The organism is Microbacterium petrolearium (assembly GCF_054782875.1).
In genome coordinates this window covers 336277-392138 of sequence record NZ_BAAGRQ010000001.1, presented here as the reverse complement: position 1 = coordinate 392138, position 55862 = coordinate 336277, and the positions used below count along the sequence as shown (strand labels likewise).

Sequence of the window (55862 nt, the reverse complement as noted above, 5' to 3'; positions counted from 1 at the left end):
GCTCCCGGGAGGCGGCGGCCAGCTGCTGCCGGGCATCGCCGTGGGCGACACGCGCGCCGTCTCCGACGACCTGGACGCGGCGATGAAGGCATCCTCGCTGTCGCACCTCACGGCCGTCTCGGGCGCGAACTGCGCGCTCGTCGTCGGGCTGGTGTTCGCGGTGGCGGCGTGGTGCGGTGCGGGCAGGCGGCTGCGGATCGGCGTCGCGCTCGTCGCACTCGCGGCGTTCGTCGTGCTCGTCACGCCGGAGCCGAGCGTGATCCGGGCCGGGACGATGGCGGCGATCGCGATGCTCGCGCTCCTGCTCGGCCGCCCGGGCGGCGGGGTGGCGGTGCTCTCGTGTGCGGTGACGCTTCTGCTGCTGGCCGATCCGTGGCTCGCCACCAGCTACGGCTTCCTGCTCTCGGCCGCGGCCACGGGCGCGCTCCTGCTGCTCGCGGCGCCGCTGGCCGAGGGGCTGGAGCGCTGGATGCCGCGGCCGCTCGCCCTCGCCCTCGCGGTGCCGCTGTCGGCGCAGCTGGTGTGCGGGCCGATCATCGTGCTGTTCGCCCCCGAGGTGGCGCTGTACGGGGTAGTCGCGAACGTGCTGGCCGGTCCGGCGGCGCCGGCGGCGACCCTGCTGGGCACCGCCGCGTGCGCGCTCGTGTTCGTGCCGCCCCTGGCCGACGCCCTGGCCTGGCTCGCGTGGCTGCCGGCCTCGTGGGTGGCGGCGACGGCCGAGACCTTCGCGGCGCTGCCGCAGGCGAGCCTGCCGTGGTGGGGCGGGCTCACCGGCTTCGCGGCGCTCGCACTCGTGGGCGCGTGCGTGACGGTGCTCGTCGTCCGCCCGCGCGGGGGCCTGCGCGCGGCCGCGGTGCGGCGCGCGGCGGGCGCGAGCCTCGCGCTGGTCACCGGCCTGGCGCTGGCAGGAGCGGCGGTCGCCGGGCCCGTGATCGGGCCGCTCACCACACCGCGGGACTGGGCGATCGCCGCGTGCGAGGTCGGCCAGGGCGACGCGGTCCTCGTCCGCTCGGGCGACGCGGTGGCGCTGATCGACACGGGCCCCGATCCCGAGCCGCTCGCCACCTGCCTGGACCGGCTCGGGATCGGCCGGATCGACCTGCTCGTCCTCACGCACTTCGACGCGGATCACGCGGGCGGGGTCGCCGCCGTGGCGGGGCGCGTGGGCCTCGTGCTGCACGGGCCGGCCGACGCCGAGGTCGCCTCGACCTGGGCCGCGCTCGGCGGCGCAGAACGGGTGCAGGCCGCGGCCGGGATGCACGGCGACCTGGGCGACGCGCGCTGGCGCGTGCTCTGGCCCGCGCCCCGCGCTGCGGGCCCGGCCTCCGGGAACGACGCGAGCGTCGTGGTGGAGTTCGCCGGCGGCGGGGTGCCGCGCGCGATCCTCCTCGGCGACCTCTCCGCCGAGGCACAGGCGGCGATGATCGCGCAGAGCCACCCGGTCGGTCCCTACGAGGTGGTGAAGGTCGCGCATCACGGCAGTGCGGACCAGGACCACGCGCTCTACCGAGAGCTCGACCCCGCGCTCTCGCTCGTCACCGTGGGCGAGAACGACTACGGCCACCCGCGCGAGGAGATCCTCGCCGAACTGCGGAGCATCGGATCCGCGATCGCACGCACCGACGAGGACGGCCTGATCCTCGTCGGCCGTGACGAGGGCGCGCTCACCGTCTGGCGCGAGCGCGGCGGCTGAGCGCGGGGGCTGAGAGCGCGGCGGCTGAGCCGTGTCGGCGGTCGCCGGTAGGCTGGGGGCATGGCCGCCGCATCCGCTCGATCCTCCTCAGGTCGCGGCGCGGCGAAGGGCGTGGCCATCCCGCAGCTGCCGTGGCGCAAGCCCCAGCCGGCGCCGCTCGTGCTCGTGTCCGGCCCCGAGGAGGTCTGCGCGGAGCGGGCCATCGCGGGCATCCGCGACTACCTGAAGGCCGAGGATCCGGCGCTCGAGATCTCCGACATCCGGGCCGACGACTACGTCGCGGGCACGCTGCTCGGCGTGACATCCCCCTCGCTGTTCGGCGAGCCGCGGCTCGTGCGCGTGAGCGGCGTGGAGAAGTGCAGCGACGCGTTCCTCACCGAGGCGCTGGCCTACATCGAGGCACCCCAGGAGGGCGCGACGGTCATCCTGCGGCACACCGGGGCGAGCGTGCGCGGCAAGAAGCTGCTCGACGCCATCCGCTCCGGCACAGGCGGGGGAGTCGAGGTGCCGTGCCCGGCGGTCAAGAACGACCGGGATCGCGAGTCCTTCGCGTCGGGGGAGTTCCAGCAGGCGGGGCGGCGCATCGCGGCCAAGGCGCTGCACGCCCTCACGCAGGCGTTCTCCGGCGACCTCACCGAGCTGGCCTCGGCGTGCCAGCAGCTGATCCAGGACGTCGAGGGCGACATCACGGAGCAGATCGTGAACCGCTACTACGGCGGCCGCGTCGAGACGAACTCCTTCGTCGTCGCGGACACCGCGATCGCGGGGCGCTACGGCGAGGCGCTGCTCGCGCTGCGCCACGCGCTCGACTCGGGCGCCGACCCCGTGCCGCTCGTGGCGGCGTTCGCGATGAAGCTGCGCACGATGGCGCGCGTCGCGGGGCGCCGCGGCGGTTCGCGGCAGATCGCGCAGGAGCTGAAGATGGCCGACTGGCAGGTGGATCGCGCCCGCCGCGACCTGCAGGCCGGCTGGAGCGAGCGCACCCTGGGCCTGGCGATCCAGGCCATCGCCCGCGCCGACGCCGAGGTCAAGGGCGCCTCGCGCGACCCCGTCTTCGCGCTCGAGCGCATGGTCACGGTCGTCGCCACGCGCCGCCCGTTCGGGGCGTGAGCCGGCCGCGGGAACGCGAAAGGCCCGCCCCAGCGGGACGGGCCTCAGCGGGAGGTCGGCTCAGAGCGAGGCGACCTTCTTGGCGATCGCCGACTTGCGGTTCGCCGCCTGGTTCTTGTGGATGACGCCCTTGCTCACGGCCTTGTCGAGCTTCTTCGACGCCTTCGCGAACGCGGCCAGGGCCGCGTCCTTGTCGCCGGCGGCGACGGCGTCGCGCGTCTTGCGGACGAGCGACTTCAGCTCCGTCTTGACGGCCTTGTTGCGCTCGCGCGCCTTCTCGTTGGTCTTGATGCGCTTGATCTGCGACTTGATGTTTGCCACGTGTCGTAGGACTTTCGTTGAAAGGTGATTCGGATGTCGTCCCGCAACAGGAGAGGGATGTCGCGCGACAGTGTGGGTGGCCCCACACGCAAGCCAAGGGTCGAGTCTAGCAGGTCATTCCCCTGAGTCCGGGCCCCGGGAGGGGCCGGAGACCGTGGCGACGGCGAGATCCAGTACGGCATCGGCGACCCGCGGGCGCATCACGGTGACCAGGTGCGTCGACCGCCGCGCGAGCACGAGCTCCGCGCGCGGCACGAGCCGGGTGAACAGTCGCTCGTTGACGCGCAGCTGATCCCACTCGCCGTTCACGAACCACACGGGCATGCGGCGGCGCTGGATGCGCGGCAACGCCCGGATGAGGTCGATCTCCCCGAGGCTCGCCAGCGCGCGATCCTCCTGCAGCAGCGAGTAGCCGCCCGCGGCGAGGTCCCACCGGGTCTCGGGCGGCAGCTGCAGGTCGAGCGCCCGGTCGATGAGCCAGCGGCCGCCGCCGGGGAGCCTGTTGAACCCCCGCGCCATGAGGCGATAGGCGCGAAGGCCGGCGCCGCGGGGGAGCGCCGTGCACGAGAACGCGACGAAGGCGGCCACGGGCGGCGCGGCTCCCGGGCGCCCGACGTACGCCGTCGACAGCAGTCCACCCAGGGAATGCCCCGCCAGGACGACGGGGCCCCGCTCGGCGGCCCTCGTGACGACGCGGTCGATCGAGGCGATCGCCTCCTCCAGCGACCACGCCTCGTCGATCCGGGATCCGTGGCCGGGCAGGTCGATCGCGCGCACCGTGAGGCCGCGGTTCTGCAGGTGGGAGATCTGCGCGCGCCACATCGTCGCCGACGTGCGGATGCCGTGCACCAGGACGATCTGCGCGGCCACCTCGGCTCACCCCCGGGACAGCGGAAGGCCCGCCGGGATTCCCCGGCGGGCCTTCATGCTACTGCGCGGCCAGCAGCGCGCGACGCGCCTCGCGGCGCTCGCGCTGCTCGGTCGGCTCCGGCACGGGCGCGGCCGCGAGCAGCCGCTTCGTGTAGTCGGCCTGCGGGTGGTGCAGCACGCTGCTCGTGCGCCCGTGCTCCACCATGCGCCCGTCCTTCATGACGAGCACGTGGTCGGCGAGCAGGTCGACCACGGCCAGGTCGTGGCTCACGAACAGACACGCGAACGCGTACTCCTGCTGCAGCTCCTTGATCATGTCGAGCACCGCGGCCTGCACCGACACGTCGAGCGCCGAGGTGGGCTCGTCCGCGATGAGCAGCTCCGGCTTGAGCATGAGGGCCCGCGCGAGCGACACGCGCTGGCGCTGCCCACCCGACAGCTCGTGCGGGTACCGGTTCACGACGTCGCGCGGCAGACGCACGGCGTCGAGCAGCTCGTGCGCGCGCGCCAGCCGCTCCGCCTTCGTGCCCACGCGGTGGATCGCCATCGGCTCGGCCAGCACGTCGCCGATCGGGAAGCGGGGATCGAGCGAGGCCGCCGGGTCCTGGAACACGACGCCGATGCGCCGGCGCACGGCCTTGGCGCGGCGGCGCGAGATCGACGCGAGGTCCTCGCCGTGCACGGCGAGCGTGCCCTCGGCGACGGGGATCAGTCCCAGCACGGCCTTCGCGATCGTCGACTTGCCTGATCCCGATTCGCCCACGATGCCGAGGATCTCGTTCTTGGCCAGATCGAACGAGACATCCTCCACGGCGCGGAAGCGCTTGCCGCGCATGTGGTACTCGATCGCCAGATCCGAGGCCTTCAGAACGAGCTCGCGGCCCGTCTCCTCGGGCTCGGCGCCGTGCCCCTGCTGCAGCTCGACGTTCTCCAGGCGGGGCACGGCGTTGAGCAGCTTCTTCGTGTACGGGTGCTGCGGGCTCGTCAGCACGTCGTGCACGGGCCCCGTCTCGACGAGCCTCCCGCGGAACATCACGGCCACGCGGTCGGCCAGGTCGGCCACCACGCCCATGTTGTGCGTGATGAGCAGGATGCCGGAGCCCAGCTCGTCCTTCAGGCTGCGCAGCAGGTCGAGGATCTCGGCCTGCACCGTCACGTCGAGCGCGGTGGTCGGCTCGTCGGCGATGATCACCTTCGGGCGCAGCGAGATGGCGATCGCGATCACGATGCGCTGGCGCTGACCGCCCGAGAACTGGTGCGGGTACTGCTTGATCCGCTTCTCGGGCTCGGGGATGCCCACGAGGCGCAGCAGCTCGATGGCGCGGTCGACGGCGTCGGCGCCGTACGCGACGTCGTGCAGCTCGAAGGTCTCGACGAGCTGCTTCTCGATCGACAGCACCGGGTTCAGCGCCGTCATCGGCTCCTGGAAGATCATCGCGATCTCCCTGGCCCGCATCGCGCGGATCTTCTCCTCGGCCAGGCCGACGACGTTCACGCCGCCCACCCGGGCCTCGCCCGTGACGAGCGCGTTGGCGGGCAGCAGGCCCATGGCGGCGGTCGAGGTGACCGACTTGCCCGAGCCGGACTCGCCCACGAGCGCCACGACCTCGCCGGGCCTCACATCGAGCGAGAGGTCCTTCACGGCGTGCACGAGCCCGCCCGTTGTGGCGAATCGCACGTTCAGGTCGGTGAACGCGAGGGCGGGTGCCGCGTTCGGATCGACGGCGGTCATGCGCGGCCTCCCTTGTCCATGTCGTATCCGCCTTCGGTGTCGGCGGCGTCGGGGTTGCTGGGGCCGGGCTGGATCTCGACCTGGGGTGCCGCGATGGCCGCGGCGGGCGCCTGCTTGTTGCGTCCCGACCAGTCGAACAGGCCGGCGCGGCGGATGCGGCCGCTCTGGCGCGGGTCGAAGGCGTCGCGCAGGCCGTCGCCGACGAAGTTCACCGCGAGGGCGAAGGCGACGATCAGCCCGCCCGGCCACCAGAACAGCCACGGGCGGTTCGTGAACGCGCCCTGGTACTGGTCGATCAGCAGGCCGAGCGAGGTCTCGGGCGGGCGCACGCCGAAGCCCAGGAACGACAGCGAGCTCTCGAGCAGGATGGCGCTCGCGATCGCGAACGTGGCGTTCACGATGATGACGCCGACCGTGTTGGGCATCAGGTGCTGGAAGATGATCCGGCCCGCGCCGGCGCCCATCGACTGGGCGGCGGCGACGAACTCCCGCTCGCGCAGCGAGAGGATCTCGCCGCGGACGAGGCGCGCGAGTCCCGTCCACGAGATGAGGCCGATCATGAGGGCGAGGAGGAACACCGAGCTGCCGATGTTGCCGGCGATCTGGCCCAGCGCGGCGGCGATCGCCAGCAGCGGGATGACGATGACGACGTCGGTGATGCGCATCAGCACCGAGTCGGTGCGGCCGCGGAAGTACCCCGAGACCGCGCCGATGACCGAGCCGATGAAGGTCGAGATGAGCCCGACCACGAAGCCCATGATGATCGAGCGCTGGGTGCCGACCATGACGAGCGCGAAGTAGTCCTTGCCCGTGCTCTCCTGGCCGAACGGGTGCTCGCCGAGGTGGATGCCCTCGCCGCCGAGCCAGGTCGGGATGAGGCTGAGCGTCGGGGCGCCGCCGTTGACGACCTCGCCGGCGTCCGTGTAGCTCTTGTCCCACCAGCCGGGGATCCCGAGGAAGCCCATGGAGCTGAACGAGACGCCGACGATCAGCAGGATCACGACGAGCGAGATCATCGCCGCCTTGTGGCGGAAGAACCGGCGCCGGACGAGCTGGCCCTGCGAGAGCGGCTTGGCGCTCTTCTTGAGGAGCGCGGCGTCCTCGGCCTCGGCGAGGTCGTAGATGTCGGTCGACGTGACCGGTGCGGAGTTGTGGCTGTCGGTGGTGCTCATACTCGGATCCTCGGGTCCAGGACGGCGTAGAAGATGTCCGCCAGCATGTTGAAGACGATCGCGGCCAGGCCGGTGACCAGGAAGAACGCCATGACCGGCGCGGGGTCGACCTGCGAGAGCCCCGTGCTGAACATCGCGCCCATGCCGGTCCAGCCGAACACGCGCTCGGTGATGACGGCGCCGCCGATGAGGCCGGCGAAGTCGAACGCGGCGATCGTGGTGATGGGGATGAGGGCGTTGCGCAGCGCGTGACGGAAGATCACGATGCGCTCGGGCGCCCCCTTGGCGCGCGCGGTGCGGATGAAGTCCTGACGGTTCACCTCGAGCATCGAGCTGCGCGTGTAGCGGCTGTAGCTGGCCAGCGAGATCACGGTGAGCACCAGCGTCGGCAGCAGCAGCTGGGTGGCGTGGTCGAGGAAGACCTGCCAGAAGTCGCCCGTGAAGTTCGGTGTGTGCGAGCCGATCGTCGAGATCGGGCGCGGCTTCTTGTCGAGGAAGCTCGGCCAGGTGCGGAACACGTGGTCGAGCACCGTCAGGCCCGCGCCGATGACGCCGGTGGCCACGCTCGCGCCGATCGCGACGGTGCGGTAGCGGCCGCCCATGTAATGCGCGATGACCCAGGGCACCGCGACGGCCAGCGCGAGGCCGCCGATGATGATCCACCAGTTCATGTAGTAGATGAACACGTTCACCAGCGCGAACTGCATCACGATGACGATGCCGGCCGTGATGAGCACGGGGTACAGCACCTTGCGGTTCTGCAGGCCCACGCTGAGCACCACGATCGTCAGTGCGGCGGCGACGGTGAGCAGGGCCACGCCGACGAAGCCGAGCTTCGGCTCACGGAAGTAGTCCAGCGCGAGCAGCGTGGGGATCGCGACCGCGAAGAAGGCCGCGGTGATCGCGAAGGTGAGGAGGCGGCGCTTCAGCGAGCCGGCCAGGAACACCTGCATCAGCAGGCCCGCGACGATCGCGATGATGGCGATCTCGACGGGGGTGAACTGCGGATCCGCAAGCCAGTCGTTGTAGCCGATGGCGAGGTACTCCTTGAAGAGCACGGCGGCCCAGAACACCGGCAGCGAGAAGAACAGGAAGGTCAGCAGCGTCACGGCGTAGTCCAGCCCGGAGTACTGACGCACGGCGGTCAGGACGCCGATGGCGATGCCCACGACGAGGGCGATGATCGTGGCGAGGAAGACGAGCTGCAGGGTGGAGCTGGCCGCCTGGCCGAGCTGCGCGGCCACGTCCTGGCCGCTGCGGTTGAGGCCGAGGTCGCAGGCGCCGACGACGCACTTGCCGACGCCGGTGAGCCAGGTGAAGTACCGCTGGTACCAGGGCATGTCGAGGTTCATGTACTCGATGCGCTGCTGGATGAGCAGCTCGCGGTTGTCAGCGTTGCTCTCGCGCAGGTCGGCGAGGGGATCGCCGGAGTTGATCGCGAGGACGTACATGAGCACCGACGAGGCCAGCATGATGCCCACGGCCGCGGCGAGGCGTCTGAGGATGAAGATGAGCACGAGATAAGAGTCCTTGGTTGTCGGCCTCCCGCGACGGCGACCTCTCGGTCGCGCTCACGGGAGTGTGGCCCGGCTCCGAGGAGCCGGGCCACACCGCCGGTGCATCAGGCCGGCAGATTACTCTGCGCGGCTCCAGTTGTGCGCGTTCCAGCTGATGCCGCTCTGGGTGGTGGTGCGCTCCACGCCCTCGATGTTCGAGGCCGCGGCGTCAACGCCCGGGTGGGCGAACAGCGGGATGCCGTACAGCGTGTCCCACAGCAGCTTCTCGATCACCTTGGTCTGCTCGAGGTGCACGTCGGTGTCGAGCGTCGAGGCGAGGGTCGTCCACGCGGCGTCGACCTCGGGGTTCGAGTAGCCGCCGTAGTTCTGCGGCTTGTCCGTCGCGTAGATGTTCTGGCCCGAGGTGATCTGGCCCGAACCGGCCCACGCGAACAGCGCGACCTCGTAGTCACCGCGCTCCTGCGTGCCGCCCGGCTGGAAGAAGTCCGGGTTGCCCGCGTCGACGATGTTGAAGCCGGCCTTGTCGCACGACGCCTTGATCATGGCGACCTCGTCGGTGCGGCGGGGGTTCGGAGCCGAGTAGCCGATGCGGACCTCGGCGCCGGTGGCACCCTCCGCCTCGACGATCGCCTTCGCGCCCTCGACGTCGACCTCGTCGTACTGGCCGTCGTAGGACTCGCTGACGACCTCGTCGTAGGTCTCCTGGAAGGGGAACACCTCGCGGGCGTTCATGACCTCGGCCTCGGGGTCGAGCGGCTTGATGAGGTTGTCGACGATCTGCTGGCGCGGCACGCACATGGCGAAGGCCTTGCGCAGCTCCAGGTTGTCGGCGAACAGCGAGCCCTCGACGAAGTTGAAGTCGAGGTGCTCCCACGTCAGCGTCGGGCCGGTGTAGATGCTGGCCGCGTCGCCGATCTCCTCGAGCTGCGCGATCGTGTCGACCGTGGGCTGCGGGGCGATGACGTCGACGTCGCCGTTCTCGAGCGCCTGGGGCATGGCGTCCTGCTCGATGAAGCGGAAGACGATCTCGTCGTTCTTCGGCGCCAGCTGCTCGCCGTAGTACTCGGGGTTGGCCTTCAGCGTCACCGACTGCGTGGCGCTCCACGAGTCGAGGATGTACGGACCCGACGAGGGGATGAGCTCGGCGTCGGGCAGCGTGCCGGGCTCGGTGTGCCAGCCGGTGTTCCAGAACTCGGCGGCCGGGGCGAGAGCCTCGGCGTCGCCCGCGAGGATCGCCTCGGAGAGCTCCTCGACGGTCATGCCGACCTGCTCGGCCACCACGTGCGCCGGGTCGACGATGTACGACTGGATCGCGTAGTCGGGGTCGGGGTTGGCGAACTCGACCGTGAAGGTCTTGCCCGTCGGGTCGCCCTGGGGGCCGGCGGGGATGGTGTCGCCGAGGTCCTGCGAGACCGAGTTGAACAGCGGGGCGTCGCCCGAGGTGAGGTTGGCGTTCTGGATGCCCCAGGCGAGGATCGCGTCGGCGACCGTGATCGGCGTGCCGTCCGACCACACAGCGTCGTCGCTGATGGTGAACTCGATGACCATCGGGTCCTCCGAGACGACCTCGTACGAGCCGAGGTCCTCGTTCGGGACGATCGAGCCGTCGGGACCGAAGTACGCGAAGCCGGCCTTCAGCTGGTCCACGATCGCCGAGTTGTACGTCGAGTACGTCTCGGGCGTGAAGCCGTTGTAGCTGATGAAGTCGTTCGGGCCGACCGTCACCGCGATGGACTGGCTGGTGGTGTCGTCGCCGCCGTCACCGTTGTCGCCGCTGTCGGCGGGGGCGCAGGCCGTGAGGGCCAGGCCGAGCGCGGCCGCAGCAGCCACTCCGCCATAGATACGTCGCAGACGCATTCCTTCTCCTTGGGTTGGGTGATGCTGGGGACGCGTCGAGGGCTCTTCGTCGCTGCCGTCCGGGGACGACCCCCATTCATAGTTGGTCACTCTCACACACCGAATGTTCCGGGGATGTTACGGAGCCGTACTTCGTGAGGAAACCGTGATCAATCGTTATGAATCAATTCGCTGATTGTGAGTGATGCACCCCGGGCGTGTCTGAGCGATCTGCTCGGATGGACCCGCGCAGGGGCGGACAGGTCGCACACCGTAGAATCGGACGAACATGTCTCCACGCGCCCTGAATCCGCTCGAGCCCGCCGCGACGCCGCCCGAGCGCATCCGCAATTTCTGCATCATCGCCCACATCGACCACGGCAAGTCCACCCTGGCCGACCGCATGCTGCAGCTGACGGGCGTGGTCGCCGACCGCGACATGCGCGCGCAGTACCTCGACCGCATGGACATCGAGCGCGAGCGCGGCATCACGGTCAAGAGCCAGGCGGTGCGGATCCCGTGGGAGGTCGACGGCACCACGTATGCGCTCAACATGATCGACACGCCGGGGCACGTCGACTTCAGCTACGAGGTCTCGCGCTCGCTCGCCGCCTGCGAGGGCGCCATCCTGCTCGTGGACGCGGCGCAGGGCATCGAGGCCCAGACCCTCGCCAACCTCTACATGGCGCTCGAGAACGACCTCACGATCATCCCGGTGCTCAACAAGATCGACCTGCCCGCCGCGGATCCCGAGCGGTTCGCGAAGGAGCTCGCCGACCTCATCGGCGGCGACCCCGAGGACGTGCTGCGGGTGTCGGGCAAGACGGGGCAGGGCGTCGACGCGCTGCTGGACCGGCTCGTGGGCGAGATCCCGGCGCCGGTCGGCGACGCCGACGCGCCGGCGCGCGCCATGATCTTCGACTCGGTCTACGACGCCTATCGCGGCGTCGTCACGTACGTGCGCATGGTGGACGGGCGGCTCGAGCCGCGCGAGCGCGTGCAGATGATGTCGACGCAGGCGACGCACGAGCTGCTCGAGATCGGCGTGTCGAGCCCCGAGCCGCAGCCCACGCGCGGCCTCGGCGTCGGCGAGGTGGGCTACCTCATCACCGGCGTGAAGGACGTGCGCCAGTCGAAGGTGGGCGACACGGTCACGAACGCGCGCAAGCCCGCGACCGACGCGCTCGCGGGCTACGTGGAGCCGAAGCCCATGGTGTTCTCGGGTCTGTACCCGATCGACGCGAGCGACTATCCGGAGCTGCGCGAGGCGCTCGACAAGCTCAAGCTCTCGGATGCCGCGCTCGTGTACGAGCCCGAGACCTCGGTGGCCCTCGGGTTCGGCTTCCGCTGCGGCTTCCTCGGCCTGCTGCACCTCGAGATCGTCACGGAGCGGCTCTCGCGGGAGTTCGGTCTCGACCTCATCACGACCGCGCCGAGCGTGATCTACGAGGTGCTCACGGAGACGGGCCAGCGCATCGTCGTCACGAACCCGAGCGAGTACCCGGAGGGCAAGATCGGCGCGGTGAGCGAGCCGATCGTGCGCGCGTCGATCCTCACGCCCAAGGACTACGTCGGCACAGTCATGGAGCTGTGCCAGAACCGGCGCGGCAGCCTGGAGGGGATGGACTACCTCTCCGAGGAGCGCGTGGAGCTGAAGTACACGATCCCGCTCGGCGAGATCGTCTTCGACTTCTTCGATCAGCTGAAGAGCCGCACGCAGGGCTACGCGAGCTTCGACTACGAGCCGGCCGGTCAGCAGGAGGCCGACCTCGTGAAGGTCGACATCCTGCTGCAGGGCGACCGCGTCGACGCGTTCAGCGCCATCGTGCACCGCGACAAGGCGTACTCGTACGGCACGACGATGACGGAGCGGCTGCGCAAGCTCATCCCGCGGCAGCAGTTCGAGGTGCCGATCCAGGCCGCGATCGGCGCCCGGATCATCGCGCGCGAGAACATCCGCGCGATCCGCAAGGACGTGCTCGCCAAGTGCTACGGCGGCGACATCACGCGCAAGCGCAAGCTGCTCGAGAAGCAGAAGGAAGGCAAGAAGCGCATGAAGATGGTCGGCCGCGTCGAGGTGCCGCAGGAGGCGTTCATCGCGGCGCTCTCGGGCGACGTCGAGACCAAGGGCAAGTAGCCCTGGGTAGGCTGTGACCATGCGCCGGGGCACGTTCCGAGACGAGACCGTCGACTACGCCGCCGTCGGCGGCACGCAGGCCGACGACCTGCTGCAGTACCCGCCGGAGAAGAGCATTCCGGCGGCGGAGGAGTGGCGCATCGGCAGCGGCGAGGAGCGCTTCCGCGCGGCCGCCGAGGAGCTGCTGTCGTGGGCGGCGCAGCGCGGCGCGCAGCTGCAGGTGCTCGAGGTGCGCCCCGCGGCCGGTCCCGCGTACACCGGCGTGAGCTTCGACGGCGAGGGCCGGCCGATCGCGCCGGCCGGCATGGACGGCGGCGAGCGCTTCGGCGAGAGCGAGCAGCGCTTCGACGCCGAGGGCACGCCCCTCGTGAGCGCCGGCGCCACCGTGCGCCTGCAGGGCCGGGTGCGCGGGCACCACGCGGGCGGCGAGCTGCGCGTGATCTTCGTCGTCGAGGAGCAGCGTCGCGTGGGCTTCGCGCTCGGCACGGTGGGCGGATCGGTGGTGAGCGGCGAGGAGTCGTTCATGATCGAGTGGCGCGAGAACGACGAGGTGTGGTTCACGGTGCGCGCCTTCGACCGCCCCACGCGGCCGCTGGGCCGGCTGTTCCCCGGCCTGATCCGCCGCCGTCGCCGCGCGCTCTTCGACCGCTACCTGCGCGCGATCTCGCCGCTGTTCGCGACGCCGTCCTGATGCGCGGGCCGACATCGAAGGCGGCGCGCACCTGATGGGCGCGGCGCTGCCCCTGGGCGACCCCGCACCCGTCGACGGAGCGCTGCCCGCCGACCTCCCCGTCGACCGCGAGGCGGAGCTCGGGGTGTACCTGCACGTGCCGTTCTGCCGCGTGCGCTGCGGCTACTGCGACTTCAACACCTACACGGCGATCGAGCTGCGCGGGGCACGGCAGGACATGTACGCCGACACGCTGATCCGCGAGGTCGAGCTCGCCGCGGGCGTGCTCGGCGGCGCGGGCGCGATGCGTCCGGCCAGCACGGTGTTCTTCGGCGGCGGCACGCCCACGCTGCTGCCGGCCGGCGACCTGGCCAGGATGCTGGCCGCGGTGCGCGAGGCGTTCGGGCTGCAGCCGGGGGCCGAGGTCACCGTGGAGGCCAATCCCGACACCGTCACCGACGCCGTCGCGCATGAGCTCGCCGCGGCCGGCGTCACCCGCATGTCGATCGGCATGCAGTCGGCCGTGCCGCGCGTGCTCGCGGCGCTCGACCGCACGCACACGCCCGCCAACGTGGGCACGGCGGTGGCCGCCGCGCGCGGCGCGGGCCTCGACGTGAGCGTCGACCTGATCTACGGCGCGCCGGGGGAGACCCTGGGCGACTGGTCGGCATCGCTCGACGCGGCGCTGGCGCTCGAGCCCGACCACGTCTCGGCCTACGCGCTCATCATCGAGGAGGGCACGAAGCTCGCCAGGCAGATCGCGCGCGCCGAGGTGCCGGAGCCGGACGGCGATGTGCAGGCCGACATGTACGAGCTCGCGGACGCCCGCCTCGCGGCGGCCGGCTTCGACTGGTACGAGGTGTCGAACTGGTCGCGCGGGCCGGAGCACCGCTCGCGGCACAACCTGAACTACTGGCGTGGGCAGGACTGGTGGGGCTTCGGTCCGGGCGCGCACAGCCACGTCGCCGGCCTGCGCTGGTGGAACGTGAAGCACCCCGCCGCGTACGCGCAGCGGCTCGCCGGCGGGGAGTCCCCGGCGGCGGCTCGCGAGCGGCCGGACGAGGCGGCGCGCCTGCTCGAGCGGGTGCTGCTGGAGAGCCGCATCCGCGAGGGACTGGAGCTGGCCACGGTGCCCGCCGTGCGGCGCGAGGCCGTGGCGAGGCTGATCGCCGACGAGCTCGTCGAGGGTCCCGCCGCCCTCCGCGGGCGCATCGTGCTGACGCTCAAGGGGCGGCTGCTGGCCGATGCCGTGGTGCGCGCGCTGACCGACTGAGCCGCCGGTTCCCGGCCCGAGCGGCTAGAATTGGCACTCGTCAGGATCGAGTGCCAGAAGGGAGCGCGATGGTCACCGAACGAGGCCTGCAGGTGCTCCGCGCCATCGTGCAGGACTACGTCGACACGCACGAGCCGGTGGGCAGCAAGGCGATCGTCGAGCGCCACGCCTTCGATGTCTCGGCCGCGACGATCCGCAACGACATGGCGATGCTCGAGGACGAGGACCTCATCACGGCGCCGCACACGTCCTCCGGGCGCGTGCCCACCGACAAGGGGTACCGCGTGTTCGTCGACCACCTCGCCGAGATCCGCCCCCTCACGCCGGCGCAGCGCGCCGCCATCTCGACGTTCCTCGCCGATCCGCAGGACCTCGACGACCTCCTCGCGCGCACCGTGCGCCTGCTCACGCAGCTGACCGGCCAGGTCGCGCTCGTGCAGTACCCGTCGTTCGCCCGCGCGAACGTGACGCACCTCGAGCTCGTGGCGCTCGAGCGCTCGCGGCTGCTCGTGATCCTCGTCACCGACACGGGGCGCGTCTCGCAGCGCATCGTCGTCGTGCCGGCCGCGCTCGAGGACGCCGACGTGGCGCTGCTGCGCGCGCAGCTCGCCACCCTCGTCACCGGGCGCTCGGTCGGCGAGGGCTCGGAGCGCGTCGCCGCGGTGCTCGAGGGCTCCGCGGACCCCGCGGACCGCCTGGCCGCCACGCTGCGCGAACTCGCGCGGGTGATCGCGGAGGAGCTGGCGGAGTTCCGCCAGAACCGGCTCGTGATGGCGGGGGCGGCCACGCTCGCGCGCCGCGAGCAGGACTTCCGCGGCAGCATCCACCCGCTGCTGGAGGCGATCGAGGAGCAGGTCACCCTGCTGCGGCTGATGTCGGAGATGCAGCCCGACGACCAGGGCCTGGCGGCGAGCATCGGGCGCGAGAACGAGCCGTTCGGCCTGGGCGACGCCTCGATCGTGGCGAGCGACTACGACTCGCGGATCGGCACGGCCCGCGTGGGCGTGATGGGGCCGACCCGCATGGACTATCCCAGCAACCTGTCGGCGGCGCGGGCGGTCGCCCGCTACCTGACGAGGCTGCTGGACGAGGATGCCGCGCGCCGCTGAGGCGCGACGGACACGGCGACGGACCGCTCGGGCGGTCCCGGAAAGGCGACTGTGGCAGACCACTACGAGGTTCTGGGCGTCTCACGCGAGGCGAGCGACGAGGAGATCAAGCGCGCCTACCGCAAGCTGGCGCGTCAGCTGCACCCCGACGTCAACCCGAGCCCGGACGCGGCCGAGAAGTTCAAGGCGGTCACGCACGCCTACGACGTGCTGAGCGATCCGGAGCAGCGCCGGCGGTACGACATGGGCGGCGACGAGTCGCCGTTCGGCGGCGGCGGTTTCGGCGGGTTCGGCGACATCTTCGAGACCTTCTTCGGGTCGGCGGGCGGCAGGGCCGGGCGCCCTCGCGACCGGCGCCAGCGGGGCGAGGACGCGCTCGTGCGCCTCACGCTCGACCTGGGCGACGTCGTCTTCGGCGCGCACCGCGACATCGAGGTCGACACCGCCGTGCTGTGCGAGACCTGCCAGGGCTCGTGCTGCCAGCCGGGCACGCATCCCGAGCGCTGCGACGTGTGCGGCGGATCGGGCCAGGTGCGCACGCAGGTGCGCAGCCTGCTCGGCAACATGGTCACGACGCAGCCGTGCGGATCGTGCCAGGGTTACGGCACGGTCATCCCCGCGCCGTGCCCCACGTGCCACGGCCACGGCCGCGTCCGCGCCCGCCGCACCGTCTCGGTCGACATCCCCGCCGGCGTCGAGAGCGGCCTGCGGCTGCAGCTGCCCGGCTCGGGCGAGGTCGGCGAGGCCGGCGGCCCGAACGGCGACCTCTACCTGCAGGTCGAGATCGAGCCCCACCCGGTCTTCGGGCGCGAGGGCGACGACCTCACCGCCGTCGTCGAGGTCGCGATGACCGACGCGATCCTCGGCACGCACGTGACGGTCGAGGGCCTCGACGGGCCGATCGAGCTGGATCTGCGGCCCGGCGTGCAGTCCGGCGACGAGCTGCGCATCGAGGGCCGGGGCATCACCGGCCTGCGCTCGGGACGTCGCGGCGATCTGCGCCTCGGCGTGCGGGTGATGACGCCGACCAAGCTCGACGCGAAGACGCGCGCCCTCGTGGAGGAGCTGGCGCAGCGCCAGCGGCCGCAGGCGCCGCGCCTCTCCGAGCACCACCAGGGCCTGTTCGCCAAGCTGCGCGACCGCTTCCGCAACTGATCGTGGCGCTGCACTTCCTCGACGAGTCCGCCGCGGCGGCCGCGGTCGGCGACGAGATCGAGCTGACGGGCGCCGAGGCCCATCACGCCGCCGCGGTGCGCCGCGTCCGCCCGGGCGAGGCCGTCACGGTCGGCGACGGCCGGGGCGTGCGTCTGGACGGCGAGGTCGTCGCGGCCGACCCCAAGCACGTGCGCATCCGGGTGAGCGGCCGCAGCGAGGAGGCGCCGGTCCGCCCGCGCCTCGTGCTCGCACAGGCGCTCGCGAAGGGCGACCGCGACGAGCTGGCCGTGCAGGCGGCCACCGAGCTGGGCGTCGACGAGGTGATCCCGTGGCAGGCCGCGCGCAGCGTCTCGCGGTGGGAGGGACCCAAGGCGCGGAAGGGCCGCGAGCGCTGGCAGGCGATCGTGCGCGAGGCGGCCAAGCAGGCGCACCGCTCGTGGGTCCCGGAGGTGGCCGAGCCCGTCACGACCGCGCAGCTCGCCGCGCGCGCGGGCGGCGCGCGCATGCTCGTGCTCGACCCGTGGACCGACGCCGCGCTCAGCACGGCGCCGGTGGACGACGCCGACGAGATCCTGCTCGTCGTGGGGCCGGAGGGCGGGATCGCGTCCGAGGAGCTCGAGCGGCTCGAGGCCGCGGGCGCCGCGCGGGCGCGCCTGGGTGCCACGGTGCTGCGCACGTCGACGGCTGGCCCCGCGGCGCTGGCCGTGCTGAACGCGCGCCTGGGTCGCTGGTGAGCGGCGCCGAGAGCGGGAGCACCGACACGGTCCGATCCCGCGTCACTAGACTTGAGGACATGAGCGAGCCGTCCCTCTTCACGCGGATCCTGCAGGGCGAGATCCCCGGCGAGATCGTGGCGCAGAACGAGCACGTCTTCGTGCTGCGCGACATCGCGCCCCAGGCGCCGGTGCACCTGCTCGTGATCCCCAAGACGCAGCGGTACCGCGACGTCTCCGAGCTCGCGGCGGGCGATCCCGCGCTGCTCGCCGAGGTCATCGCGATGGCCGGCCGCGTCGCCGCCGAGCACGCGGACGGCGACTACCGCCTGATCTTCAACACCGGCGCCGGCGCCGGGCAGACCGTCTTCCACGTCCATGCGCATGTGCTGGCCGGTGGACTCGAGGAGAAGAGACTCGTTGGCTGATCCCGACCCGTACACCGACCGCGTCTACGCCGACGGCGTGGCCATGGTGCAGCTGCTCGGCCCCCAGGACCGGCTGCTGCGGATGGTGGAGAGCGCGCATCCCGACGTCGATGTGCACGTGCGCGGCAACGAGATCACGCTCACGGGCGAGGAGGCGGCCGTCCGCGCCGCCCGCGCGCTCGTGGACGAGCTGCTCGCGCTCACGCGCGGCGGCCACGACCTCGCGCCGGCGGACGTCGCATCGTCGGCGCGCATGATGCGCGAGGAGGGCGGTCCGCGCCCGCGCGATGTGATGGGCGAGGCGATCCTGTCGTCGCGCGGTCGCGTGATCCGGCCCAAGACGGCCGGCCAGAAGGCCTACGTCGACGCGATCGACGAGAACACCATCGTGTTCGGCATCGGCCCCGCCGGCACCGGCAAGACCTACCTCGCCATGGCGAAGGCGGTCCAGGCGCTGCAGCGCCGCGAGGTGGAGCGGATCATCCTCACGCGCCCGGCGGTCGAGGCGGGGGAGCGGCTCGGCTTCCTGCCCGGCACGCTCACCGACAAGATCGATCCGTACCTGCGCCCGCTCTACGACGCCATCAACGAGATGATGGATCCGGAGCTCGTGCCCAAGCTCATCGCCAGCGGCACGATCGAGGTCGCGCCGCTGGCCTACATGCGCGGTCGCACGCTGAACAACTCGTTCGTCGTGCTCGACGAGGCGCAGAACACCACGCCCGAGCAGATGAAGATGTTCCTGACGCGGCTCGGGTTCGGCACGCGCATGGTCGTCACGGGCGACATCACGCAGGTCGACCTGCCGGGCGGCACGTCGGGCCTGCGGCTGGTGACGCGCATCCTCGACAGGGTGGACGACATCCACTTCGCCCGCCTGTCGAGCGACGACGTCGTGCGGCACACGCTCGTCGGCAGGATCGTCGACGCGTACAGCGAGTACGACGAGCGGCGCACCGCGCTGCAGCACGAGCGCGAGGAGGCGCGGGAGTTCGCGAACCGCGCGGAGCGTCGCGGCGCCATCCGCCGCGATCGCCAGGCACGAGGGCACGGAGGACGCTCATGATCGACATCAACAACGAGTCGGGGTTCGAGGTCGACGAGTCGGTGCTCCTGCGCCTGACCCAGTTCAACCTGGGCGAGCTGCGCGTCAGCCCCGACGCCGACGTCGCCATCGTGCTCGTGGACGAGGGCGCCATGGAGGCGCTGCACGTGCAGTGGATGGACGAGCCGGGCCCGACCGACGTGCTCAGCTTCCCGATGGACGAGCTGCGGCCCGGGTCCGAGGAGGAGCCGACGCCCGCCGGGCTGCTCGGCGACATCGTGCTGTGCCCGCAGGTGGCCGAGACCCAGGCCGAGGCCGCGGGGCACTCGACGATGGACGAGCTCATCCTGCTCACGACGCACGGCCTGCTGCACCTGCTCGGCTTCGACCACGCCGAGCCGGACGAGGAGCGGGAGATGTTCGGCCTGCAGAAGGAGCTCATCGCGGGCTTCGCGGCCGAGGAACGCCGCCGCACCCGGTGATGGTCGAGACGCTCCTCTTCCTCGCCGCGCTGCTGCTCGTCCTGCTCGGCGGCCTCATGTCGGCGATCGACGCCGCGCTCTCGGTCACCTCGCGCGGCGACCTGTTCGACCTCGCCGCCGAGGCGCGCCCCGCCCAGGCCCGCGCCCTCGGCCGCATCGCGGACGACCCCGACGCGCACGGCGACGCCGTGGCGTTCGTGCGCGTGCTGTCGGAGACATCCGCCGCCGTGCTCGTGACCGCGGCGTTCACGCTGCTGTTCGAGAGCATCTGGTGGGCGCTGCTCGCGGCCGCGCTGGCCATGACGGGCATCTCGTTCGTCGCGGTGTTCTCCAGCCCCCGCTCGGTCGGGCGCCGCCACTCCGAGCCGCTGCTGCGCTCGACGGCGCCGTTCGTGCACGGCGTGCGCATCGTGCTCGGGCCCGTGGCGCGCCTGCTCGTCGGCATCGGCGCGACGGTCACGCCGGGCCGAGGCCGCCGCAGCTTCGAGTCCGAGGAGCAGCTGCTGAGCATGGTCGACGAGGCGGCCTCGAACGACCTCATCGACGACGACGACCGCGACCTCGTGCACTCGGTGTTCGACTTCACGGATCAGGTGGTGCGCGCCGTCATGGTGCCCCGCACCGAGATGATCACGGTGGACGCGTCGGTGACCACGCGCGAGGCGCTGCAGGCCTTCCTCGACACGGGGATCTCGCGCATGCCGGTCGTCGACGGCGAGGTCGACGACGTCGTGGGCGTGCTGTACCTGAAGGATCTCGTGCAGTTCGGCTTCCGCGACACCCCGGGTTGGCGCGATGCGAGCGTGCGTCCGCTGGCCCGCCCCGCCGTGTTCGTTCCCGAGCAGATGCGCGCCGAGACGCTGCTGCAGCAGATGAAGCGCGAGGCCGTGCACGTGTGCCTCGTCGTCGACGAGTACGGCGGCATCGCCGGCATCGTCACGCTCGAGGACCTCATCGAGGAGCTCGTCGGCGAGATCTCGGACGAGTACGACCCCCGCACGACCGAGGTCGTGGAGCTGGGCGACGGCAGCTACCGCGTCGCCGCGCGCCTGTCGCTCGCGGAGGTCGGCGACCTGTTCGGCATCGAGCTCGAGGACGAGGACGTCGACTCGATCGGCGGCCTGCTGGGCAAGGCGCTGGGCCACGTGCCGCAGCCGGGCGAGACGGTGGAGATCGACGGCCTCGTCATCACGGGCGGCACCTCGCGCGGTCGCGGGCGCGGCCTCGCAACGGTCTTCGTCGAGGCCGGCGAGGGCCTGCGCGCCCTCGCGGAGGCGCGCTCGCGTCATCCGCGCACGGGCGAGATCGTCGTGCCCGGCGCGCGCACCACCACGGGGGAGACACCGGTCGTCCGCGGCCGCAAGGGGAAGGAACGCTCGGATGACTGAGCACCGCAGCGGATTCGTGACGTTCGTCGGCCGCCCGAACGTGGGCAAGTCGACGCTCACCAACGCGCTCGTCGGCGAGAAGGTCGCGATCACGAGCGAGAAGCCGCAGACGACGCGCCGCGCCATCCGCGGGATCCTGAACCGGCCCGCCGGGCAGCTGGTGATCGTCGACACCCCGGGCCTGCACCGACCGCGCACCCTGCTGGGGCAGCGCCTCAACGACCTCGTCGAGCAGGTGCTCGGCGACGTCGACGTGATCGCGTTCTGCGCGCCGGCCACCGAGAAGGTCGGGCCGGGCGACCGCCGCATCGTCGAGTCGCTCGACGGGTACCCGCGCGCGAAGAAGGTCGCGCTCGTCACGAAGACCGACGCCGCGACGAAGGACGAGATCATGGAGCGGCTGCTCGAGGTGAACGCCCTGCGCGAGGACTGGGCCGCCGTCATCCCGCTGTCGTCCGTCTCGGGCGAGCAGCTCGACGTGCTCACCGACGAGCTGCTCGCGCTCCTGCCGGAGGGACCAGCCCTCTACCCGGAGGGCGTCGTGACCGACGAGACGGTGGAGGACCGGATCGCCGAGATCATCCGCGAGGCGGCGCTGGAGGGCGTGCACGACGAGCTGCCGCACTCGATCGCGGTCACGATCGAGGACATCGCGCCGCGCGAGGGCCGCGACGACCTCACCGACGTCTTCGCGAACATCGTCGTCGAGCGCGACAGCCAGAAGGCGATCATCATCGGGCGCAAGGGTGCGCGGCTGAAGGACGTGGGCGCCCGCGCCCGCGCGCAGCTGGAGCCGCTGCTGGGCACCCGCGTCTACCTCGCGCTGCACGTGCGCGTGGCCAAGGAGTGGCAGCGCGACCCGAAGCAGCTCGGGCGCCTCGGCTTCTGAGGGCACCGGAGGATCCGCGCTCAGTCCGACGCTGAGCAGGATGCTCAGGCCTCAGCGCCGAGCGCCTCTTCCACCGCGCACATTGCGTGGTAGTCTGGCGACGTGCGTCTGGCCGGTCTGCTTCTCCTTAGCCGCCGCGACGAGAGCTCGATCTAGGGCCTCTCTCGTCGCGGAGTTCTGGCGTGGCCCGCACTTCCTTGCGAGAGAGAGCAGATCATGCAGAACCGTCAGCAGCCGTCCCCCATGCCGGTCCACAGGTACCGGCCGTACCACGAGCAGTTCGCCGTCGACCTTCCCGACCGCACGTGGCCGTCCAAGCGCATCGAGAAGGCGCCGCGCTGGTGCGCCGTCGACCTGCGTGACGGCAACCAGGCGCTCATCGATCCGATGGACCCCCAGCGCAAGCGGGTGATGTTCGACCTGCTCGTGAAGATGGGCTACAAGGAGATCGAGGTCGGCTTCCCGTCGGCGAGCCAGACCGACTTCGACTTCGTGCGGCACCTCATCGAGGACGACGCGATCCCCGAGGACGTCACGATCCAGGTGCTCACGCAGGCGCGCGAGCACCTCATCGCCCGCACGTACGAGGCGATCCGGGGTGCGCGCCAGGCGATCGTGCACCTGTACAACTCCACGAGCGTGCTGCAGCGCGACGTCGTCTTCCGCACCGACCAGCAGGGCATCATCGACATCGCGCTCGAGGGCGCGCGGCTGTGCAAGAAGTACGAGGCGACGATCCCGGAGACGACCGTCTACTACGAGTACTCGCCCGAGTCGTACACCGGCACGGAGCTGGAGTTCGCGGCGGAGATCTGCAACCGCGTGATGGAGGTGCTCGTCCCCACGCCCGAGCGCAAGCTCATCGTGAACCTGCCCGCCACGGTCGAGATGGCCACGCCCAACGTCTACGCCGACTCGATCGAGTGGATGAGCCGGCACCTGAACCACCGCGAGAACGTGATCATCTCGCTGCACCCGCACAACGACCGCGGCACGGGCATCGCCGCCGCCGAGCTCGGCTACCTGGCGGGTGCCGATCGCATCGAGGGCTGCCTGTTCGGCAACGGCGAGCGCACGGGCAACGTCGACCTCGTGGCGCTGGGCGTCAACATGTTCACGCAGGGCATCGACCCGCAGATCGACTTCGGCGACATCGACCAGATCAAGCGCACGGTCGAGTACTGCAACCAGCTGCCTGTGCCCGAGCGCAGCCCGTGGGCCGGGGATCTCGTCTTCACGGCGTTCAGCGGATCGCACCAGGACGCCATCAAGAAGGGCTTCGAGGCGATGGAGACGCGCGCGAAGGACGCCGGGGTCACCGTCGACGAGATCGAGTGGGCGGTGCCGTACCTGCCCGTCGACCCGAAGGACCTGGGTCGCTCCTACGAGGCCGTCATCCGTGTCAACTCCCAGTCGGGCAAGGGCGGGGTGTCGTACCTGCTGAAGGCCGATCACGCGCTCGACCTGCCGCGCCGGCTGCAGATCGAGTTCTCCGGCGTCGTGCAGAGCCACACCGACGCGGAGGGCGGCGAGGTCACGAGCGAGGAGATCTGGCGGATCTTCCGCGACGAGTACCTGCCGGCGACCGATCCGGCCGAGCGCTGGGGCCGGTTCGAGATCCTCTCGACGCAGACGCAGAGCACGGGTGCCGACGTGGCGCTGTCGGTGACCCTTCGCGACGGCGACGAGGAGCGCACGGTGGCGGGCCGGGGCAACGGGCCCATCGCGGCGTTCCTCGAGGTGCTGCGCGACGCCGGTCACGAGGTGACGCTGTACGACTACGTCGAGCACACCATGGCCGCCTCGGGCGACGCGCAGGCCGCGGCGTACGTCGAGCTGCAGGTGGACGAGCAGCGACTGTGGGGCGTGGGGATCGACGGCGACATCTCGATGGCCTCGCTCAAGGCGATCGTCTCGGCCGTGAACCGCTCCATCCGCGCGCGCGAGCGTGAGCTCGTCGCGGCCTGACCCGGCTCAGCGGCGGCGGAACCACCACCGCCGCCGCGGCGCGGGGGCGTCGGGCACGACGATCGCGCCGGTGAGCGGGATGTCCGCGCCCTCGCGCACCTCCTCGGCGGTGACGACGGGGATCGCGGACGTCTCGAGCGCCACCTTGCGGCGGTGGATTCGGCGCTGCTCGGGCAGCGAGAGGTCGAAGATCACGGCCAGCAGGCGCACGAGGGCCGTGACCGTCGCGCCGATGACGGCCGCCACGATGATGTCGGCCCCGAGCAGGTATGCGCCGGCCAGCACCGCCCCGCCCGCGAGCGCGGCGATCGCGTAGAGCGAGCCGACGTGCATGATCGCCACGGGCAGGCCCATCGCGATGTCGCGGATGATGCCGCCGCCGACGGCCGCGCACATGCCGATGAAGACCGCGGGCACGATCGGCAGGCCGTACGCGAGCGCCTTCGACGTGCCCACCGCCCCGAACAGGCCCATGGCGACGGCGTCGAACCCGACGATGAGGCGGTTCAGCTTCTGGAACACGCCCGCCAGGAGCATGCCCGTGAGCGAGGCGGCGACCGCCGTGAGCAGGTACCAGTTCGACTGCAGGGTCGCGGGCGTCACCCCGAGCAGGATGTCGCGGATGAGGCCGCCGCCCATGCCGAGCATGATGCCGATGATCGCGACGCCGAGCCAGTCGAGGCGGCGCTGGCCCTGGAAGCCGGAGGCGAACACGGCGCCCTGGATGCCGCCGAGCGCGACCGCGAGCAGGTCGGCCCACAGCGGGATGATGAAGAGCGGCGCGTCCATCCCTCAATCGTGCCAGGCGGGCGAAGGGCGCGCCCGCCGCGTCTCCAGGCCGCTCGCAATCCGGCGGCGGATAATCGGACGGTGCCCACCTACCGAGACGAAGCCGTCGTGCTGCGCACCCACAAGCTGGGCGAGGCCGACCGGATCGTCACGCTGCTGACGCGCCGGCACGGCAAGGTGCGGGCGGTGGCCAAGGGTGTGCGCCGCACGTCGTCGAAGTTCGGCGCGCGGCTCGAGCCGTTCATGGTCGTCGACGCGCAGCTGTTCGCCGGCCGGAGCCTCGACATCGTGCAGCAGGCGGACTCGCTCGGCACGTACGGCGCCGAGATCGCGGCCGACTACGACCGGTACACCGCCGGGAGCGCCATGGTCGAGGCGGCCGACCGGCTCAACGAGGCCGTCTCGGATCCCCAGCACTACTTCCTGCTCGTGGGTGCGCTGCGCGCGCTCTCGCGCGCCGAGCACGCGAGCCCCGCCATCATGGGCTCGTACCTGCTGCGGGCGATGTCGCTGTCGGGGTGGGCGCCCGCGCTCGGCGACTGCGCGCGCTGCGGGGCGCCGGGCCCGCACGACGCGTTCGTGTCGCAGCTGGGCGGCACCGTGTGCTCGTCCTGCGCGCCGGCCGGCAGTCCGCGCGTCGACCGCCGCACGCTCGAGCTGCTGCGCGCGCTCATGGCGGGGGAGTGGGACGTCGTGGACCGTGCCGACGAGCGCGAGCTGGGCGCGGCATCCGGTCTCGTGTCGGCCTATGTGCAGTGGACCCTCGAGCGCGGGCTGCGCGCGCTCCCGCAACTCGGAGGAAAGCGTTGAGCAAGCCGTACACACACCCCGACGCCGTGCCGTACCGGCCGATCGACTGGACGGGCGTGCGTCCGCCGGCCTTCGGAGGCGCCGTGCCGAACCACGTCGCGATCGTGATGGACGGCAACGGGCGCTGGGCCAACCGGCGCGGGCTCTCGCGCATCGAGGGGCACCGCGCGGGGGAGGAAGTGCTGCTCGACGTCGTGGCCGGCGCGATCCAGGCCGGCGTGAAGCACCTGTCGGTGTACGCCTTCTCGACCGAGAACTGGCGCCGCTCGCCCGACGAGGTGCGCTTCCTCATGGGCTTCAACCGCGACGTGCTGCACCGCCGCCGCGATCAGCTGAACGAGTGGGGCGTGCGCGTGCGGTGGGCGGGGCGGACGCCGCGGCTGTGGCGCTCGGTCATCAAGGAGCTGCGCTTCGCCGAGCAGTTGACGGCCGACAACGACGTGCTCACCCTGACGATGTGCGTGAACTACGGCGGGCGCAACGAGATCGTCGACGCCGTGCGGCGCATCGCGGACGAGGCGGCGGCGGGGCGGCTCGCGCCCGGGGCGATCACCGAGAAGACGCTGCGGCGGCATCTCTACGTGCCCGACATGCCCGATGTCGACCTGTTCCTGCGCTCCAGCGGCGAGCAGCGCACCTCGAACTTCCTGCTGTGGCAGTCGGCGTACGCCGAGATGGTGTTCCTCGACACGCTGTGGCCCGATTTCAGCCGCGCCGAGCTGTGGCGGGGCATCCAGGTCTACCTCGACCGCGACCGCCGGTTCGGCGGCGCCGTGGACGCGCCGACCGCGTCGTGACGCGGCCGCTGGGAATGCCGCGACCCGCGATCCGTTGAGACTGTCATGACCTCTTCGCCTGCCCCCATCAAGATCGACATCTGGAGCGACGTCGCCTGCCCGTGGTGCTACATCGGCAAGCGCAATCTCGAGAAGGGGCTCGCGGAGACCGCCGGCGATGACGACGCGCCGCGCGTGGAGATCGAGTACCACTCCTTCGAGCTCTCGCCCGACACCCCCGTGGACTTCGAGGGGAGCTCGGCCGAGTTCCTCGCCGCGCACAAGGGCATCTCGATCGACGAGGCCCGGGCGATGAACGAGCGCGTCTCGCAGATCGCCGAGGGGGCGGGGCTGCACTACCGCTTCGACCTGCAGCAGCACACGAACACGGTGAAGGCGCACGAGCTGATCCACTTCGCGAAGGCGCACGGCCGCCAACTCGAGATGAAGGAGCGGCTGCTGTCGGCGTACTTCGTGGAGGGCAGGCACGTGGGGCGCGTCGACGAGCTCGTCGCGCTGGCCGAGGAGATCGGGCTCGACGGCGCCGCGGCCCGCGAGGCGCTCGAATCGGACGCCTACCTCGACGCCGTGCGCGCCGACCAGGCGCAGGCGCAGGCCTACGGGATCGGCGGCGTGCCGTTCTTCGTGATCGACGGCCGCTACGGCGTGAGCGGCGCGCAGCCGCCCGAGGCGTTCGCGCAGGTGGCGCGCCAGGTCTGGGCCGAGAAGCAGCAGGCCTGATCAGCCCAGCGCGGCCTCGATCGCGGCGATGACCGCGGGGTCGTCCGGCTTGGTCGGCGGGCGGAACCGGGTGACCGATCCGTCCGGCGCCACGAGGAACTTCTCGAAGTTCCACGCCACCGGCCCGCCCAGCCCGTGCTCGTCCTTCGTCTTCTTCAGCGCCTTGTAGAGAGGATGCGCGTGCGATCCGTTGACCTTGATCTTGTCGTGGATCGGGAACGACACGCCCCACGTCGTGGCGCAGTAGTCGAGGATCTCGTCGATCGATCCCGGCTCCTGCCCCATGAACTGGTTGCAGGGGAATCCGATCACGGTCAGCCCCCGGTCGCCGTAGGTGCGCTGCAGCTGCTCGAGCTGCTCGTACTGCGGGGTCAGGCCGCACTTGGACGCGACGTTCACGACGAGCACGGGGCCGCGCGCGTAGTCGGCCAGCGTCCGCGTGGCGCCCTGCGCATCGGCGAACGGGATGGTGCGGACGTCGGGGGTCTCGGCCATGTCCCCAGGGTACGGCGCGAGGCCGCCTCCCTGCTCGGTTCTGAGAGAATGGACCCGTGACCTCCGTACTCGACGCGCCCGCCGCCACGCGCGGTCTGCAGATCGGCGGCATCCGCTCGGATGTGCCGGTGGTCCTGGCGCCCATGGCGGGCATCACGAACACGGCGTTCCGGCGGCTGTGCCGCGAGTACGGCGCCGGGCTGTACGTGAGCGAGATGATCACGACGCGGGCGCTCGTCGAGCGCAACCCCGTCACGATGCGCCTCGTGCAGTTCCACGAGTCCGAGACGCCGCGGTCCATCCAGCTCTACGGCGTGGACCCGCACTACACGCGCGAGGCGGCCCGGATCATCGCGGATGAGGACCGCGCCGACCACATCGACCTCAACTTCGGGTGCCCCGTGCCCAAGGTCACCCGCAAGGGCGGGGGATCGGCGCTGCCCTGGAAGCTCGACCTGTTCCGCTCGATCGTGCGCGGGGCCGTGGAGGGCGCCGGCGGGCTGCCCGTCACGGTGAAGATGCGCAAGGGCATCGACGCCGATCACCTGACGTATCTCGAGGCAGCCAAGATCGCCGAGGACGAGGGTGTCAAGGCCGTCGCGCTGCACGCGCGCACGGCGAACGAGTTCTACTCGGGGCATGCCGACTGGTCGGCGATCGCGAAGCTCAAGGAGACCGTCACGAGCATCCCGGTGCTCGGCAACGGCGACATCTGGAGCGCCGCCGACGCCGTGCGCATGATGGACGAGACCGGGTGCGACGGCGTCGTCGTGGGGCGCGGCTGCCTCGGCCGCCCGTGGCTGTTCGGGGATCTCGCGCGGGCGTTCGGCGGCGAGGGCGTGCAGGTGGACGCGACGCTCGGCTTCGTCGCGGGCGCGTTCCGCAGGCACGCCGAGCTGCTCGTCGAGTTCTTCGAGAGCGAGGAGCGCGGCTGCCGCGACATCCGCAAGCACGCCGCGTGGTACTTCAAGGGCTACCCCGTGGGTGGCGACCTGCGCGGGCAGTTCGCGCAGGTGACGAGCCTCGCGCACATCGACGACCTCATCGGCGAGCTGGACCTCGACGCCCCGTATCCCGGCGAGGCGGCCGAGGGGCAGCGTGGCCGCGCGGGCCGGCCCAAGCGCACGGTGCTGCCGGATCGCTGGCTCGAGTCGCGCACCATGGACGCGGCCGAGACGCGGACGCTGGCGGACGCGGAGCTGGACACCAGTGGCGGCTGAGGCGGCGCGGCCCGCCGGATACACCGACGCGGACGCCGAGCGCTTCTTCCGGGAGAGGCACCGTTCCGAGCGGGACGACTTCGCGCGCGACCGCGCCAGGGTGCTGCACTCGGCGGGCCTGCGGCGGCTCGCGGCCAAGACGCAGGTGCTCAGCCCCGCGAGCCCGGCCGACTTCGCGCGCAATCGCCTGACCCACTCGCTCGAGGTGGCGCAGGTGGGCCGCGAGATCGGCAACGCGCTCGGCCTGGCGGCCGACGTCGTCGACACCGCGTGCCTCAGCCACGACCTGGGCCACCCGCCCTTCGGCCACAACGGCGAGCGCGCCCTCAACGAGTGGGGCGCCGACATCGGGGGCTTCGAGGGGAACGCGCAGAGCCTGCGCATCCTCACGCGACTCGAGGCGAAGGTCGAGGAGGACGGCCGCTCGTTCGGGCTCAACCTCACGCGCGCTTCGCTCGACGCCACGAGCAAGTACCCGTGGACGGTCTCGAACCCGCTGCCCGATCCCAGCGGGCGTCTCAAGTTCGGCGTCTATCCCGAGGACGAGGACGTCTTCCACTGGATGCGGCAGGGCGCGCCGGGGCGCCTGCGCTGCATCGAGGCGGAGGTGATGGACCTCTCGGACGACATCGCCTACTCCGTGCACGACTTCGAGGACGCCGTGCTGAACGGCTATCTGGACCTGTCGCGCGTGAGCGATCCGGTCGAGCACCACCCGCTCGTGGGGCAGATCCAGCAGTGGGTCGGCTATGACTACACGAGGGACGAGCTCGCCGACGGTCTCTACCGCCTCACGCGCCAGCCGATGTGGCTGCGCACCTTCGACCGGTCCCGGCAGGACCTGGCGCGGCTGAAGAACCTCACGAGCGACCTGATCGGGCGCTTCGCGCGCGCCGCCGTGAGCGCCACCCGCGAGGCGTACCCGGCGGATTCGCTCGCGCGCTACCAGGCGCACGTCGTGGTGCCGCGGGTCGTCGAGGTCGAGATCGCGGTGCTGAAGGGGCTGATGGGCGCCGCGATCGTCACGCTCGACGCGCGCAAGGGCGTGTACAAGGAGCAGCGGCGGGTGCTGAAGCGCATTGCGGACGCGCTGCTGTCGACCGACGCGCTGTGGTCCACGGGCGCCGACGCGCTCGAGCCCGCGTTCGCGGCCGACTTCCACGCCGCCGACACCGACGCCGCGCGCAAGCGCGTGATCGTCGACCAGATCGCGAGCCTCACCGATCAGACGGCCGTGGCTTGGCACAACCGGCTCGTCGGCGAGATCGACCCGGGCGAGGTGGGCATCTGGGCCCCGCGCCACGGTCGCCGCACCGCGGAGCGCGCGCCGCAGCCGGCGGGGGCGCGCTGACATGCCGCGCATCCGTCAGGCCGACGTCGACGAGGTCAAGGCGCGCACGAACATCGCAGACGTCATCGGCGAGCGGGTGGCGCTGAAGTCGGCGGGGGTCGGGTCGCTCAAGGGGCTGTGCCCGTTCCACGACGAGAAGTCGCCGAGCTTCCACGTGCGGCCGCAGCACGGGTACTACCACTGCTTCGGATGCGGCGAGTCGGGCGACGTCTACAGCTTCCTGCGCGCCATGGACCACCTGTCCTTCACCGAGGCGGTGGAGCGTCTGGCGGCGCGCGTCGGGATCACGCTGCACTACGAGGACGGCGGCCCGGCACCCGAGACGAGCGGGCGCGCCCGGCTGCTCGCGGCCAACGCCGCGGCGGCGGAGTTCTTCCGCGCGCAGCTCGTCACGCCCGAGGCCGAGATCGCGCGGCGGTTCCTGGGGGAGCGCGGCTTCGACCCCGCCGCGGCCGCGCACTTCGGCGTGGGGTACGCGCCCCAGGGCTGGGACGGCATGCTCAAGGCGCTCACGGCGCAGGGCTTCACGCGCGAGGAGCTGACGACGGCCGGCCTCGTGTCGACCAACCAGCGCGGCGGCGTGTACGACCGGTTCAGGGGCCGCGTCGTGTGGCCGATCCGCGACGTCACGGGCCAGACGATCGGGTTCGGCGCGCGCCGGCTCTTCGACGACGACAAGGGCCCGAAGTACCTCAACACGCCCGAGACGCCGATCTACAAGAAGAACCAGGTGCTGTACGGGCTCGACCTGGCGAAGCGCGACATCTCGCGCGGCGACCCGAAGCGCGTGGTCGTCGTCGAGGGCTACACCGACGTCATGGCCTGCCACCTCGCCGGGGTGACGACGGCGATCGCGACGTGCGGCACCGCTTTCGGCTCGGAGCACGTCACGGTGCTGCGCCGCGTGATGGGCGACGACGACGCCTCCGGTGAGGTCGTGTTCACCTTCGACCCCGACGAGGCCGGCCAGAAGGCCGCCGTGCGCGCGTTCGCCGAAGAGAAGCGCTTCAACGCGCAGTCCTATGTCGCCGTCGCACCCGAGGGGCTCGACCCCTGCGACCTGCGGCTGCAGCGCGGCGACGCCGCGGTGCGGTCGCTCATGGACCACAAGGTGCCGATGTTCGAGTTCATGATCGACCGGCGGATCGCCGGCTTCGATCTCTCCTCCGTCGAGGGCCGCGTCGGCGCGCTGCGCTCGGCCGCGCCGATCGTCGCCGAGATCCGCGACCGCCTGCTGCGCCCCGGCTACGAGCGGGTGCTGGCGCGCCGGCTCGGGATGGACCCGACCGACGTGCACCAGGGGCTGCTGCGCCCCGCGGCGGCCGCGACCGCCGAGGCCCGCCGCGGCGAGGTGCGCCCGGGCGCCCCGGCGCAGCCCGGCACCGCCCGCCAGGGCGACCTCGCGGCCGCGCCGGTCGCGTCGCCGGCCGCCACGCTCGCCGCGCTGCCGCGCACGGTCGACGTCGCCAGGGAGCGCGACGCGCTCACCGGCTTCCTGCAGTACGGCCACCGCGTCGATCCCGTGCTGTTCCTGCGCGCCCTCGCCGTGCCGTTCCACCATCCGGCGCTCGAGGCCGTGCGCGCGACGCTCGAGGCGACCGACCGGTCCAAGCCGGGCTGGGCCCTCGCCGTCGTGGAGAACACCCCGGCGGCCTACCGCACGCTCGCCGGTGAGCTGCTCGCGCGCGACTTCCCGGCGCGCAACGAGGACCACGCCGTGGCCTCGATCGACGATCTCGCGCGCCAGATCGTGCTCGGCGCGCTCGCCCAGCGCAAGAACGAGCTGCTGGGGGCCATCCAGCGCGTGCCGGCCGACTCGGAGGAAGGGCGTGCGCTGCGGGTGCAGCTGCGCGACCTCGACGCGGAGCGCCGGCGCCTTCACCCCGACGACTGAGCGCCGCCGATCCGGCACAATGGGGGCATGCGCATCGTCGACGATCCCGAGCTGGCGATCCGCTGCGAGGACCTGAGCGTCGCCCGCTCGGGACGGGGCGCGACGATCCGTGCGGTCGACGGCGTCTCGTTCACGCTGCCGTGGTCGGGCACCCTGTGCGTCTCGGGCGCCACCGGATCGGGCAAGTCGAGCCTGGCCACCACGCTGGCCGGGCAGCGCGAGGACTCGCTGAGTGTCGCGGGCGGCGACGCGCAGGTGTGCGGCGTGTCGGTGCGCCGGCCGGGCCGCGCGCTGCGGGTGCTCACCTTCCGCACCGGGTATCTGCCCCAGGGCGCCGGCGCCGAGCTGCCGACGCGCCTGTCGGTGGCCGACGTGCTGTCCGAGCCCATCGTCTCGCGCGACCGGCGGGTGAGCCCTCGCGCGCTCGGCGTGCGCATCGCCTCGCTGCTCGACGAGCTGCACCTGCCCATCGGCACGGCCGACAAGTTCCCGTACGAGCTCAGCGCCGGTATGCGGCAGCGCGTGGCGCTGGCCCGCGCTCTCGTGCTCGACCCCAAGCTGCTCGTCGCGGACGAGCCCCTCGCGAACCTCGACCCCGAGGTGCGGCACGTCGCGTTCGAGGCGATCGTGCGGCGCCGGCGGCAGTGGGGCATGGCGGCGCTGATCGTGACGAACGACGCCGACTTCGTGCGCGAGCTGGGCGCCGAGCGCATGCACCTGCAGGCCGGCCACGTCGTGGCGCGCAGCGAGGCGGGCGGCATGATCCACACGCCCGACGCGCGCCACACCCGGGGGCTGCCGGTGTCATGAACAGCCTCTGATATTTGCTAAGCTGTTCTGGTTGCCGCGAGAACGGACAGCATTCCTCGGTAGCTCAATTGGCAGAGCAGCCGGCTGTTAACCGGCAGGTTCTTGGTTCGAGTCCAAGCCGGGGAGCCAACAAGGGCCCGTCCATCGGACGGGCCCTTTCCCGTTGCCCGCGATCGGCGCCGCAGGTGGGGGTTATCGGCCAAAAAGAGTGGATGGCGTCGGGCGTGTCAGTGTTGTCCGATCCAGCCCGACCGGTGCCAGAGTCCTTCGGCGGTGTCGGCGCCGGTGACTACGCTTGCCGCGTGAACGTAGGGGTGTACATCGACGGCTTCAATCTCTATTACGGGGCGAGCGGCCAGTTCGCTCCTGTGTAGACGGGATGGAAGTGGATCGACCTGCGGGCGCTCGCCTCGCGGCACGTCCGCTGGCCGAACGCGATGGTGTCGCGAGTGGTCTACTGCACGGCGAAGGTGAACGATCCCGACGACCCACCTCAGACACAGAGGCAGCAGCACTACCTGAACGCTCTGGAACGCAGTGGATCGGTGAATGTCATCGAGCTCGGCTACTTCAACTCGTGGGCGAAGGAGTCGGTGATGACGGTCGAAGCAGCAGGCGCGCGGAACCCGACCGTGCACCGCGACCCGGGTGCGCACGAGTCGTGGAGCAGCGGTCTGCGGGTGCGGCGACGGCGGACGGACGGCACGCTGCTGGCGACGGTACGCAAGCGGGAGGAGAAGGGATCGGATCTGAATGTGGCGGCTCACCTCCTGAATGACGTACTGACCGGCGTCGTGCAGGGGGCCGTCGTCATCTCCAACGACTCGGACCTGGCGCTTCCGCTTCGCATCGCGCGTGAGCACGTCCCTGTCGGCCTGTTGAATCCGAGTCGCAATCACCTTGCGGGTGCTCTCGCGGGCGACGCATCCGACGGGGTCGGTGGTCACTGGTGGGCGCGGATCAGCAAGCACGACCTGACGGCATCTCAGTTGCCGAACCCCGTGGCTGGCGTCTCCAACCCGTCGGGGTGGTGACCGCGGAAGGTAGGCGGTGCTAGCATGGAGGCACCAACCCGTCCTCCGTCGTGAGGGCGGGTCTTTTTTGTGCTCCGCGACCGGGCCCCGCCGCAAGGGGCCCGGCCGCGAAGCAGAACGGTCGCACGCGAGCTCGGCTTCCGCCTGCCGCGGCCGCTGGGAGATCCCCCCTCACCAGATCCCTGGGCGAGACACCGCCGGGATCCGGCTGACGTCGGTCCCGCCGCGCGGGAGGATGGGGGCATGGCGACGCGGCTGCTGCTGATCTCCGACACCCACGTGCCGTTGCGCGCGCGGGTGCTGCCCGATGCGGTGTGGCGGGCGATCGACGCGGCGGATGTCGTCATCCACGCGGGGGACTGGGTGGACGTGGCCACGCTCGACGCGATCGAGGCGCGGGCGGCGCGGCTGATCGCCGTGCACGGCAACAACGACGGAGCCGAGCTGCGTGCGCGGCTGCCGGAGGTCGCGCGCGCCGAGATCGAGGGGCTGCGGATCGCCGTGGTGCACGAGACCGGTGCCGCGAGCGGGCGGGAGCGGCGGGCGGACGCGACCTTCGCCGACGATCCGCCCGACGTGCTCGTGTTCGGGCACAGCCACATCCCGTGGGACAGCGTCACGCCGCGCGGGATGCGCCTGCTCAACCCCGGATCGCCGACGGATCGGCGGCGGCAGCCGGTGTGCACGATGATGACGGCCGTCGTCGACCGCGGATCGCTGGTGAGCGTCGATCTCGTGCCCGTGCCGCGCTGACGTCCTAGTCGTGCCGCCCGCGGCTGGCAAGCCCGTCGCCGTGGTCCTCGGGATCGCCGAGTATCGTGACAGGCCACGCGAAGGAGGCAGGGGATGAAGGTCGCCATCGTCGGAGCGAGCGGCAACGTCGGCACCGCGCTCCTTCATGCACTGCAAGCCGAGGAGCGCGTCGACGAGATCGTCGGGATCGCGCGCCGCGTGCCCGACACCGCGAGCGTGCCGTATCGCGCCGCGCGCTGGGAGCGCGTCGACATCGCCGTGCCCGCGGCCGACGCCGCGGGGGAGGAGCGGGCGGTCACGCGCCTGGCCGAGGTGCTCGCGGGCGCCGACGTGGTCGTGCACCTGGCCTGGCTCATCCAGCCCAACCGCAACCGCGACCTGCTGCGCCGCACCAACGTCGACGGCACGCGCCGCGTCGTCGAGGCGATGCTGCGCGCCGGTGTGCCGCGGCTGGTCTGCGCATCGTCCGTGGGCGCGTACTCGGGGGTGCGCGACGATGAACCGCGGGACGAGTCGTGGGCGGCCGCCGGCATCCGCAGCTCGCACTACTCCGCCGACAAGGCCGACCAGGAGCGCGTGCTCGACGAGGCCGAGGCCCGAGGGCTCGCCGTGGCGCGCGTGCGTCCCGCTCTCGTGTTCGACGCCGACGCGGGCGCGCAGATCACGCGCCTGTTCATCGGGGCGCTCCTGCCGCCGCGGCTGCTGCGTCCGGGTACGCTGCCCGTCGTGCCGCTGCCGGCGGGCCTGCGCATGCAGGTCGTGCACGGCGAGGACGTGGCCGACGCCTACCGTCGGATCATCGTGAGCGGCGTCGTGGGGGCGTTCAACGTCGCGACCGATCCGGTGCTCGACGCCGGCGCGATCGCACGGATCGTGGGCCGCGGTCGGCACGTGCCGATCCCGCCGGCGGTGGTGCGGCCGCTGCTGCACGCGGCCTGGCGCGCGCACGCCGTGGCCGCCGATCCCGGGTGGCTCGACATGGCGATGCGATGCGCGTGCCCGTGATGGACACCACGCGTGCCCGCGAGGAGCTGGGCTGGTCGCCGCGTCACGGCGCCGAGGAGACGCTGCGGGAGGTGCTCGAGGCGATCGCTACCGGGCGCGGCACGCCGAGCGCCCCGATGCGCGCCCGGCGCCGCTGGCCGCACGACCAGCTGCCGCCCGGCGACGTGCCGGCGGATCGCTCCGACGCGGCGACGACCGTCGGCGACGGGCACCGCGTGCCCGCCGGGATCGATCGGGAGATCCTCGGCCTGTATCTGTCCGACCACCTCACGGGAGCGACCGCCGGTGTCGCGCGCGTCCGCCGCATGGCGAAGGCCTTCGCGGGCACCGAGCTGGGCCCGGACCTGGCGCGGATCGCCGAGGAGATCGCCGCCGAGCGGGCCTTCCTGCGCGATCTGATCCCCTCGCTGGAGCTGCAGCGGCGGCCCTACCGACAGGCGGTGGCCTGGCTCGCCGAGCGGATCGGTCGGCTGAAGACGAACGGCCGCCCCTCCGGCTCGCCCATGACCCCGGTGCTCGAGCTCGAGCTCATGCGCAGCGCCGTGATCGGCAAGCTCGGCGGCTGGGAGACGCTCGCGGCGCTCGCGCCGGATCTGGGATTGCCCGCCGAGACGTTCCGCGACCTCGCCGAGCGCGCCCGCGCGCAGGCGGACGTGCTGGGCGAGCTGCACGCGCGGGTCGCGCCCGAGGCGTTCCGGCGCGACGCGCGCTGAGCGCGGCGCTCGCCCGCCGCCGTGCGAATCAGCGGGCGGCGCCCTCGAGCGAGCCCTCGACGGGGACGATGGTCATGCCGGCGTCGTCCGAGGCCTCGTAGACGATGCACTGCACCCCGCGGTCGCCCTGGGCCCACGAGGCCTCGAGCGGCGTGAACGCGGTGTACCAGAGCGTCGCCGACTCCTCGAAGGCGATGCCGGTGAAGGCCTCGAACTCGGGGTGGCAGCCCTCGTCGGCCGCGGTGCCGATGGCCTCCGTGCCGGGCCACTCGTCGCCGAGGTCGACTTCGAACTCGTGGTAGACCTCGTACTCGTGCGGCTCCGCGCACGGCACGGCCTCGACATCGAACACCTCCTGGCCGTCGGGCTCGAGAAGGCAGTCGCCGACCGAGATCTCGAACACCGACTCGGTGCCGCCCTCGGTGACCTCCTGCGTCTCGTCGTCGCGCGTCGCGCCGCCGACCGGAAGCGAGAGACCGGCGCATCCGCCCAGCGACGAGGCGACGAGCGCCGCGGTGCCGGCGGCGAGGGCGAAGCGGGTGAGGGACGCGCGGGACATGGGGTTCTCCGTTCGAGGGATGCTTGTGGCCCCCACGCTAGGGCTGGAGCGCCGTGCGTGCCACGGGGAGGACTGCCCGCCTCAGCCCTCCAGGTCGTCGACCCCCGGTGTCCAGCTGACCCCCGGGCGGCCCCAGCCGCGCTTCTTCGAGATCTTCTGCGCCGTCTTCCAGTCGCCGTCCGAGACGCGATCGATGTAGATGATCCCGTCGAGATGATCGAACTCGTGCTGCAGGATGCGCGCGCGCCAGCCGTCGACCTCCAGCCGCACCGGCCGGCCGTCGAGGTCGCTGGCCGTGACGACGACGCGATCCGAGCGGCGCAGCGGGAACCGCTCGCCGGGGAACGACAGGCAGCCCTCCGACTCGGTGTCCTCGTCCGGCTGCCCAGGCTCGGTCGGCACCATCCACAGCTCGGGGTTGATCGCGACGCCGCGCCACGGCCGTCCCTGGTCGTCCTCATGCGAGTAGACGAACAGCCGCAGCGGCACGCCGACCTGCGGGGCCGCGAGGCCGACGCCGGGGGCGGCATCCATCGTCTCGTACATGTCGGCGACGAGGGTGCGGATCTCGTCCGTGACCTCGTCGACGGGGGCGGCGGGGGCGTGCAGCACGGGATCGCCCCAGATGCGGATGGGAAGGATGGCCATCCCCCCAGCCTAATTCGGCGGTCCGCGGCTTCCGGAGCGGCCGTCTCACCGGTGAGACGGGCGCCGTGGCCTAGGCTCGGAGGCGTGATGTGGGGGATGGCCTCGGGTGTGGACGACGTCGGCGAGCAGCTCGTCGGGGCCTTCCAGAACCCCGGCCTGCTCCTGGGCATCCCCCTCGCTCTCGCCGGAGCGGTGTTCATGTCGCTCGGCGCGCAGTTCCAGAGCCGCGGCGTGCGCAAGGTCGAGACGCTCTCGGGCGCGACGGGGGAGACCGGGCTCGGCGGTGCGCACCTGCTGAGCCTGCTGCGGCGCCCGTCGTGGCTCATCGGCACGGTGCTGCTGGGGGTGGCGATCCTCTGCCAGCTCAGCGCGCTCGCGATCGCGCCGCTGATCGTCGTGCAGCCGCTCGGCGCCGTCTCGCTCGTCATCACGACGCTGCTGAACGCGCAGGCCACCGGCCACCTGCCCACGAGACGGTCGCTGACGGCCATCGGGCTGTGCATCGGCGGCATCCTCGTCTTCGTGATCGTCGCCGCGCTGTTCGCGACCGAGCACCCGCTCACGGAGTACCAGCTGCTCATCGTGCTCGCGATCCTGCTCGTCACGGTGATCCTGCTCGGTGGCGCCTGGGCGATCCTGCGCCGGCGTCTGAACGCGCTCTTCTACATCACGGCGGCCGGCGTGCTGTACGGCTTCGTCGCGACGCTCGCGAAGGTCGTCATCATGCGCATCCAGGCGGGCGACTTCGAGTGGATCACGATCGTCTGCCTCGTCGCGCTGCTGGCGGCGGGCGCGGTCGGCGCGTACTTCGTGCAGACCGCCTACTCGTCGGGACCGCCCGACCTCGTGATCGCCGGCCTCACGGTCATCGATCCGATCGTCGCCGTGCTCATCGGCGCGCTCGTGCTGGGGGAGGCGACCAATGCGCCCGTCTGGGCGCTCGTCATCTTCGTGATCGCCGGCGCGGTCGCCTCGGTCGGGGTGTTCCTGCTTGCGCGGCACCACCCGCAGGTCATCAGCGAGAGCCAGCAGCTCGACATCCGCCGGGGCGGCGGTCCGGCGCGTTCCGGTGAGGACCGGGATCGCGGGGAGCGCGCCGCGGAGTCGACCCCGCTGGACGAGCTGCGCGCGCTGCGCGACCCGGATGACCTGCTCGACCGCCGCGGGCGGCCGGACGGCGGCTCGGATCCCGCGCCGCGGTAGGCTCGATGCGCACGGGGCGGTAGCCAAGATGGTCAAGGCAGCGAGCTCATAACTCGACGATCCGCGGGTTCGAGTCCCGCCCGCCCCACCGGGTTCCGCGCGGAATCGCCCCGCGCGGGTGCGCGTAATGTGGGTGACGCGCGACTGTCGCGGCTCCGCGGGGGAGTCTTCCGCGCCGTTCCCGAAGCGAGTCGCCCATGACGCCTCCCTCGATCACCCTGCGAGAGCTGCCCGGCGAGTATGTCGTCGCCCGTCTTCCCGCGCGGGGGGATTCCTCGCGCGCGCTGGACGAGGTGCTGGCGACGGGGGCGTTCGTCTCCGTCACCCGCACGCCGCAGGAGCTGTCGATCGTCTGTCTCGCCGGATCTGCGCCTGAGGGGGCCGAGATCGACGGCCCGTGGATCGCCCTGTACGCGGCCGGGCCGATCCCGTTCGGGATGACGGGCGTGGTCACCTCGCTGGTGTCGCCGCTGTCGGCCGCGGGCTGCCCGGTGTTCGTCGTCTCGACGTACGACGGGGATGTCCTCATGGTGCCGAGCGACGCGGCCGACCGCGCGCGCGACGCCCTTCAGGACGCCGGGCACATCCTCGCGTAGCGCCCGGTAGCGGCGCGCTCAGACGCCGCGCCAGTCGTCGCTCTCGAGGCTCGCCCCGGCCATCGGACCCATCTGCAGCATGCCGCCGTCGACCGGCCAGCTCGCCCCGGTGACGTAGGACGCGGAGGGGGAGCAGAGGAAGGCGATCACGGCCGCGATCTCCTCGGGCACGCCCGGGCGCGGGATCGGGATGCCGGGGCGCCGCGTCTCGGACGCCTCGGCGGGGTCGATGCCCGTCATCGGCGTGGCGACGAGGCCGGGTGCCACGGCGTTGACGGTGATGCCGTGCTCGGCCAGCTCGATCGCCATGGTCTTCAGCAGCCCGCCGAGCCCGTGCTTGGCCGCGTCGTACGCGGTCGATCCGATCTTGGGCTGGTGCTCGTGCACGCTCGTGACGCCCACGATCCGGCCGCCGCGGCCGGCGGACACCATCCGTCGCGCGGCGCGCTGCATCACGACGAACGCCCCCTCGAGATCGGTGACCACCACGCGCCGCCAGCTGTCGAGGTCCAGGTCGAGGAACGGCACGCTGTCGCCCGTGCCCGCGCTGTTGACGAAGACGTCGACGCCCCCGAGGTCTTCGGCCAGCGCGTCGATCACGTCGCCGCAGGCCGGGATGTCGGTGACGTCGAGGTGCGCGACGACGGCGCGTCGCCCCTCGGCTTCGACGAGGCGGGCGGTCTCGCGGGCGCCCTCCTCGTCGCTGTGCCACGTCACACCCACGTCGAGGCCGGCTCGGGCCAGCGCGACGGCGGTGGCGCGGCCCATGCCGGAATCGGAGGCGGTCACGATGGCGGTGTGCGGGCGGAAATCTCGCGTATCGGTGCTCATGCGGGCATTCCACCCGCACCGCCGCAGACCCGAAAGCGCCTTGACAACGGCAGCGACGGGGCGCCGCCCGGGCAGCCGCGCAACCGCACGGAATGACACGCTTGTGATTACCGCGGGCGTGGGCGATAATCGAGGCGCAACCGAACAGTTCTGTCAGCCGGATCGCCGGTCAGGTCGTAGGGGAAGACGTACCTGACGAACGGAGAGATCATGGCGACACCACAGGCGCGCGGGGTGGTCTACATCCACTCGGCGCCGAAAGCGCTGTGTCCGCACCTGGAATGGGCGGTCGGGCGGTCCCTCGGCCGCGCCGTCGCCTTCGACTGGGCGGACCAGCCGATGATGCCCGGCGCCCGCCGCGCCGAGTTCTACTGGGAGGGGCCGGCGGGCACCGGCGCCGCCCTCGCGACCGCCATCCGCGGCTGGGAGCACCTGCGGTTCGAGGTCTCGGAGGACCCGACGCCGCGAAGCGACGGCGGCCGCTGGATGCACACGCCCGACCTCGGCATCCACTACGCGCAGATGGACACGGCCGGGAACGTCGTCATCCCCGAGGACCGCATCCGCTACGCGATGGAGGTCGCCGCGGGCGACGCGTTCGAGCTGCAGCGCGAGCTGTCGATCGCGCTCGGCGCGGCGTGGGACGAGGAGCTCGAGCCGTTCCGCCACGCCAGCGACGAGGCGCCGGTGGTGTGGCTGCACAAGGTCGGCTGACGCCCCGCGCACACAGACTTGCGGCCGCCCGGTGAAGGATCCCGGGCGGCCGCAGTACGTTCGCTTGCTGTGGTCGCTTCATCTCCGCGGCTTCGCCGCTGACGTTCAGCAACCGGTCAACTCGAACCGATCACAGTGCGAGCGCGGAGCGCGAGCGTGCGGCCGCGAGTGCGGCCGCCCCGCAGCGCGAAGCGCGCGCAGATTCAGTCATAAGACGCGAAGGCGGCGACGGCGTTGTGGCCGCCGAAGCCGAACGAGTTGCTGATCGCCAGCTGCGGGCCCTCGCTCAGCGGCTGCGGCTGCGACGAGGCGCGCACGGGGATCTCCGGGTCCTGGTTCACGAGGTTGATGGTCGGGGGAGCGATGCGCTCCTTGACCGCCAGCACCGAGAACACCGACTCGATCGCGCCCGTGCCGCCCAGCAGGTGGCCCGTGGAGGCCTTCGTGGCCGAGATCGGGATCTCGTTCACGCGGTCGCCGAACACCGACTTCAGGGCGGCGTACTCGGCGACATCGCCCACCGGCGTGGACGTGGCGTGCGCATTGATGTGCGTGACGTCGTCCGGGGTCGCGCCGGCCTGTTCGAGCGCGAGCTTGACGGCGCGCGCGGCGCCCTGACCCGAGGGGTCGTTGGCCGTGATGTGGTACGAGTCGGCGGTGGTGCCGGCGCCGGCCAGGCGCGCGTAGATCTTCGCGCCGCGGGCCAGGGCGTGCTCCTCGGTCTCGAGGATGAGCACGGCGGCGCCCTCGCCCATGACGAAGCCGTCGCGGTCCGAGGTGAAGGGGCGCGACGCGGTCTCCGGCGAGTCGTTGCGGCGCGAGAGCGCCTGCATCGACGCGAACGAGGCGACGGTGATCGGGTGGATGGCCGACTCGGTGCCGCCCGCGATGACGATGTCGGCCAGGCCGAGCTGCATGTGCTCGTAAGCGCTCGCGATCGACTCGACGCTCGAGGCGCATGCCGACGCCACCGTGCGGGCGAAGGCGCGGGCGTTGAAGTGCAGCGACAGATTGCCGGCCGCCGCGTTCGGCATGAGCATGGGCACCGTCATCGGCATGACGCGGCGCGGGCCCTTCTCGCGCAGGGTGTCCCAGGCGTCCAGCAGCGTCCAGACGCCGCCGATGCCGGTGGCGAAGTCGACGCCGAGGCGCTCGGGCGCGACCTCGGGCGCGCCCGCGTCCTCCCAGGCCTCCATGGCCGCCACCATTGCGAACTGCGACGCGGGGTCGAGTCGCTTCGCGACGGGGCGCGCGAGCACCTCCTCGGGCCGCACGATGGCCTCAGCGGCGAAGGTGACGGGGAGCTGGTACTCCTCGACCCAGTCGTGCTCCAGCGGGCGGGCGCCGGAGGCGCCGGCGAGCAGGTTCTGCCAGTTCTCGGGAGCCGTGCCGCCGATGGCCGACGTGGCGCCGATTCCGGTCACGACGATGCGCTTGGTCATGGTGTGGTTCCTCGATCCGGGACTGTCGCGGCGCCACGCCCGAGCGGGCGTGGCGCCGGCGGAGTCACTGGTTGTTGGTGATGAACGAGACGGCGTCCTGCACCGTCTTGAGGTTCTTGACCTCGTCATCGGGGATCGTGACGCCGAACTTCTCCTCGGCGTTCACCACGATGGTCATCATGGAGATGGAGTCGATGTCGAGGTCGTCGGTGAACGACTTCTCGAGCGACACCTCCGAGGCGTCGATGCCGGTCTCGTCGGTGATCAGCTCGGCCAGGCCGGCGAGGACCTCGTCGTTGGTGAGTGCCATGGTGTCTCCTCAGGCGGGTTGTGGTTGGGGAATGGGGATCTGAAGAACCGACGCTCAGTCTATGAGCGTGCGCGGCGGGTTCAGGGGAGCACGACCACCTGTGCCGCGAACACGAGTCCCGCCCCGAAGCCGATCTGCAGCGCCAGGCCGCCGCTCAGCTCCGGCCGCTCCTGCAGCAGGCGGTGCGCGGCGAGCGGGATCGACGCGGCCGACGTGTTGCCGGTGGTCGTGATGTCGTTCGCGATCGCCACGGTGTCGGGCAGGCCGAGCTGCTTGGCGAACTCGTCGACGATGCGCATGTTGGCCTGGTGGGGGATGAAGGCCGCGAGCTCCTCGGGCTTCACGCCCGCGTTCTCGAGCGTCTCCTTGGCGACCTTGGCCATCTCCCACACGGCCCAGCGGAACACGCTCGGGCCCTCCTGGCGCAGCGTGGGCCAGGCGGCCTCGCCGTCGCGGAACTGCGTGAGGGTGGCGTTCATGCCCACCAGGTCGGCCTTGGAGCCGTCCGAGCCCCAGCTCGTCGCCGACACGCCGGGGGTGTCGCTCGGGCCGAGCAGCGCCGCGCCCGCGCCGTCGCCCAGCAGGAACGAGATGGACCGATCGGTGGGGTCGATGACGTCGCTGAGCTTCTCGGCGCCGATGACCACGGCATAGCGGGCCCCCCCGGCGCGGATGAGCGCGTCGGCCTGCGCGATGGCGTAGCAGTAGCCGGCGCATGCCGCGTTCATGTCGTAGGCGGCGGCGGGCGTGGCGCCGATGCGGTCGGCGACGACCGCCGCGATCGACGGCGTCTGCTGCACGTTGCTGATCGTCGCGACGATCACGAGGTCGATCTCGGCCGGGTCGACGCCGGACTTCTCGACGGCCTCCTGGGCCGCGGCGGCGGCGAGCTCGAGGGCGCCGGTCTCGCGGTTCGCCCGCGCGCGCGTGACGACGCCGGTGCGCTGGCGGATCCACTCGTCGCTCGAGTTGATCGGCTCGATGATGTCCGCGTTCGGGACGGCGTTCTCGCCGCGCGCGGCGCCCATCGCGTAGATGCGCGAGTGGGCGGCGCCGGCGGATTCCTTCAGAGTGGGCATTCGGGTCTTTCCGTTCAGGCGGCCGCGAGGAGCTCGCGCGCGGCCTCGAGGTCTTCGGGAGTCTTCACGGCCACGGACGGCACGCCCTTGAGACCGCGCTTGGCGAGGCCCACGAGGGCGCCGGCCGGCGCGAGCTCGATGATGCCGGTCACGCCGCGGTCGGCGAACGACGCCATGCACAGGTCCCAGCGCACGGGGCTGGAGACCTGGTGGACGACGAGCTCGAGCGCTCGCGAGCCCGCGTCCACCGGCTCACCGTCGCTGTTGCTCCACAGCAGCAGCTGCGGATCGGCCGGGTCGATCGTGTCGACCGCGTCCTGGAGGGCGTCCTTCGCGGGCGCCATGTAGCGCGTGTGGAAGGCGCCGGCCACCTGCAGGGGGATGACGCGCGCGCCGCGCGGGGCGCTCTCGGCCAGCGCGGCGAGAGCGTCCCTCGCGCCCGCGGCCACGATCTGGCCGCCGCCGTTGTAGTTGGCGGCCTCGAGGCCGCGCTCGGCGATGGCCTGCAGCACCTGCTCCTCGACGCCGCCCACGACGGCGCTCATGCCCGTCTCGGCGAGCGCGGCGGCCTCGGCCATGGCCCGGCCGCGGGCGCCGACGACGCGCATCGCGGCCTCGTCGGAGATCACGCCGGCGGCCGCCAGCGCGGCGAGCTCGCCGACCGAGTGGCCGGCCACGCCGGCGGGGCGCGCGCCCTCGGCGGTCAGCGCGGTCCACGACAGCAGGCTCGCGGCGACGATCAGCGGCTGCGCCACGCTCGTGTCGCGGATGCGATCGGCGTCCCATTCGGTGCCGGCCGGGAGCAGATCGACCTGCGCGGCGTCCGCGTAGGCCTGGAGGCGCTCACGCGCGCCCTCCAGCTCGAGCCAGGGGGAGAGGAAGCCGGGAGTCTGCGAGCCCTGTCCGGGGCATACGACGACGATCACTCTGCAAGTCTGCCAATCATCCGAGACGCTCCGGTGGAGGCGCTCTCACAAGAATCGCGAAAAGCGTTGTGCATGCCGCACATCCTCGCGCGGGCGGGCCGGCTCAGCGCGGGCGCCTCACGGCCGGGCGGCGCCGCGTGGCCTCGGTGCCCATCGAGCCGAGGATGAGGGCCGTCTGCAGGATCAGGGCCTCGCGCGGGCCCGTGGCGTCCCATCCGATGACGTCGCCCACCTTCTTGAGGCGGTACCGCACGGTGTTGGGGTGGACGAACAGCTCGCGGGCCGTCGCCTCGAGCGAGCGGCCGTTGTCGAGGTAGGCCCACAGCGTGGTCACGAGATCGGTGGAGTGATCGGCGAGGGGCTGGTAGATCCGCTCCACGAGCGTGCGCTTGGCCACGGGGTCGCCAGCGAGGGCGCGCTCCGGCAGGAGGTCGTCGGCCTCGACGGGGCGCGGGGCGCCGCGCCAGGCGCGCGCGACCGCGAAGCCCGCGAGGGCCGCGCGGGCGCTGCGGCTCGCGTCGACGAGGGCGGCGACCGTGGGGCCCAGCACGAGGTGGCCCTCGCCGAAGTGCGGCTCGAGGCCGCGGGCGATCTCGTCGAACGGCAGCTCGGGCTGCTCCGCCGCCCGCGGCGCCTGCGCGCGGCCGAGCACGAGCACGAGTCGGGAGCCCTGCACGCCGATGAGCACGTCGACGCCGAGCTTGCGGGCCGTGCGGCGCACCTGATCCACGTCGAAACCGCGGGGAGTGGTGCCCACGAGCACGCACGACTCGCCGTGGCCGTGCCAGCCGAGCGCCGCGATCCGGCTCGGCAGCTCCTCGTCGGCCTCACCGGTGAGGATCGAGTCGACGACGAGCGCCTCGAGGCGGGCATCCCACAGCCCGCGCGATTCCGCCGCGCGGGCGTAGACATCGGCGGCCGTGAATGCCACCTCGCGCGAGTAGAGCAGGATCGCCTCGCGCAGCTGCTCGCTCTTGCTCGCCACGCGCTCCTCGACCACCTCGACGGTGATCCGCACCAGCTGCAGCGTCTGCTGCAGGCTCACGCTGCGCAGCAGCTCGCGCGGCGCGGCGGCGAAGATGTCCGCGGCGATCGACGGCGTCGTGGTGGGGTCGTCGAACCACTGCACGAACGACGAGATGCCGGCCTGGGCGACGAGGCCCACCGCCGAGCGGCGCCCTGGCGGCATCTCCGTGAACCACGGCAGCGACTCCTCGAGCCGCCGCGTGGTGGCGGTGGCGAGGTCGCCGGAGATGCGCCGGAGCCAGGCGAGGGTGGCGGCCTTGTCGGGATCGACCGCCCCCTCGCCCGTGCGGGCCTCAGGCATCCCCGCCCGCGTTGCCGGACGTGCCGGCGCCGACCTCGTGCAGGCGGTACTTCTCGATCGCCTGGCCGACCACGGAGCGGTCGACCTTGCCCTGCTCGGCGAGCATCTGCAGCGCCTTGACGACCATCGACGGCCCGTCGATCTTGAAGAAGCGGCGGGCGGCGGGGCGCGTGTCGCTGAAGCCGAAGCCGTCGGCGCCCAGGGTGCCGTAGGGACCGGGCACCCAGGGGCGGATCTGGTCCTGGACGGCGTGCATGAAGTCGCTCGTCGCGACGAACGGCTGGCCCTCGGCGTGCTGCAGCTTCTCGGTGAGGTACGCCGTGCGCGGGTCCTCGTCCGGGTGCAGGAAGTTGTGCTCGTCGGCGGCCAGGCCGTCGCGGCGCAGCTCGGTCCAGCTCGTCACCGACCACACGTCGGCCACGACACCCCAGTCGCTCTTCAGCAGCTCCTGGGCCTCGAGGGCCCACGGCACGCCCACGCCCGAGGCGAGCAGCTGCACGCGGTGCCCGTCGCCGGAACCCTCGGCCACGCGGTGGATGCCCTTGACGATGCCCTCGACGTCGACACCCTCGGGCTCGGCCGGCTGCACCATCGGCTCGTTGTACACCGTGAGGTAGTACATGACATCCGGGTCGGGGTGCTGGCCGCCGTACATCCGCTCGATGCCGGACTGCACGATGTGCGAGATCTCGTACCCGTACGCCGGGTCGTAGCTGAGCACCGCGGGGTTGGTCGAGGCGAGCAGGTGCGAGTGCCCGTCCATGTGCTGCGTGCCCTCGCCCGCGAGCGTGGTGCGGCCCGCGGTCGCGCCGATGATGAAGCCGCGCGTCAGCTGGTCGCCGGCGGCCCAGAACGCGTCGCCCGTGCGCTGGAAGCCGAACATCGAGTAGAAGATGTAGACCGGCAGCAGCGGCTCGCCGTGCGTCGAGTACGAGGTGCCCGCGGCGGTGAACGCCGCCGTGGCGCCGGCCTCGTTGATGCCGACGTGCATGATCTGGCCCTGCGGGCTCTCCTTGTAGGCCAGGAGCAGCTCGCGGTCGACCGAGGTGTAGTTCTGGCCGTGCGGGTTGTAGATCTTCGCGGTCGGGAAGTACGAGTCCATGCCGAACGTGCGCGCCTCGTCGGGGATGATCGGCACGATCCGGTTGCCGAAGCCCTTGACCTTCATGAGGTCCTTGAGCATGCGCACGAACGCCATGGTCGTGGCGACCTGCTGCGTGCCCGAGCCCTTCTTCGGCAGCGCGTAGTCCTTGTCCTGCGGCAGCTCGAGGCCGACGTGCGTCGTGCGGCGCTCGGGCAGGAAGCCGCCGAGGTCCTTGCGGCGCTCCAGCATGTACTGGATCGTCTCGTCCTCCAGGCCCGGGTGGTAGTAGGGCGGGTGGTAGGGGTTCTCCTCGAGCTGCGCGTCGGTGACGGGGATGTCCATCGTGTCGCGGAACAGCTTGAGGTCGTCGAGCGTCATCTTCTTCATCTGGTGGGTCGCGTTGCGGCCCTCGAAGTGCGGCCCGAGGCCGTAGCCCTTGACGGTGTGGGCGAGGATGACGGTGGGCTGGCCCTTGTGCTCCATGGCCGCCTTGTACGCCGCGTACACCTTGCGGTAGTCGTGGCCGCCGCGCTGCAGGTTCCAGATCTGCTCGTCGGTGTAGTCCTTCACGAGCTCGAGGGCGCGCGGGTCGCGGCCGAAGAAGTTCTCGCGGATGTACGCGCCCGACTCGGCCTTGTAGGTCTGGAAGTCGCCGTCGGGCGTCGTGTTCATGAGGTTGAGCAGCGCGCCCTCGACGTCGCGGGCGAGCAGGTCGTCCCAGCCGCGGCCCCAGATGAGCTTGATGACGTTCCAGCCGGCGCCGCGGAAGAAGCTCTCGAGCTCCTGGATGATCTTGCCGTTGCCGCGCACGGGGCCGTCGAGGCGCTGCAGGTTGCAGTTGATCACGAACGTGAGGTTGTCGAGGCCCTCGTTCGCCGCCACCTGCAGCTGGCCGCGCGACTCGACCTCGTCCATCTCGCCGTCGCCGAGGAAGGCCCACACGTGCGAGTCCGCGACGTCCTTGATGCCGCGGTTGGCGAGGTACTTGTTCGTCATCGCCTGGTAGATCGCGTTGATCGGGCCGAGGCCCATCGACACCGTCGGGTACTGCCAGAAGTCCGGCATCATGCGCGGGTGCGGGTAGGAGGGGATGCCGACGGGCGCGGCCGACTTCTCCTGGCGGAAGCCGTCGAGCTGCTGTTCGGTGAGGCGGCCCTCGAGGAAGGCGCGCGCGTACATGCCGGGGGAGGCGTGGCCCTGGTAGAAGATCTGGTCGCCGCCGTTGCCGGCGTCCTGCCCGCGGAAGAAGTGGTTGTGGCCGACCTCGTAGAGCGACGCCGCCGACGCGTACGTCGAGATGTGGCCGCCCACGCCGATGCCGGGGCGCTGCGCGCGGTGCACCGTGATGGCCGCGTTCCAGCGGATCCAGTGGCGGTAGCGGCGCTCCAGCTCCTCGTCGCCGGGGAAGTCGGGCTCGTCCTCGGCGGAGATCGTGTTGACGTAGTCCGTCGTCGGGACCATCGGCACGCCCAGGCGGCGCTCCTTCGAGCGCTTCAGCAGGCTCAGCATCACCTCGCGCGCGCGCTGCGGGCCCTTGGCCGCGAGGAGCTCGTCCAGCGACTGCTGCCATTCGCTGGTCTCCTCGGGATCGCTGTCCTGCGGCCCCTGCGAGTACGGATCCTGATCGTGAACAGCCACCGGATGACCTTTCGTCTTGCGGCAGTTCGTGCCGCGCGTGTTGCCGGCGCGCGCGGGGTCCCGATGGGGACGGCGCCGCACGCGTATCCTCGCCAGCCTAACGCCATCCGAGGGGCGCTCGGAGTGGACGCCGGGCACGTGCGAGTGGCGGGGAGCGGGCCTCCGCCGCCGCGGTGGGCCCTGCCGGGATCGAACCGACGACAACCTGGGTGTAAACCAGGTGCTCTACCAGCTGAGCTAAAGGCCCCTGCCTCGAGTCTATCCGGGCGGGTCGCGCCGCCCCACGCGCGGGCGTCGGGACCGCGCCGTAGGCTGGAGGGGTGAAGGCCTCTCCCGCGGATCAGCTCCTGCTTCTGGACCTCGCCGACATCGATCGGCGGATGACGGCGGCCGAGGCCGCCCGGACGAACCCGCCGCAGGCGGCGCGCGTGAAGGAGCTGATCGAGCACCGCAACGCGCTCGGCCGCGAGCTGGTGACGCGCACGAACGCCCGCGACGACGTCGCGGCCGAGCTGAAGCGCATCGAGGGCGACATCGACGTGGCGCGCAAGCGCCGCGAGCGCGACGAGCAGCGCCTCGGTCAGACGGCGATCGCGCGCGACGCGCTCGCGCTGCAGGAGGAGATCGCCGCCCTCGGCGCCCGCATCGACGCGCTCGAGACCAGCGAGCTGGAGCTCATGGAGCGCCGCGACGAGGCCGAGGCCGCGCTGGCCGAGCAGCAGGCGCTGCTCGACGCCACGACCGCCGAGGGCCGGCGCCTCAGCGAGGAGGCCAAGCAGGCGGTCACCGACGCGACGCGCGAGCTCACCGAGCTGCGCCGCGACCGCGAGGCGCTGGCGGGGCGGCTGCCCGCCGACCTGCTCGCGGCGTACGAGCGCCTGGCCGCGCGCGGCACGGGCGCCGCGCTGTTCACGCGCACGACCTGCGGCGGGTGCCGCATGACGCTCTCGCCCAGCGACATCTCGGCCGTCCGCTCCACGCCGCTCGACGAGGTGGCGTACTGCCCCGAGTGCGGCACGATCCTCGTGCGCACCAACGAGAGCGGGCTGAACGCCCCGGCCGAGGGCACCGACGGGAAGGTGCGGTTCGAATGACGCGCACGCTCATCGTCGAGGCCGACGGCGGCTCGCGCGGCAACCCGGGCGTTGCCGCGGGCGGCGCCGTCGTGATCGATCCGGCGTCGGGGGAGGTGCTGAGCGAGCTCGGCGTCTTCGTCGGGGTCGCCACGAACAACGTCGCCGAGTACAACGGCATGATCGCCGGCATCGCCGCCGCCGTCGAGCGCGATCCGGACGCGATCCACGTGCGCATGGACTCCAAGCTCGTCGTCGAGCAGATGACGGGCCGCTGGAAGATCAAGCACCCCGACATGCAGGTGCTCGCGCGCCGCGCGCGCGAGCTCATCGGATCGCGCTCCGTCACGTTCGAGTGGGTGCCGCGCAACGACAACAAGCTGGCCGATGCCGCGGCGAACGAGTCGATGGACAAGCGCCTGTCGTTCCGGCGCGACCTCGACGGCCACACGGCGGTGGCCGAGGCGGCCGCGGTCGACGGTGAGCGGCTCTTCTGACCCAGCCGACGCACCGGTCTCGCCGTGGTCGTCGGCGGACCGGATCGTGCTCGGCCGCACGCCGGGCGGCGCCGCCGTCGCGGTCGCGCTCGACGGCGCCCAGGAGGCGGGCCGCCGCCCGTTGAGCGACGCCGAGCTGCCCGCGTGGGTCGCCGCGCGCGAGGCCGAGGCACGGCGCACGGGACGGGGCATCCGCTGGATCTGGTCGAGCACGGCCGAGTGGTACCCGGCGCTGCTCGCCGCCGGCGTGCGCGTGGCGCGCTGCCACGACCTGCGGCTGTGTCGCGCGATCCTCGCCCTCGCGGTCCCCAGCGCGCCGGCGGCCGCACCCGCGTGGGACGCCGCGCCGGATGCCGAGGCGGCGGACGCCCTCTTCGCGCTGGACGACGCGGCGCCGCGGGCCACGGACCTCGCGCAGACGACCGCCGAGCACGAGCGGCAGGAGGCCGCGGTGGCCCGCGCCGCGGACCCGGGGCGCCTGCGGCTGCTGCTGGCGGCCGAGTCGGCCGGGTCGCTCGTCGCGGCCGAGTTGCGCGCGGCCGGTCTGCCCTGGGACGAGGCGCGGCACGACGAGCTGCTGCGGGCGCAGCTGGGGGAGCGGGTGGCGGGAGGGACGCCCTCGCGGATCGCGGAGGCCGCGGCGCGCGTGCGCGAGGCGCTGGGCGACCCGGCGGCCTCGCTCGACTCGCAGCCCAAGCTGCTGCGCGCCCTGCACCGGGCGGGGGTGCGGGTGGAGTCCACGAGCAAGTGGGAGCTCGCCGAGCACGACCACCCCGTCGTGGAGCCCCTGCTGGAGTACAAGCGCCTGATGCGGCTGTACACGGCCAACGGCTGGGCGTGGTTGGCCGAGTGGGTGCGCGACGGGCGGTTCCGGCCGGTGTACGTGCCCGGTGGGGTCGTCACGGGCCGGTGGGCGTCGTCCGGCGGCGGCGCGCTGCAGCTGCCGCGCGGGCTGCGCGAGGCCGTGCGCGCCGACGAGGGCTGTGTGCTCGTCGACGCCGACGTGGCGCAGCTGGAGCCGCGCGTGCTGGCCGCCATGTCGCGCGACGAGCGGATGGCGCAGGCGGCGGGCACCGATCTGTACGAGGGCATCGTGGCGAGTGGGGCGGTGGCCACGCGGGCGGAGGCGAAGATCGCGATGCTCGGTGCGCTGTACGGATCGACGACGGGCGACGCCGGGCGCCTCGTGCCCCGCCTGCGGCAGGCGTTCCCGCGAGCGATGGCGCTCGTGGATGCGGCCGCGCGCGAGGGGGAGCGGGGCGGGCAGGTCGCGACCTGGCTGGGTCGGGTCTCGCCGCCGCCGGGCGACGCGTGGCACGCCGCGCAGCGCGGCTCGTCCGCGGGCGCCGCCGAGGAGCAGCGCGCCCGGCGTCTCGCGGGCGACCACGGCCGGTTCACGCGCAACTTCGTCGTGCAGGGCACCGCGGCGGAGTGGGCACTGGCGTGGCTGGCGGATCTGCGCGCCCGGCTGGCCGCGATCCCGCCGGTCGCCGAGGATCGCGCGGCGCGCCGATCGGGCCCCGTGTTCGCCCGCCGCCCGCACCTGGCGTTCTTCCTGCACGACGAGGTCATCGTGCATGCGCCGGCCGAGCGGGCGGAGGACGCGGCGCGGGCGGTGCGCGAGGCGGCCGACGCGGCGGGGCGCCTGCTGTTCGGGTCGTTCCCGATCGCGTTCCCGCTCGACATCCGCGTCGGACGCAGCGCCGCCAAGGTCTGAGAGTGCGAATGGGCCGGCCTGTACGCCGGGTTCTGTTCCGGAGCCTGAGCTCCTTCGACGGCCATCTCTCTCGGCGACACGTTGCCGTGCCGCTCCAGCAACCTACCCGGGGACTCGGCGGGCCGCGTCAACATCCCCTGTTGGTCTTGCTCCGGGCGAGGTTTACCCAGCGAGCCGTGTCACCACGGCCCCTGGTGGTCTCTTACACCACCGTTTCACCCTTACCGGCCGAGGCCGGCGGTCTGCTCTCTGTTGCACTTTCTCGCGGATCGCTCCGGGTGGGTGTTACCCACCGCCCTGCCCTGTGGAGCCCGGACGTTCCTCGGCGCGCTTGCGCGCGACGCGGCCGTCCGGCCGACCCATTCGCCCGCCCAGTCTACGCGGAGGGGCTGCTGAGCTCCCTGAGGTACTCGTCGTCCGACTTCGCGAGGCTGGCGGCGCCGATGATGCCCGCGTTGTTGCGGTGCGTCGCCGTCTTGAACTCCGCGCGCGTGGTGATGAGGGGCATGAACTTCTCGGGGTTCTTCGACACCCCGCCGCCGACCAGGATCAGGTCGGGGGAGAAGAGGAACTCCACGTGGTCGTAGAACTTCTGCAGGCGCCCCGCCCACTTCTCCCACGACAGGCCGTCGCGCTCGCGCGCGGTGGCGGCGGCGTAGCGCTCGATCGACTCGCCCTTCCAGATGAGGTGACCCAGCTCGGTGTTCGGCACGAGCTTGCCCTCGAAGAGGAAGGCCGATCCGATGCCCGTCCCGAGAGTGGTGAGGATCGTCAGACCCGGCTGCCCCTTCGCGCCGCCGTAGCGGAGCTCCGCGAGGCCGGCCGCATCGGCGTCGTTGACGAAGTGGATGTCGCGGCCGAGGCCGTCCTCGAAGAACTTCTCGGCCTCGAAGCCGATCCAGTCCTTCGACACGTTCGCCGCCGAGAGCGTGCGGCCGCCCTTCACGATGGTGGGGAAGCAGATGCCCAGCGGCAGCGCGTCGGCCTCTTCGCCGAGGAGGTCGAGCAGAGCGTGCACCGTGGCGAGCACATCGGCGGGGTGGGCGCCGTCCGGGGTGTCGATCCTGACGCGATCGCTCAGCAGCTCGCCGGAGTCCAGATCAACGATGCCGGCCTTCATGCCGGTGCCCCCGACGTCGACGCCGACCGCACGATTCTCGCTTTTCGCCATGATCTTCAGATTACCGATGATGCGAGGCGCGAATGACCACGGAACGACCGAACGCCGGCCCCGAAGGACCGGCGTTCACGGGTGTGGGTCCCGCTCAGGCGCTCTTGGCGGACGAGTCCGTCTCGCCGCGGCGGGCGCGCACGTATGCGAGCCGCTCGGCGAGGATCTCCTCGAGCTCGGGGATCGAGCGGCGCTCGAGCAGCATGTCCCAGTGCGTGCGGGGTGCCTTGTCGCCGGAGTGGTCGACCTCGGCCTGCCCGGTGTCGGTCTGCAGCAGCGCCTCGCCGCCGCACGTGCGGCACTCCCACGTCGTGGGTGCCTCGGCGTCGGCCGCGAAGGTGAGCACGGTGTCACGCCCGCACTGGCTGCAGGTGTACGTGTGCTGCGCGCGCTCCATGAACACGACGCCCTCTTCGCTCTGCAGGCTCTGAGCGCCGAGTCGGATGCCACGAAGGCTGCGGTCTGCCATGGTGTGGTCCTTTCGTCAACTCCCCTGTATAACGCCTGCGCCTGTGCGGATCATCCGAACGGCGGGCGTCGCGCGGCTTCTCCCAGCCGATGCTCAGTGCCTGGCGGCGGCGCGCCGGGGGCGTGCTACGCCAGCGCCGCGAGCGCGTCGTCGGCGCGGTCGGTCACGATGCCGTCCACGCCCATCGCGACGAGCCGGCGCATGTCGGCGACGTCGTTCACGGTCCACACGTGCACCTCGCATCCGGCCTCGTGCGCGAGCGCGATGAAGCGCGACGTGACGACGCGGATCGGCCCCTGTCGCTCCGGCACCTGCAGCGCGTCGATGCCGTGCAGGGCCCGCAGGGCGAGGGGGCGCAGGCGCAGCGTGACGCCCAGCAGGAAGCGGACGATCGTGCCGCGCCCGGCCGAGGCGGCGGGGCGCTCGGGTGCAGCCGCCGCGAGCGCGGCGCGGCGGCGGGCGTCGGAGAAGCTCGTGAGCAGCACGCGATCCGGTGCGGTCGCGGCGATCCGCCCGGCCGGTGCCGCGGCGGCCGCGGCCTTCACATCCACGTTGAAGCGGACGTCCGGGAACGTGTCGAGGGCCTGTGCGAGCGTGACCGCGCCGCCGCGATCGGCGAGCAGGGCCTCGAACTCGGCCAGCGTCACGGCGTCGACGCGCCGCGGGTCGCCCGCGACCGACTCGAGCGTGTCGTCGTGGAAGAGCACCACCTCGCCGTCGGCCGTGAGGTGGCAGTCGGTCTCGATGTATGCGACCCCCGCCGCATGCGCCGCCGCGAACGCCGCGAGGGTGTTGGGCGCGATCTCCGGGGAGTCGCGCGGCACGAGGCCCTGGTGCGCGAGCACCCGGGGCCTCGTGCCGTGCGCAAAGTAGGGGTGCGTCACTCTGCCTGGTCGCCGGAGCGGCGCGCGGCCTCCGCGGCGTCGACCGTCGGGCGCGGCGGCAGCGACGAGGCGGACGATCCGCCCACCTGCGACGCCGATGCCTCGGCCTCGGACGAGACCTCCTCCGCGGCCTTCATCGCCTCCTGTGCGGCCTTGAGCGCGTCGCTGACGTCCGGATCGGACGTGCGCGAGGGGGCGGGGCGGGGCGGACGCGGGGCGCCGGGCACCGCACCGCCGGCGAAGCCGCCCGCGATGCCCTTGAGGGCCTCGGTCAGCTCGCTCGGGATGATCCAGAGCTTGCTGGCCTCGCCCTCGGCGATCTTCGGCAGCATCTGCAGGTACTGGTAGGCGAGCAGCTTGTCGTCCGGGGCGCCGGCGTGGATGGCGCTGAACACGGTCTGGATGGCCTCGGACTCGCCCTGGGCCCGCAGCACCTGCGCCTGCTTGTCACCCTCGGCCTTGAGGATCTCCGACTGACGGGATCCCTCGGCGACGAGGATCTGCGACTGCTTGTGACCCTCGGCGGTGAGGATCGCCGCGCGGCGGTCGCGCTCGGCGCGCATCTGCTTCTCCATGGCGTCCTGCAGCGAGGCGGGCGGATCGATCGCCTTCAGCTCGACGCGGTTCACCTTGATGCCCCAGCGGCCCGTGGCCTCGTCGAGCTCGGTCATGAGCTTGGCGTTGATGACGTCGCGGCTGACGAGCGCCTCCTCGAGGTTCAGCGAGCCGACCACGTTTCGCAGCGTGGTGATCGTGAGCTGCTCGACGGCGCCGAGGTAGTTGGCGATCTCGTACGTGGCCGCGCGCGGGTCGGTCACCGTGAAGTACACGACGGTGTCGACGGCGACCGTGAGGTTGTCCTCGGTGATCACGCCCTGCGGCGGGAACGAGACGACCTGCTCGCGCAGGTCGACGCGCAGGCGCGGCCGGTCGATGAACGGGACGATGAGGTGGGGGCCGCCGAACAGCGTGCGGTTGTACTTGCCGAGCCGTTCGATGATGACGGCGTCGCTCTGGCGGACGATGGTGATGGCGCGCAGGAGGGTGACGAGCGCGAACACGACGATCGCGATCACGAGCACCCAGAGGATGACGTTGTCCATGGGGGTTTCTCTCTCTCGGCCGGGTGGGATCAGTGCGTCGGCTGGGCGGCGGACGGGCGGTCGGCCACGTACACGAGCGCACCCTTGACGGACTGCACGTAGACCACGGCGCCCGCGGGGATCTCGATGGCCGAGGTCGTGCGGGCCGACCACGTCTGCCCGTCGGCGAGCTTCACGACGCCGGCGATGGGCGTGACGGGCTGCTGCACCGTGCCCGCCATGCCGAACAGGGCATCGACGTTGAACTTCATGGGGTCGTGCGGGCGGCGCAGCCGCCGCAGCAGGGGCGGCCGCAGGAACAGCAGCAGCGCGACGGCCGCGACCGCGGCGATGATGATCTGCAGCCAGATCGGTGCGCCCAGCAGCGAGGCGGTGAGCCCCACGGCGCCGCCGATCGCGATCATCAGGAACGTGAACTCGCCCGAGAGCATCTCGATGACGAGCACGATCGCGATCACCGCGAGCCAGCCGATCCAGGCGTAGTCGGCGATATCCATGTGTGTGCCCTCCCTGCGGCCACCCTATCGACTCCGGCGTGTCGCGGTGACGCGCCGCATGGGCAGAACTGCACATGACGATGGCGGACAACGAATCCGGCGATCCGTTGGGCGAAGGCTCCGGGTCCCGCCGGGGCGTCGTTGCTAGTCTCGGGACGGCCGGTCCGTTCCGTCCGGCTCCGTCGTCTCACGCAG

General features: G+C 72.0%; 53 protein-coding genes, 3 tRNA genes and 1 other RNA gene. 33 read left to right on the top strand and 24 right to left on the bottom strand.

Annotated features, from left to right (window positions below):
* Both ACYVJ0_RS01905 and holA read left to right on the top strand, forming a co-directional pair.
* On the top strand, positions 1-1693 hold a 1693-nt coding region (locus tag ACYVJ0_RS01905), incomplete at its 5' end, for a ComEC/Rec2 family competence protein (RefSeq protein WP_460815613.1).
* Positions 1694-1753: 60 nt separating this feature from the next.
* Complete coding sequence (gene holA / locus ACYVJ0_RS01900) at positions 1754-2803, top strand: DNA polymerase III subunit delta (RefSeq protein WP_460815611.1); 1050 nt, start codon at positions 1754-1756, stop codon at positions 2801-2803.
* Between the two features lie 60 nt (positions 2804-2863).
* Here the strand turns inward: holA and rpsT are convergent, their stop codons facing one another.
* From rpsT to ACYVJ0_RS01870, 6 genes are all read right to left on the bottom strand, one after another.
* Positions 2864-3124 (bottom strand): 30S ribosomal protein S20, encoded by a 261-nt coding sequence (rpsT, locus tag ACYVJ0_RS01895; protein ID WP_449854239.1) that lies wholly within the window; start codon positions 3122-3124, stop codon positions 2864-2866.
* A gap of 114 nt (positions 3125-3238) precedes the next feature.
* A complete protein-coding gene (locus ACYVJ0_RS01890; RefSeq protein WP_460815609.1) occupies positions 3239-3994 on the bottom strand; it encodes an alpha/beta fold hydrolase in 756 nt (251 codons plus the stop codon).
* Positions 3995-4052: 58 nt separating this feature from the next.
* A complete protein-coding gene (locus ACYVJ0_RS01885; protein ID WP_460815608.1) occupies positions 4053-5726 on the bottom strand; it encodes an ABC transporter ATP-binding protein in 1674 nt (557 codons plus the stop codon).
* A complete protein-coding gene (locus tag ACYVJ0_RS01880) occupies positions 5723-6898 on the bottom strand; it encodes an ABC transporter permease (RefSeq protein WP_460815606.1) in 1176 nt (391 codons plus the stop codon). The genes ACYVJ0_RS01885 and ACYVJ0_RS01880 overlap by 4 nt, the downstream gene beginning before the upstream one ends.
* Entirely contained in the window at positions 6895-8415 is a 1521-nt protein-coding gene (locus ACYVJ0_RS01875) for an ABC transporter permease (protein WP_449854235.1), read from the bottom strand. The genes ACYVJ0_RS01880 and ACYVJ0_RS01875 overlap by 4 nt, the downstream gene beginning before the upstream one ends.
* Positions 8416-8532: 117 nt before the next feature.
* Complete coding sequence (locus ACYVJ0_RS01870) at positions 8533-10272, bottom strand: ABC transporter family substrate-binding protein (RefSeq protein ID WP_449854234.1); 1740 nt, start codon at positions 10270-10272, stop codon at positions 8533-8535.
* A 268-nt stretch (positions 10273-10540) separates the two neighbouring features.
* On the opposite strand from ACYVJ0_RS01870, the gene lepA reads away from it, so the two are divergent.
* The 12 genes from lepA to leuA all read left to right on the top strand — a co-directional run bounded on the left by lepA (position 10541) and on the right by leuA (position 23508).
* The gene (gene lepA, locus ACYVJ0_RS01865) at positions 10541-12388 is read left to right on the top strand and encodes a translation elongation factor 4 (RefSeq protein WP_460815605.1); all 1848 of its coding nucleotides are present in this window, start codon (positions 10541-10543) and stop codon (positions 12386-12388) included.
* A 19-nt stretch (positions 12389-12407) separates the two neighbouring features.
* On the top strand, positions 12408-13079 hold the full coding sequence (locus ACYVJ0_RS01860) for a DUF1990 family protein (RefSeq protein ID WP_460815603.1): 672 nt from the start codon (positions 12408-12410) through the stop codon (positions 13077-13079).
* A gap of 34 nt (positions 13080-13113) precedes the next feature.
* Positions 13114-14331 carry a radical SAM family heme chaperone HemW gene (gene hemW, locus ACYVJ0_RS01855; RefSeq protein ID WP_460815602.1) on the top strand — a complete coding sequence of 406 codons (1218 nt, stop codon included), beginning with the start codon at positions 13114-13116 and terminating at the stop codon, positions 14329-14331.
* A 68-nt stretch (positions 14332-14399) separates the two neighbouring features.
* The gene (hrcA, locus tag ACYVJ0_RS01850; RefSeq protein ID WP_460815600.1) at positions 14400-15440 is read left to right on the top strand and encodes a heat-inducible transcriptional repressor HrcA; all 1041 of its coding nucleotides are present in this window, start codon (positions 14400-14402) and stop codon (positions 15438-15440) included.
* Between the two features lie 51 nt (positions 15441-15491).
* Positions 15492-16595, top strand: a complete 1104-nt coding sequence (gene dnaJ, locus ACYVJ0_RS01845) for a molecular chaperone DnaJ (RefSeq protein ID WP_460815598.1) — start codon at positions 15492-15494, stop codon at positions 16593-16595.
* 2 nt (positions 16596-16597) lie between these two features.
* A complete protein-coding gene (locus ACYVJ0_RS01840) occupies positions 16598-17329 on the top strand; it encodes a 16S rRNA (uracil(1498)-N(3))-methyltransferase (RefSeq protein WP_460815596.1) in 732 nt (243 codons plus the stop codon).
* A gap of 59 nt (positions 17330-17388) precedes the next feature.
* Positions 17389-17736 carry an HIT domain-containing protein gene (locus tag ACYVJ0_RS01835; RefSeq protein WP_460815595.1) on the top strand — a complete coding sequence of 116 codons (348 nt, stop codon included), beginning with the start codon at positions 17389-17391 and terminating at the stop codon, positions 17734-17736.
* 43 nt (positions 17737-17779) lie between these two features.
* The gene (locus ACYVJ0_RS01830; RefSeq protein WP_460815632.1) at positions 17780-18802 is read left to right on the top strand and encodes a PhoH family protein; all 1023 of its coding nucleotides are present in this window, start codon (positions 17780-17782) and stop codon (positions 18800-18802) included.
* Entirely contained in the window at positions 18799-19263 is a 465-nt protein-coding gene (gene ybeY / locus ACYVJ0_RS01825; RefSeq protein ID WP_449854226.1) for an rRNA maturation RNase YbeY, read from the top strand. Before ACYVJ0_RS01830 ends, ybeY begins: the two co-directional genes overlap by 4 nt.
* A complete protein-coding gene (locus tag ACYVJ0_RS01820) occupies positions 19263-20651 on the top strand; it encodes a hemolysin family protein (RefSeq protein ID WP_449854225.1) in 1389 nt (462 codons plus the stop codon). Before ybeY ends, ACYVJ0_RS01820 begins: the two co-directional genes overlap by 1 nt.
* Entirely contained in the window at positions 20644-21540 is an 897-nt protein-coding gene (gene era / locus ACYVJ0_RS01815; protein WP_449854224.1) for a GTPase Era, read from the top strand. Before ACYVJ0_RS01820 ends, era begins: the two co-directional genes overlap by 8 nt.
* A 216-nt stretch (positions 21541-21756) precedes the next feature.
* Positions 21757-23508 carry a 2-isopropylmalate synthase gene (gene leuA / locus ACYVJ0_RS01810; protein ID WP_460815592.1) on the top strand — a complete coding sequence of 584 codons (1752 nt, stop codon included), beginning with the start codon at positions 21757-21759 and terminating at the stop codon, positions 23506-23508.
* Positions 23509-23514: 6 nt separating this feature from the next.
* On the opposite strand, the gene ACYVJ0_RS01805 is transcribed toward leuA, so the two are convergent.
* Entirely contained in the window at positions 23515-24297 is a 783-nt protein-coding gene (locus ACYVJ0_RS01805) for a trimeric intracellular cation channel family protein (protein ID WP_460815591.1), read from the bottom strand.
* 81 nt (positions 24298-24378) lie between these two features.
* On the opposite strand from ACYVJ0_RS01805, the gene recO reads away from it, so the two are divergent.
* Genes recO through ACYVJ0_RS01790 form a run of 3 tightly spaced genes read left to right on the top strand, consistent with a single transcriptional unit; the run spans position 24379 to position 26624 of the window.
* Positions 24379-25107, top strand: a complete 729-nt coding sequence (gene recO / locus ACYVJ0_RS01800; protein WP_460815590.1) for a DNA repair protein RecO — start codon at positions 24379-24381, stop codon at positions 25105-25107.
* Complete coding sequence (locus tag ACYVJ0_RS01795; protein WP_460815588.1) at positions 25104-25904, top strand: isoprenyl transferase; 801 nt, start codon at positions 25104-25106, stop codon at positions 25902-25904. The genes recO and ACYVJ0_RS01795 overlap by 4 nt, the downstream gene beginning before the upstream one ends.
* A gap of 45 nt (positions 25905-25949) precedes the next feature.
* Positions 25950-26624, top strand: coding sequence for a DsbA family oxidoreductase (locus ACYVJ0_RS01790; RefSeq protein ID WP_460815587.1), 675 nt, complete (start codon positions 25950-25952; stop codon positions 26622-26624).
* On the opposite strand, the gene ACYVJ0_RS01785 is transcribed toward ACYVJ0_RS01790, so the two are convergent.
* A complete protein-coding gene (locus ACYVJ0_RS01785; protein WP_449854218.1) occupies positions 26625-27119 on the bottom strand; it encodes a glutathione peroxidase in 495 nt (164 codons plus the stop codon).
* Positions 27120-27175: 56 nt separating this feature from the next.
* On the opposite strand from ACYVJ0_RS01785, the gene dusB reads away from it, so the two are divergent.
* The 9 genes from dusB (at position 27176) to ACYVJ0_RS01740 (ending at position 35899) form a co-directional block, all read left to right on the top strand.
* Positions 27176-28339: a tRNA dihydrouridine synthase DusB gene (gene dusB / locus ACYVJ0_RS01780; protein ID WP_449854217.1), complete on the top strand. Its 1164-nt coding sequence runs from the start codon at positions 27176-27178 to the stop codon at positions 28337-28339.
* Positions 28329-29690, top strand: a complete 1362-nt coding sequence (locus ACYVJ0_RS01775; protein ID WP_449854216.1) for a deoxyguanosinetriphosphate triphosphohydrolase — start codon at positions 28329-28331, stop codon at positions 29688-29690. Before dusB ends, ACYVJ0_RS01775 begins: the two co-directional genes overlap by 11 nt.
* Before the next feature lies 1 nt (position 29691).
* Entirely contained in the window at positions 29692-31584 is a 1893-nt protein-coding gene (gene dnaG / locus ACYVJ0_RS01770) for a DNA primase (protein ID WP_460815585.1), read from the top strand.
* A gap of 27 nt (positions 31585-31611) precedes the next feature.
* Positions 31612-32394, top strand: coding sequence for an ATP-binding cassette domain-containing protein (locus ACYVJ0_RS01765; RefSeq protein WP_460815584.1), 783 nt, complete (start codon positions 31612-31614; stop codon positions 32392-32394).
* 53 nt (positions 32395-32447) lie between these two features.
* Positions 32448-32523: transfer RNA gene (locus tag ACYVJ0_RS01760), tRNA-Asn, on the top strand.
* A 320-nt stretch (positions 32524-32843) separates the two neighbouring features.
* Entirely contained in the window at positions 32844-33428 is a 585-nt protein-coding gene (locus ACYVJ0_RS01755) for a PIN domain-containing protein (protein WP_460815582.1), read from the top strand.
* A 243-nt stretch (positions 33429-33671) separates the two neighbouring features.
* The gene (locus tag ACYVJ0_RS01750) at positions 33672-34181 is read left to right on the top strand and encodes a metallophosphoesterase family protein (RefSeq protein ID WP_460815581.1); all 510 of its coding nucleotides are present in this window, start codon (positions 33672-33674) and stop codon (positions 34179-34181) included.
* Between the two features lie 93 nt (positions 34182-34274).
* Positions 34275-35186, top strand: coding sequence for an NAD-dependent epimerase/dehydratase family protein (locus ACYVJ0_RS01745; RefSeq protein ID WP_460815579.1), 912 nt, complete (start codon positions 34275-34277; stop codon positions 35184-35186).
* Complete coding sequence (locus ACYVJ0_RS01740) at positions 35186-35899, top strand: hypothetical protein (RefSeq protein ID WP_460815577.1); 714 nt, start codon at positions 35186-35188, stop codon at positions 35897-35899. Before ACYVJ0_RS01745 ends, ACYVJ0_RS01740 begins: the two co-directional genes overlap by 1 nt.
* Before the next feature lie 28 nt (positions 35900-35927).
* Here the strand turns inward: ACYVJ0_RS01740 and ACYVJ0_RS01735 are convergent, their stop codons facing one another.
* Both ACYVJ0_RS01735 and def read right to left on the bottom strand, forming a co-directional pair.
* The gene (locus ACYVJ0_RS01735; protein WP_460815575.1) at positions 35928-36458 is read right to left on the bottom strand and encodes a septum formation family protein; all 531 of its coding nucleotides are present in this window, start codon (positions 36456-36458) and stop codon (positions 35928-35930) included.
* An 81-nt stretch (positions 36459-36539) separates the two neighbouring features.
* Positions 36540-37106, bottom strand: coding sequence for a peptide deformylase (gene def / locus ACYVJ0_RS01730; protein WP_460815574.1), 567 nt, complete (start codon positions 37104-37106; stop codon positions 36540-36542).
* An 87-nt stretch (positions 37107-37193) separates the two neighbouring features.
* Between def and ACYVJ0_RS01725 the strand changes: the two genes are divergently transcribed.
* From ACYVJ0_RS01725 to ACYVJ0_RS01715, 3 genes are all read left to right on the top strand, one after another.
* On the top strand, positions 37194-38309 hold the full coding sequence (locus tag ACYVJ0_RS01725; protein WP_460815630.1) for a DMT family transporter: 1116 nt from the start codon (positions 37194-37196) through the stop codon (positions 38307-38309).
* A 13-nt stretch (positions 38310-38322) separates the two neighbouring features.
* Positions 38323-38397, top strand: a tRNA-Ile gene (locus ACYVJ0_RS01720).
* Between the two features lie 109 nt (positions 38398-38506).
* The gene (locus ACYVJ0_RS01715; protein WP_460815573.1) at positions 38507-38905 is read left to right on the top strand and encodes an ACT domain-containing protein; all 399 of its coding nucleotides are present in this window, start codon (positions 38507-38509) and stop codon (positions 38903-38905) included.
* 18 nt (positions 38906-38923) lie between these two features.
* On the opposite strand, the gene ACYVJ0_RS01710 is transcribed toward ACYVJ0_RS01715, so the two are convergent.
* The gene (locus tag ACYVJ0_RS01710) at positions 38924-39736 is read right to left on the bottom strand and encodes an SDR family oxidoreductase (protein WP_460815571.1); all 813 of its coding nucleotides are present in this window, start codon (positions 39734-39736) and stop codon (positions 38924-38926) included.
* Between the two features lie 210 nt (positions 39737-39946).
* Here ACYVJ0_RS01710 and ACYVJ0_RS01705 point away from each other — a divergent pair, with 210 nt between their 5' ends.
* On the top strand, positions 39947-40450 hold the full coding sequence (locus ACYVJ0_RS01705; RefSeq protein ID WP_449854207.1) for a DUF3145 domain-containing protein: 504 nt from the start codon (positions 39947-39949) through the stop codon (positions 40448-40450).
* A 203-nt stretch (positions 40451-40653) separates the two neighbouring features.
* On the opposite strand, the gene ACYVJ0_RS01700 is transcribed toward ACYVJ0_RS01705, so the two are convergent.
* The 7 genes from ACYVJ0_RS01700 to ACYVJ0_RS01670 all read right to left on the bottom strand — a co-directional run bounded on the left by ACYVJ0_RS01700 (position 40654) and on the right by ACYVJ0_RS01670 (position 48503).
* Positions 40654-41892: a beta-ketoacyl-[acyl-carrier-protein] synthase family protein gene (locus tag ACYVJ0_RS01700; protein WP_449854206.1), complete on the bottom strand. Its 1239-nt coding sequence runs from the start codon at positions 41890-41892 to the stop codon at positions 40654-40656.
* A 64-nt stretch (positions 41893-41956) separates the two neighbouring features.
* Positions 41957-42202: an acyl carrier protein gene (locus ACYVJ0_RS01695; protein ID WP_449854975.1), complete on the bottom strand. Its 246-nt coding sequence runs from the start codon at positions 42200-42202 to the stop codon at positions 41957-41959.
* An 80-nt stretch (positions 42203-42282) separates the two neighbouring features.
* Positions 42283-43281 carry a beta-ketoacyl-ACP synthase III gene (locus tag ACYVJ0_RS01690; protein ID WP_460815569.1) on the bottom strand — a complete coding sequence of 333 codons (999 nt, stop codon included), beginning with the start codon at positions 43279-43281 and terminating at the stop codon, positions 42283-42285.
* Between the two features lie 14 nt (positions 43282-43295).
* On the bottom strand, positions 43296-44207 hold the full coding sequence (locus ACYVJ0_RS01685; RefSeq protein ID WP_460815568.1) for an ACP S-malonyltransferase: 912 nt from the start codon (positions 44205-44207) through the stop codon (positions 43296-43298).
* 103 nt (positions 44208-44310) lie between these two features.
* On the bottom strand, positions 44311-45534 hold the full coding sequence (locus tag ACYVJ0_RS01680) for a PucR family transcriptional regulator (RefSeq protein WP_449854972.1): 1224 nt from the start codon (positions 45532-45534) through the stop codon (positions 44311-44313).
* On the bottom strand, positions 45527-48256 hold the full coding sequence (aceE, locus tag ACYVJ0_RS01675; protein ID WP_460815566.1) for a pyruvate dehydrogenase (acetyl-transferring), homodimeric type: 2730 nt from the start codon (positions 48254-48256) through the stop codon (positions 45527-45529). The genes ACYVJ0_RS01680 and aceE overlap by 8 nt, the downstream gene beginning before the upstream one ends.
* 174 nt (positions 48257-48430) lie before the next feature.
* Positions 48431-48503 (bottom strand) — tRNA-Val (locus ACYVJ0_RS01670).
* Between the two features lie 73 nt (positions 48504-48576).
* On the opposite strand from ACYVJ0_RS01670, the gene ACYVJ0_RS01665 reads away from it, so the two are divergent.
* Genes ACYVJ0_RS01665 through ACYVJ0_RS01655 form a run of 3 tightly spaced genes read left to right on the top strand, consistent with a single transcriptional unit; the run spans position 48577 to position 51543 of the window.
* A complete protein-coding gene (locus ACYVJ0_RS01665) occupies positions 48577-49350 on the top strand; it encodes a zinc ribbon domain-containing protein (RefSeq protein ID WP_460815564.1) in 774 nt (257 codons plus the stop codon).
* Entirely contained in the window at positions 49347-49826 is a 480-nt protein-coding gene (locus tag ACYVJ0_RS01660; RefSeq protein ID WP_460815563.1) for a reverse transcriptase-like protein, read from the top strand. Before ACYVJ0_RS01665 ends, ACYVJ0_RS01660 begins: the two co-directional genes overlap by 4 nt.
* Positions 49810-51543 carry a bifunctional 3'-5' exonuclease/DNA polymerase gene (locus tag ACYVJ0_RS01655; protein ID WP_460815561.1) on the top strand — a complete coding sequence of 578 codons (1734 nt, stop codon included), beginning with the start codon at positions 49810-49812 and terminating at the stop codon, positions 51541-51543. The genes ACYVJ0_RS01660 and ACYVJ0_RS01655 overlap by 17 nt, the downstream gene beginning before the upstream one ends.
* 5 nt (positions 51544-51548) lie before the next feature.
* Here the strand turns inward: ACYVJ0_RS01655 and rnpB are convergent.
* From rnpB to ACYVJ0_RS01625, 6 genes are all read right to left on the bottom strand, one after another.
* Positions 51549-51905: RNase P RNA component class A (gene rnpB / locus ACYVJ0_RS01650), an RNA gene on the bottom strand.
* A gap of 14 nt (positions 51906-51919) precedes the next feature.
* A complete protein-coding gene (gene ppgK / locus ACYVJ0_RS01645; protein ID WP_460815560.1) occupies positions 51920-52714 on the bottom strand; it encodes a polyphosphate--glucose phosphotransferase in 795 nt (264 codons plus the stop codon).
* 94 nt (positions 52715-52808) lie between these two features.
* Positions 52809-53183, bottom strand: a complete 375-nt coding sequence (locus tag ACYVJ0_RS01640) for an RNA polymerase-binding protein RbpA (RefSeq protein WP_460815558.1) — start codon at positions 53181-53183, stop codon at positions 52809-52811.
* A 125-nt stretch (positions 53184-53308) separates the two neighbouring features.
* Complete coding sequence (locus ACYVJ0_RS01635; protein WP_460815556.1) at positions 53309-54067, bottom strand: glycerophosphodiester phosphodiesterase family protein; 759 nt, start codon at positions 54065-54067, stop codon at positions 53309-53311.
* On the bottom strand, positions 54064-55170 hold the full coding sequence (locus ACYVJ0_RS01630; protein ID WP_449854964.1) for an SPFH domain-containing protein: 1107 nt from the start codon (positions 55168-55170) through the stop codon (positions 54064-54066). The genes ACYVJ0_RS01635 and ACYVJ0_RS01630 overlap by 4 nt, the downstream gene beginning before the upstream one ends.
* A gap of 29 nt (positions 55171-55199) precedes the next feature.
* The gene (locus ACYVJ0_RS01625) at positions 55200-55667 is read right to left on the bottom strand and encodes an NfeD family protein (protein WP_460815554.1); all 468 of its coding nucleotides are present in this window, start codon (positions 55665-55667) and stop codon (positions 55200-55202) included.
* Positions 55668-55862 lie beyond the last annotated feature (195 nt).

What these genes read in the sequence shown, in the direction of transcription:
- hrcA (WP_460815600.1), top strand. Translation starts at nt 14,400, where the DNA reads ATGGTCACCGAACGAGGCCTGCAGGTGCTCCGCGCCATCGTGCAGGAC.
- ACYVJ0_RS01835 (WP_460815595.1), top strand. Translation starts at nt 17,389, where the DNA reads ATGAGCGAGCCGTCCCTCTTCACGCGGATCCTGCAGGGCGAGATCCCC.
- ACYVJ0_RS01705 (WP_449854207.1), top strand. Translation starts at nt 39,947, where the DNA reads ATGGCGACACCACAGGCGCGCGGGGTGGTCTACATCCACTCGGCGCCG.
- ACYVJ0_RS01715 (WP_460815573.1), top strand. Translation starts at nt 38,507, where the DNA reads ATGACGCCTCCCTCGATCACCCTGCGAGAGCTGCCCGGCGAGTATGTC.
- ppgK (WP_460815560.1), bottom strand. Translation starts at nt 52,714, where the DNA reads ATGGCGAAAAGCGAGAATCGTGCGGTCGGCGTCGACGTCGGGGGCACC.
- ACYVJ0_RS01640 (WP_460815558.1), bottom strand. Translation starts at nt 53,183, where the DNA reads ATGGCAGACCGCAGCCTTCGTGGCATCCGACTCGGCGCTCAGAGCCTG.
- ACYVJ0_RS01765 (WP_460815584.1), top strand. Translation starts at nt 31,612, where the DNA reads ATGCGCATCGTCGACGATCCCGAGCTGGCGATCCGCTGCGAGGACCTG.
- ACYVJ0_RS01880 (WP_460815606.1), bottom strand. Translation starts at nt 6,898, where the DNA reads ATGAGCACCACCGACAGCCACAACTCCGCACCGGTCACGTCGACCGAC.
- ACYVJ0_RS01735 (WP_460815575.1), bottom strand. Translation starts at nt 36,458, where the DNA reads ATGTCCCGCGCGTCCCTCACCCGCTTCGCCCTCGCCGCCGGCACCGCG.
- ACYVJ0_RS01805 (WP_460815591.1), bottom strand. Translation starts at nt 24,297, where the DNA reads ATGGACGCGCCGCTCTTCATCATCCCGCTGTGGGCCGACCTGCTCGCG.
- ACYVJ0_RS01630 (WP_449854964.1), bottom strand. Translation starts at nt 55,170, where the DNA reads ATGGACAACGTCATCCTCTGGGTGCTCGTGATCGCGATCGTCGTGTTC.
- ACYVJ0_RS01790 (WP_460815587.1), top strand. Translation starts at nt 25,950, where the DNA reads ATGACCTCTTCGCCTGCCCCCATCAAGATCGACATCTGGAGCGACGTC.
- hemW (WP_460815602.1), top strand. Translation starts at nt 13,114, where the DNA reads ATGGGCGCGGCGCTGCCCCTGGGCGACCCCGCACCCGTCGACGGAGCG.
- ACYVJ0_RS01710 (WP_460815571.1), bottom strand. Translation starts at nt 39,736, where the DNA reads ATGAGCACCGATACGCGAGATTTCCGCCCGCACACCGCCATCGTGACC.
- ACYVJ0_RS01745 (WP_460815579.1), top strand. Translation starts at nt 34,275, where the DNA reads ATGAAGGTCGCCATCGTCGGAGCGAGCGGCAACGTCGGCACCGCGCTC.
- leuA (WP_460815592.1), top strand. Translation starts at nt 21,757, where the DNA reads ATGCAGAACCGTCAGCAGCCGTCCCCCATGCCGGTCCACAGGTACCGG.
- ybeY (WP_449854226.1), top strand. Translation starts at nt 18,799, where the DNA reads ATGATCGACATCAACAACGAGTCGGGGTTCGAGGTCGACGAGTCGGTG.
- ACYVJ0_RS01700 (WP_449854206.1), bottom strand. Translation starts at nt 41,892, where the DNA reads ATGACCAAGCGCATCGTCGTGACCGGAATCGGCGCCACGTCGGCCATC.
- ACYVJ0_RS01725 (WP_460815630.1), top strand. Translation starts at nt 37,194, where the DNA reads ATGTGGGGGATGGCCTCGGGTGTGGACGACGTCGGCGAGCAGCTCGTC.
- ACYVJ0_RS01740 (WP_460815577.1), top strand. Translation starts at nt 35,186, where the DNA reads ATGGACACCACGCGTGCCCGCGAGGAGCTGGGCTGGTCGCCGCGTCAC.
- dnaG (WP_460815585.1), top strand. Translation starts at nt 29,692, where the DNA reads ATGCCGCGCATCCGTCAGGCCGACGTCGACGAGGTCAAGGCGCGCACG.
- def (WP_460815574.1), bottom strand. Translation starts at nt 37,106, where the DNA reads ATGGCCATCCTTCCCATCCGCATCTGGGGCGATCCCGTGCTGCACGCC.
- ACYVJ0_RS01885 (WP_460815608.1), bottom strand. Translation starts at nt 5,726, where the DNA reads ATGACCGCCGTCGATCCGAACGCGGCACCCGCCCTCGCGTTCACCGAC.
- ACYVJ0_RS01870 (WP_449854234.1), bottom strand. Translation starts at nt 10,272, where the DNA reads ATGCGTCTGCGACGTATCTATGGCGGAGTGGCTGCTGCGGCCGCGCTC.
- ACYVJ0_RS01660 (WP_460815563.1), top strand. Translation starts at nt 49,347, where the DNA reads ATGACGCGCACGCTCATCGTCGAGGCCGACGGCGGCTCGCGCGGCAAC.
- ACYVJ0_RS01860 (WP_460815603.1), top strand. Translation starts at nt 12,408, where the DNA reads ATGCGCCGGGGCACGTTCCGAGACGAGACCGTCGACTACGCCGCCGTC.
- ACYVJ0_RS01785 (WP_449854218.1), bottom strand. Translation starts at nt 27,119, where the DNA reads ATGGCCGAGACCCCCGACGTCCGCACCATCCCGTTCGCCGATGCGCAG.
- ACYVJ0_RS01750 (WP_460815581.1), top strand. Translation starts at nt 33,672, where the DNA reads ATGGCGACGCGGCTGCTGCTGATCTCCGACACCCACGTGCCGTTGCGC.
- ACYVJ0_RS01680 (WP_449854972.1), bottom strand. Translation starts at nt 45,534, where the DNA reads ATGCCTGAGGCCCGCACGGGCGAGGGGGCGGTCGATCCCGACAAGGCC.
- ACYVJ0_RS01820 (WP_449854225.1), top strand. Translation starts at nt 19,263, where the DNA reads ATGGTCGAGACGCTCCTCTTCCTCGCCGCGCTGCTGCTCGTCCTGCTC.
- ACYVJ0_RS01625 (WP_460815554.1), bottom strand. Translation starts at nt 55,667, where the DNA reads ATGGATATCGCCGACTACGCCTGGATCGGCTGGCTCGCGGTGATCGCG.
- ACYVJ0_RS01695 (WP_449854975.1), bottom strand. Translation starts at nt 42,202, where the DNA reads ATGGCACTCACCAACGACGAGGTCCTCGCCGGCCTGGCCGAGCTGATC.
- ACYVJ0_RS01690 (WP_460815569.1), bottom strand. Translation starts at nt 43,281, where the DNA reads ATGCCCACTCTGAAGGAATCCGCCGGCGCCGCCCACTCGCGCATCTAC.
- holA (WP_460815611.1), top strand. Translation starts at nt 1,754, where the DNA reads ATGGCCGCCGCATCCGCTCGATCCTCCTCAGGTCGCGGCGCGGCGAAG.
- ACYVJ0_RS01830 (WP_460815632.1), top strand. Translation starts at nt 17,780, where the DNA reads ATGGTGCAGCTGCTCGGCCCCCAGGACCGGCTGCTGCGGATGGTGGAG.
- lepA (WP_460815605.1), top strand. Translation starts at nt 10,541, where the DNA reads ATGTCTCCACGCGCCCTGAATCCGCTCGAGCCCGCCGCGACGCCGCCC.
- era (WP_449854224.1), top strand. Translation starts at nt 20,644, where the DNA reads ATGACTGAGCACCGCAGCGGATTCGTGACGTTCGTCGGCCGCCCGAAC.